51 protein-coding genes and 1 pseudogene (1 of these 52 cut by a window edge) are annotated in these 57,391 nt (G+C 59.7%); 28 read left to right on the top strand and 24 right to left on the bottom strand.

The genetic code is table 11. The features are described from left to right. The first annotated feature begins 973 nt into the window (after positions 1 to 973). Positions 974 to 2,944 carry a M23 family metallopeptidase gene (locus IG616_RS10425; protein ID WP_192148109.1) on the top strand — a complete coding sequence of 657 codons (1,971 nt, stop codon included), beginning with the start codon at positions 974 to 976 and terminating at the stop codon, positions 2,942 to 2,944. A gap of 97 nt (positions 2,945 to 3,041) precedes the next feature. On the opposite strand, the gene clpB is transcribed toward IG616_RS10425, so the two are convergent. From clpB to IG616_RS10455, 6 genes are all read right to left on the bottom strand, one after another. Continuing rightward, positions 3,042 to 5,639 carry an ATP-dependent chaperone ClpB gene (gene clpB, locus IG616_RS10430; RefSeq protein ID WP_192148110.1) on the bottom strand — a complete coding sequence of 866 codons (2,598 nt, stop codon included), beginning with the start codon at positions 5,637 to 5,639 and terminating at the stop codon, positions 3,042 to 3,044. 249 nt (positions 5,640 to 5,888) lie between these two features. Next, positions 5,889 to 6,731: a DUF4167 domain-containing protein gene (locus IG616_RS10435; RefSeq protein WP_192148111.1), complete on the bottom strand. Its 843-nt coding sequence runs from the start codon at positions 6,729 to 6,731 to the stop codon at positions 5,889 to 5,891. Between the two features lie 356 nt (positions 6,732 to 7,087). Next, positions 7,088 to 7,945 (bottom strand): peptide chain release factor N(5)-glutamine methyltransferase, encoded by an 858-nt coding sequence (gene prmC / locus IG616_RS10440; protein WP_192148112.1) that lies wholly within the window; start codon positions 7,943 to 7,945, stop codon positions 7,088 to 7,090. A 3-nt stretch (positions 7,946 to 7,948) separates the two neighbouring features. Then, positions 7,949 to 9,022 (bottom strand): peptide chain release factor 1, encoded by a 1,074-nt coding sequence (prfA, locus tag IG616_RS10445; protein ID WP_192148113.1) that lies wholly within the window; start codon positions 9,020 to 9,022, stop codon positions 7,949 to 7,951. 47 nt (positions 9,023 to 9,069) lie between these two features. Then, positions 9,070 to 11,337 (bottom strand): phosphoenolpyruvate--protein phosphotransferase, encoded by a 2,268-nt coding sequence (gene ptsP, locus IG616_RS10450; protein ID WP_192148114.1) that lies wholly within the window; start codon positions 11,335 to 11,337, stop codon positions 9,070 to 9,072. A 71-nt stretch (positions 11,338 to 11,408) separates the two neighbouring features. Beyond that, the gene (locus IG616_RS10455; RefSeq protein WP_192148115.1) at positions 11,409 to 12,659 is read right to left on the bottom strand and encodes an aspartate kinase; all 1,251 of its coding nucleotides are present in this window, start codon (positions 12,657 to 12,659) and stop codon (positions 11,409 to 11,411) included. Positions 12,660 to 12,842: 183 nt separating this feature from the next. Here IG616_RS10455 and ubiG point away from each other — a divergent pair, with 183 nt between their 5' ends. Both ubiG and IG616_RS10465 read left to right on the top strand, forming a co-directional pair. Next, positions 12,843 to 13,601: a bifunctional 2-polyprenyl-6-hydroxyphenol methylase/3-demethylubiquinol 3-O-methyltransferase UbiG gene (gene ubiG, locus IG616_RS10460; RefSeq protein ID WP_192148116.1), complete on the top strand. Its 759-nt coding sequence runs from the start codon at positions 12,843 to 12,845 to the stop codon at positions 13,599 to 13,601. Between the two features lie 14 nt (positions 13,602 to 13,615). Then, on the top strand, positions 13,616 to 14,305 hold the full coding sequence (locus IG616_RS10465) for an alpha/beta fold hydrolase (RefSeq protein ID WP_192148117.1): 690 nt from the start codon (positions 13,616 to 13,618) through the stop codon (positions 14,303 to 14,305). Positions 14,306 to 14,330: 25 nt separating this feature from the next. Here IG616_RS10465 and IG616_RS10470 read toward each other — a convergent pair whose 3' ends face one another. Beyond that, positions 14,331 to 16,193 carry a PHA/PHB synthase family protein gene (locus IG616_RS10470; protein ID WP_246476191.1) on the bottom strand — a complete coding sequence of 621 codons (1,863 nt, stop codon included), beginning with the start codon at positions 16,191 to 16,193 and terminating at the stop codon, positions 14,331 to 14,333. 215 nt (positions 16,194 to 16,408) lie between these two features. Here IG616_RS10470 and IG616_RS10475 point away from each other — a divergent pair, with 215 nt between their 5' ends. Continuing rightward, positions 16,409 to 16,912 carry a phasin family protein gene (locus tag IG616_RS10475; protein WP_192148118.1) on the top strand — a complete coding sequence of 168 codons (504 nt, stop codon included), beginning with the start codon at positions 16,409 to 16,411 and terminating at the stop codon, positions 16,910 to 16,912. Positions 16,913 to 16,979: 67 nt separating this feature from the next. On the opposite strand, the gene IG616_RS10480 is transcribed toward IG616_RS10475, so the two are convergent. The 4 genes from IG616_RS10480 to IG616_RS10495 form a co-directional block, all read right to left on the bottom strand. Continuing rightward, positions 16,980 to 17,516 (bottom strand): DUF1178 family protein, encoded by a 537-nt coding sequence (locus IG616_RS10480; protein WP_192148119.1) that lies wholly within the window; start codon positions 17,514 to 17,516, stop codon positions 16,980 to 16,982. Further along, positions 17,513 to 18,373, bottom strand: a complete 861-nt coding sequence (locus tag IG616_RS10485) for a carbon-nitrogen hydrolase family protein (protein ID WP_192148120.1) — start codon at positions 18,371 to 18,373, stop codon at positions 17,513 to 17,515. Before IG616_RS10485 ends, IG616_RS10480 begins: the two co-directional genes overlap by 4 nt. A gap of 32 nt (positions 18,374 to 18,405) precedes the next feature. Continuing rightward, on the bottom strand, positions 18,406 to 18,663 hold the full coding sequence (gene grxC / locus IG616_RS10490) for a glutaredoxin 3 (protein ID WP_192148121.1): 258 nt from the start codon (positions 18,661 to 18,663) through the stop codon (positions 18,406 to 18,408). Between the two features lie 147 nt (positions 18,664 to 18,810). Continuing rightward, complete coding sequence (locus IG616_RS10495) at positions 18,811 to 19,608, bottom strand: ComF family protein (RefSeq protein ID WP_425504174.1); 798 nt, start codon at positions 19,606 to 19,608, stop codon at positions 18,811 to 18,813. A gap of 61 nt (positions 19,609 to 19,669) precedes the next feature. Between IG616_RS10495 and IG616_RS10500 the strand changes: the two genes are divergently transcribed. Next, the gene (locus IG616_RS10500; RefSeq protein ID WP_192148123.1) at positions 19,670 to 20,566 is read left to right on the top strand and encodes a methyltransferase domain-containing protein; all 897 of its coding nucleotides are present in this window, start codon (positions 19,670 to 19,672) and stop codon (positions 20,564 to 20,566) included. A 57-nt stretch (positions 20,567 to 20,623) separates the two neighbouring features. Here IG616_RS10500 and IG616_RS10505 read toward each other — a convergent pair whose 3' ends face one another. The 4 genes from IG616_RS10505 to IG616_RS10520 form a co-directional block, all read right to left on the bottom strand. Further along, a complete protein-coding gene (locus IG616_RS10505; RefSeq protein WP_246476192.1) occupies positions 20,624 to 20,845 on the bottom strand; it encodes a Flp family type IVb pilin in 222 nt (73 codons plus the stop codon). Between the two features lie 31 nt (positions 20,846 to 20,876). Further along, entirely contained in the window at positions 20,877 to 21,284 is a 408-nt protein-coding gene (gene mutT / locus IG616_RS10510) for an 8-oxo-dGTP diphosphatase MutT (protein WP_192148124.1), read from the bottom strand. 107 nt (positions 21,285 to 21,391) lie between these two features. Continuing rightward, on the bottom strand, positions 21,392 to 22,633 hold the full coding sequence (argJ, locus tag IG616_RS10515; RefSeq protein WP_192148125.1) for a bifunctional glutamate N-acetyltransferase/amino-acid acetyltransferase ArgJ: 1,242 nt from the start codon (positions 22,631 to 22,633) through the stop codon (positions 21,392 to 21,394). A 106-nt stretch (positions 22,634 to 22,739) separates the two neighbouring features. After that, positions 22,740 to 23,591, bottom strand: coding sequence for a peptidylprolyl isomerase (locus tag IG616_RS10520; protein WP_246476193.1), 852 nt, complete (start codon positions 23,589 to 23,591; stop codon positions 22,740 to 22,742). A 264-nt stretch (positions 23,592 to 23,855) separates the two neighbouring features. On the opposite strand from IG616_RS10520, the gene secA reads away from it, so the two are divergent. From secA to IG616_RS10550, 6 genes are all read left to right on the top strand, one after another. Further along, positions 23,856 to 26,627, top strand: coding sequence for a preprotein translocase subunit SecA (gene secA / locus IG616_RS10525; protein WP_192148126.1), 2,772 nt, complete (start codon positions 23,856 to 23,858; stop codon positions 26,625 to 26,627). A 173-nt stretch (positions 26,628 to 26,800) separates the two neighbouring features. After that, positions 26,801 to 27,448: a class I SAM-dependent methyltransferase gene (locus IG616_RS10530; RefSeq protein ID WP_192148127.1), complete on the top strand. Its 648-nt coding sequence runs from the start codon at positions 26,801 to 26,803 to the stop codon at positions 27,446 to 27,448. 89 nt (positions 27,449 to 27,537) lie between these two features. Further along, on the top strand, positions 27,538 to 28,584 hold the full coding sequence (locus tag IG616_RS10535) for a glycosyltransferase family 2 protein (protein ID WP_192148128.1): 1,047 nt from the start codon (positions 27,538 to 27,540) through the stop codon (positions 28,582 to 28,584). After that, the gene (locus IG616_RS10540; protein WP_209007438.1) at positions 28,581 to 29,024 is read left to right on the top strand and encodes a GtrA family protein; all 444 of its coding nucleotides are present in this window, start codon (positions 28,581 to 28,583) and stop codon (positions 29,022 to 29,024) included. The genes IG616_RS10535 and IG616_RS10540 overlap by 4 nt, the downstream gene beginning before the upstream one ends. A 9-nt stretch (positions 29,025 to 29,033) precedes the next feature. Then, positions 29,034 to 30,551, top strand: a complete 1,518-nt coding sequence (locus IG616_RS10545) for a glycosyltransferase family 39 protein (RefSeq protein ID WP_192148129.1) — start codon at positions 29,034 to 29,036, stop codon at positions 30,549 to 30,551. A gap of 9 nt (positions 30,552 to 30,560) precedes the next feature. Further along, positions 30,561 to 31,835 (top strand): adenylate/guanylate cyclase domain-containing protein, encoded by a 1,275-nt coding sequence (locus IG616_RS10550; protein WP_209007439.1) that lies wholly within the window; start codon positions 30,561 to 30,563, stop codon positions 31,833 to 31,835. A gap of 50 nt (positions 31,836 to 31,885) precedes the next feature. Here IG616_RS10550 and IG616_RS10555 read toward each other — a convergent pair whose 3' ends face one another. Then, positions 31,886 to 32,485, bottom strand: a complete 600-nt coding sequence (locus IG616_RS10555) for a L,D-transpeptidase (RefSeq protein WP_192148130.1) — start codon at positions 32,483 to 32,485, stop codon at positions 31,886 to 31,888. Positions 32,486 to 32,723: 238 nt separating this feature from the next. On the opposite strand from IG616_RS10555, the gene IG616_RS10560 reads away from it, so the two are divergent. Further along, a complete protein-coding gene (locus IG616_RS10560) occupies positions 32,724 to 33,521 on the top strand; it encodes an alpha/beta fold hydrolase (protein ID WP_192148131.1) in 798 nt (265 codons plus the stop codon). 80 nt (positions 33,522 to 33,601) lie between these two features. Here the strand turns inward: IG616_RS10560 and IG616_RS10565 are convergent, their stop codons facing one another. Further along, positions 33,602 to 35,554: a methyl-accepting chemotaxis protein gene (locus IG616_RS10565; protein ID WP_209007440.1), complete on the bottom strand. Its 1,953-nt coding sequence runs from the start codon at positions 35,552 to 35,554 to the stop codon at positions 33,602 to 33,604. 251 nt (positions 35,555 to 35,805) lie between these two features. Between IG616_RS10565 and IG616_RS10570 the strand changes: the two genes are divergently transcribed. Next, positions 35,806 to 36,675: a DMT family transporter gene (locus IG616_RS10570; protein WP_192148336.1), complete on the top strand. Its 870-nt coding sequence runs from the start codon at positions 35,806 to 35,808 to the stop codon at positions 36,673 to 36,675. A 30-nt stretch (positions 36,676 to 36,705) separates the two neighbouring features. Here IG616_RS10570 and IG616_RS10575 read toward each other — a convergent pair whose 3' ends face one another. Continuing rightward, a complete protein-coding gene (locus IG616_RS10575) occupies positions 36,706 to 37,596 on the bottom strand; it encodes a YihY/virulence factor BrkB family protein (protein ID WP_192148133.1) in 891 nt (296 codons plus the stop codon). A 164-nt stretch (positions 37,597 to 37,760) separates the two neighbouring features. Between IG616_RS10575 and IG616_RS10580 the strand changes: the two genes are divergently transcribed. Both IG616_RS10580 and IG616_RS10585 read left to right on the top strand, forming a co-directional pair. Then, positions 37,761 to 39,446 (top strand): acyl-CoA dehydrogenase family protein, encoded by a 1,686-nt coding sequence (locus IG616_RS10580; RefSeq protein WP_192148134.1) that lies wholly within the window; start codon positions 37,761 to 37,763, stop codon positions 39,444 to 39,446. 71 nt (positions 39,447 to 39,517) lie between these two features. Then, positions 39,518 to 39,919 (top strand): YkvA family protein, encoded by a 402-nt coding sequence (locus tag IG616_RS10585; protein WP_192148337.1) that lies wholly within the window; start codon positions 39,518 to 39,520, stop codon positions 39,917 to 39,919. Here the strand turns inward: IG616_RS10585 and IG616_RS10590 are convergent. After that, positions 39,916 to 40,359: a translation initiation factor IF-3 gene (locus IG616_RS10590; protein ID WP_192148135.1), complete on the bottom strand. Its 444-nt coding sequence runs from the start codon at positions 40,357 to 40,359 to the stop codon at positions 39,916 to 39,918. The genes IG616_RS10585 and IG616_RS10590 overlap by 4 nt on opposite strands. Before the next feature lie 392 nt (positions 40,360 to 40,751). Between IG616_RS10590 and infC the strand changes: the two genes are divergently transcribed. Continuing rightward, entirely contained in the window at positions 40,752 to 41,291 is a 540-nt protein-coding gene (infC, locus tag IG616_RS10595; RefSeq protein WP_192148338.1) for a translation initiation factor IF-3, read from the top strand. Positions 41,292 to 41,377: 86 nt separating this feature from the next. Here infC and IG616_RS10600 read toward each other — a convergent pair whose 3' ends face one another. Together IG616_RS10600 and ppk2 are read right to left on the bottom strand one after the other, a co-directional pair. Beyond that, positions 41,378 to 42,391 carry a Gfo/Idh/MocA family protein gene (locus IG616_RS10600; RefSeq protein WP_192148136.1) on the bottom strand — a complete coding sequence of 338 codons (1,014 nt, stop codon included), beginning with the start codon at positions 42,389 to 42,391 and terminating at the stop codon, positions 41,378 to 41,380. Positions 42,392 to 42,497: 106 nt separating this feature from the next. Then, positions 42,498 to 43,424 (bottom strand): polyphosphate kinase 2, encoded by a 927-nt coding sequence (gene ppk2, locus IG616_RS10605; protein ID WP_425504175.1) that lies wholly within the window; start codon positions 43,422 to 43,424, stop codon positions 42,498 to 42,500. Between the two features lie 148 nt (positions 43,425 to 43,572). On the opposite strand from ppk2, the gene IG616_RS10610 reads away from it, so the two are divergent. From IG616_RS10610 to IG616_RS10650, 9 genes and pseudogenes are all read left to right on the top strand, one after another. Then, complete coding sequence (locus IG616_RS10610; RefSeq protein ID WP_192148137.1) at positions 43,573 to 44,256, top strand: TetR/AcrR family transcriptional regulator; 684 nt, start codon at positions 43,573 to 43,575, stop codon at positions 44,254 to 44,256. Between the two features lies 1 nt (position 44,257). After that, positions 44,258 to 45,865, top strand: a complete 1,608-nt coding sequence (locus IG616_RS10615; RefSeq protein ID WP_192148138.1) for a carboxyl transferase domain-containing protein — start codon at positions 44,258 to 44,260, stop codon at positions 45,863 to 45,865. Between the two features lie 3 nt (positions 45,866 to 45,868). Beyond that, the gene (locus tag IG616_RS10620) at positions 45,869 to 46,297 is read left to right on the top strand and encodes an ASCH domain-containing protein (RefSeq protein ID WP_192148139.1); all 429 of its coding nucleotides are present in this window, start codon (positions 45,869 to 45,871) and stop codon (positions 46,295 to 46,297) included. Continuing rightward, positions 46,297 to 46,419 (top strand): annotated as a pseudogene (locus IG616_RS10625) (biotin carboxylase N-terminal domain-containing protein); the annotation flags it as partial. The gene IG616_RS10620 and the pseudogene IG616_RS10625, both read left to right, overlap by 1 nt. A 56-nt stretch (positions 46,420 to 46,475) precedes the next feature. Further along, positions 46,476 to 46,874 (top strand): hypothetical protein, encoded by a 399-nt coding sequence (locus IG616_RS10630; protein ID WP_192148141.1) that lies wholly within the window; start codon positions 46,476 to 46,478, stop codon positions 46,872 to 46,874. Positions 46,875 to 47,183: 309 nt separating this feature from the next. Continuing rightward, positions 47,184 to 49,178, top strand: coding sequence for an acetyl/propionyl/methylcrotonyl-CoA carboxylase subunit alpha (locus IG616_RS10635; RefSeq protein WP_192148142.1), 1,995 nt, complete (start codon positions 47,184 to 47,186; stop codon positions 49,176 to 49,178). Further along, positions 49,168 to 50,793, top strand: a complete 1,626-nt coding sequence (locus IG616_RS10640; RefSeq protein ID WP_192148143.1) for an acyl-CoA synthetase — start codon at positions 49,168 to 49,170, stop codon at positions 50,791 to 50,793. Before IG616_RS10635 ends, IG616_RS10640 begins: the two co-directional genes overlap by 11 nt. 9 nt (positions 50,794 to 50,802) lie before the next feature. After that, positions 50,803 to 51,663 (top strand): hydroxymethylglutaryl-CoA lyase, encoded by an 861-nt coding sequence (locus IG616_RS10645; protein ID WP_192148144.1) that lies wholly within the window; start codon positions 50,803 to 50,805, stop codon positions 51,661 to 51,663. Next, positions 51,660 to 52,442: a crotonase/enoyl-CoA hydratase family protein gene (locus IG616_RS10650; protein WP_192148145.1), complete on the top strand. Its 783-nt coding sequence runs from the start codon at positions 51,660 to 51,662 to the stop codon at positions 52,440 to 52,442. The genes IG616_RS10645 and IG616_RS10650 overlap by 4 nt, the downstream gene beginning before the upstream one ends. 27 nt (positions 52,443 to 52,469) lie before the next feature. Here the strand turns inward: IG616_RS10650 and IG616_RS10655 are convergent, their stop codons facing one another. After that, on the bottom strand, positions 52,470 to 53,294 hold the full coding sequence (locus tag IG616_RS10655; RefSeq protein WP_192148146.1) for a hypothetical protein: 825 nt from the start codon (positions 53,292 to 53,294) through the stop codon (positions 52,470 to 52,472). 226 nt (positions 53,295 to 53,520) lie between these two features. Between IG616_RS10655 and IG616_RS10660 the strand changes: the two genes are divergently transcribed. Continuing rightward, a complete protein-coding gene (locus IG616_RS10660; protein ID WP_192148147.1) occupies positions 53,521 to 54,225 on the top strand; it encodes a YukJ family protein in 705 nt (234 codons plus the stop codon). Positions 54,226 to 54,234: 9 nt separating this feature from the next. Here IG616_RS10660 and IG616_RS10665 read toward each other — a convergent pair whose 3' ends face one another. Both IG616_RS10665 and IG616_RS10670 read right to left on the bottom strand, forming a co-directional pair. Beyond that, positions 54,235 to 54,906: a ZinT family metal-binding protein gene (locus IG616_RS10665; RefSeq protein ID WP_192148148.1), complete on the bottom strand. Its 672-nt coding sequence runs from the start codon at positions 54,904 to 54,906 to the stop codon at positions 54,235 to 54,237. Positions 54,907 to 55,149: 243 nt separating this feature from the next. Beyond that, on the bottom strand, positions 55,150 to 56,292 hold the full coding sequence (locus tag IG616_RS10670; RefSeq protein ID WP_209007442.1) for a CehA/McbA family metallohydrolase: 1,143 nt from the start codon (positions 56,290 to 56,292) through the stop codon (positions 55,150 to 55,152). A gap of 257 nt (positions 56,293 to 56,549) precedes the next feature. Here IG616_RS10670 and IG616_RS10675 point away from each other — a divergent pair, with 257 nt between their 5' ends. Then, the gene (locus IG616_RS10675; protein ID WP_192148150.1) at positions 56,550 to 56,984 is read left to right on the top strand and encodes a curlin; all 435 of its coding nucleotides are present in this window, start codon (positions 56,550 to 56,552) and stop codon (positions 56,982 to 56,984) included. A 103-nt stretch (positions 56,985 to 57,087) separates the two neighbouring features. Further along, positions 57,088 to 57,391, top strand: the 5' portion of a protein-coding gene (gene csgH / locus IG616_RS10680) for a curli-like amyloid fiber formation chaperone CsgH (protein WP_192148151.1). It continues 107 nt past the right edge of the window; only the first 304 of its 411 coding nucleotides appear in the window; it begins with the start codon at positions 57,088 to 57,090; its stop codon lies off the right edge, out of view.

Here is a 57,391-nt window from a genome sequence, read left to right on the forward strand (position 1 = left end):
GCTTCCTTGTCTTAAAGATCAGCGTACCTGCGTAACTCTTACTCCAAACCCCAACCTTCCGGTCAGAGCCTCGCAAGAACAACGCCGTCCACGCTTCCCTTCCTTCAAATCCTAATTGTCAAAGAACATTCGCCAGTGGCGAATTCGCTGCCTTGGCAGCAAAAACCGAAACGAAACCCGTTGCCCGAGAGGGGCACCAACGTCTCTGGTGTCCGGTAGAACCGACAGTGTCTGGCGCCGTGTTGTCCGCAGCGCCGCCGTCGATGGAGCGGTTTATACGCAGCACCCCTCGATGAGTCAACACGGTTCGTCAAAAAAGATTCACACAGGCTGTTTCACCGCTAAAACCCTCAGTTTTTTGCGGTTTTTCGATCCCGGATTCGCTCTGAAAGAGCCTTTTCCAGATCAAATCCGGGGTATTTTTCTCATTCTGAGCAAACTTTACGCGTGCCGTTTTTATTAGCTGCCGAATAACCCCTCAGCCTCTTTACCGGGCTTCCCGGCAGAAACCCTGAGGTTTGACGCTCGGCTGCTCATTTGCCAGACCCTCAGAAGCCTGTCTTGCCCCTGTGAATTGTTCTGGCTGACCGCATTTCGCGCTCAAAAGCCGTCTTCCCGCGCTTAGCCAGACCCACGCCATGAGCTAGTCTATAGACAACCTGCTTATGCTTGCTGCCCGCACACCACCAGCGCGTCGCAGCTTTCGCCTTTTCATGGGACAGCCCCCTCTCCCGCCTGGACGCCCCGTGCCCGGCCAACCTGTGGGGCAATCTGTCTGGGCAATTCCCATCACATCTGCCGGGTTAACCCGCCTTCGCCCCAATCTTGCCCGATTGGTTTCAGAAGGAGACGAAGGTAGTAAGGCGTTTCATCACGTCTCTGTCAGACCTTTCGTTTGACCTTTCGGACAACAGGCGGCATTTTCGGCCAGTCCTGTATAAAGTGGCGTATAAGATAAGGCAGTTCAGGCCTGATGCATTTCGGTCCATTCCACACGCATGCACATCAAACAGTCGATCTGGGTGACGAAGCTCCGCTCGTCGTTCAGGACGGGCGCAATGCGTTGCCGGACCGGCGCAAGGTTTCTGTCCGCTGGCTAACGGGAACTGTCCTGACCGGCATCACATCCGTCGTGCTCATGGGCGGGGCATTGATGGCTGCTTTGGATGGTCAATACAGCGTCACCGCGGCCACCCTGCCTGACCAGAACGACTTCAGCATTGGCATTGAAGGTGTTTCCGTTTCGGGCACAAAGGGCGACCGCATCGCCCGGGCCGCTGCGGAATATGCCAACAAGCAAATCATCCCGGTCAATGTGGTCACCAAAAACGGCGACAAGGAGCTGATCAAGGTCCGCGCTTACTCTCTGGTCACATCAAGTCTTGCCACCCGCAAGAGCGCCGAGTTCAGCCAGGATATTCCGCCCTTCAATCCTCTGAACATGTTCTCTGACGTGCAGACCGTTCCCGCAGTGTCCAGCGCCGAGCCGGTTTTCTCCGATTCCGTCTATGGCGCGAAGGTTGAAGGCGAAGTCAGCATCTCGCTGACCAGCTTCCCGGCTGATAGCGATCTGATCGATGCGTCGGCTACGCCGGATGAACCGGTCATCGAGCGCCGCGTCCGGCAGGCCGCCCGGTTCCTGGCCGTAAACTCCGTCGATATGGCGGCCCGCACCATTGTCGACCCCGCCCGGTTCGACTTCAATCTGGCACGCCAGCCTGAATTCGCCCGCCTTGCCGTCCGGATTACCCCGGAAAACGTCTCCTTTGTCTCCAAGCAGGACGACGACACCCGTCACCTTGGGATGGATGAAAAGATCGTCCCCATTTCCGAGGAAAGCGATCTCTTCGATGTCTTGCGGGACAATGACGTTCCGGAGGAAGAGTCCGAGCAGATCCGGACAGCCTTCCAGAAGACGGCAGGGGTCACGCTTCTCGAGCCAGGCTACCGTCTGCGCATTGCGTTCCAGCAATCCGCAGACGAAGACGGCCGCTCGCAGCCTGAACGGGTCAGTCTCTACGAGGACACAGATCACAAGGCGACGGTCGCCCGTACGGATACCGGCAGCTATGTCCAGGCCAAGGCTCCGGCAAACTTCCTGCCCGACGCCTTTGCCGAGGCGGACCGGGTTTCCTATGGCGGGCAGACACCTGCTCTTTACGACAGCATCTACCAGACTGCGCTCGAGCAGGACATCAGCAAGCCGGTTATCGAAGAGCTGATCCGCGTTTTCTCCTTCGACGTCGACTTCAACTCCCGCGTCCAGCCGGGCGACTCCCTGGAAGTGCTCTATGCGGATGACGCAGGCTCTGCGAGCGGTGAAGTGCTCTATGCCGCCCTGAACACCGGTTCCAGCACGCGGCGGTTTTACCGCTTCCGCACCCCGGACGATGGCACCATCGACTATTATGACGCCAACGGACAGAGCGCGAAAAAATTCCTGATGCGCAAACCGCTCTCCGGCGGACGTTTCCGCTCGGGCTTCGGCATGCGCCGCCATCCCATCCACAAATATGCCAAGATGCACACCGGCGTTGACTGGGCAGCCCCCCGTGGAACGCCGGTCATGGCAGCAGGCAATGGCACGGTCATCAAGGCGGGCTGGTCTTCAGGCTATGGCCAGCGCATCGAAGTGCGCCATGCCAATGGCTACACCACCACCTACAATCACCTGTCCGGCTTTGCACAAGGTCTGGCCGCAGGCCAGAGCGTTCATCAGGGGCAGATCATCGGATACATCGGCTCCACCGGCCTCTCCACCGGCCCGCACCTGCACTATGAGGTCATGGTCAACGACCGCTATGTGGACCCGATGCGCATCCGGCTTCCCCGTGGCCGGGTTCTGGACGGGCAGATGCTGGCAACGTTCGAGACCGAGCGCCAGCGGATCGACAGCCTGTTGGACAAGGCACGCCGCCCGGCTCGGGTTGCCTCGGCTCAATAAGCCAGCAGAAAACGAAACCTCCCGAAACAGAAAAGCCCCGGAGCGACTGCCCCGGGGCTTTTGATTTTAAGCACGTCCACGGACTACGGTTCCGGGATCAGGCAGCCTTTGCGGCTCCCTGAGCGACCTGGAAGATCAGCCGGTCTGTTCCGGCGGAAACCGTGATGGTCTGACCGTCCGAGATTTCCCCCGCGAGCAGCTTTTCTGCCAGCGGATCCTGAACGTCCTTCTGGATCACCCGCTTCAGCGGCCGGGCACCATAGGCCGGATCGTAACCCTTCTGGGCCAGCCAGCCGAGGGCCTCGTCATCCAGCTCCAGCTCGATCTTGCGGTCGGCAAGCAGGGTCTTGAGACGCTGCAGCTGGATCGTGACGATGGCCGCCATCTGCGAGCGTTGCAGCCGGTGGAACAGAACGATCTCATCCAGCCGGTTGAGGAACTCCGGCCGGAAATGGGAGCGCACAGCTTCCATGACCTCGCCGCGCACCGCATCCGTGTCCTCGCCTTCCGGCTGACTGACAAGATACTCGGCCCCCAGGTTGGACGTCATGATGATCAGCGTGTTGCGGAAGTCCACGGTACGGCCCTGACCATCGGTCAGGCGGCCATCATCCAGAACCTGCAGCAGCACGTTGAACACGTCGCTATGCGCCTTCTCGATCTCGTCGAACAGCACGACCTGATAAGGCCTGCGGCGGACGGCTTCGGTCAAAGACCCACCCTCCTCGTAGCCAACATAGCCCGGAGGCGCACCGATCAGACGGGCAACGGAGTGCTTCTCCATGTATTCGGACATATCGATGCGCACCATCGCCGTGTCGTCGTCAAAGAGAAAGCTCGCCAGCGCCTTGGTCAGCTCGGTCTTGCCGACCCCGGTTGGCCCGAGGAACATGAACGAGCCGATCGGGCGGTTGGGATCTTGAAGACCGGCACGGGCGCGGCGGACCGCCGTTGCCACCGCATGAATGGCTTCCGCCTGGCCGACAACGCGGCCGGACAGAAGGTCTTCCATCTGCAACAGCTTTTCCCGCTCGCCTTCCAGCATCCGGTCGACCGGGATACCGGTCCATTTGGAAACGACCTGCGCCACATGGGAAGACGTCACGGCTTCATCCAGCATGGATCCGCCGTCGGAATTGGCTTCGGCTTCCTGAAGCTGGCGTTCCAGATCAGGCACCACGCCATAGGCCAGCTCGCCGGCTTTCGCCAGATCCCCGCGCCGCTGCGCGATTTCCAGATCGGTCCGGGCCTGTTCAAGCTGTTCCTTGATCTTCTGCTCAAGATTCAGCTTGTCCTTCTCGCCCTGCCAGCGGCTGGTCAGAGCATCGGATTCCTCTTCCAGGTCCGAGAGCTCTTTCTCCAGCTTCGCCAGCCGGTCTTTGGCTGCGGGATCTTCTTCCTTCTTCAAGGCTTCCCGTTCGATCTTGAGCTGAATGACCCTGCGGTCCAGTTCATCCAGCTCTTCCGGCTTGCTGTCGACCTGCATACGCAGACGGCTCGCGGCCTCATCGACAAGGTCGATCGCCTTGTCCGGCAGGAACCGGTCCGTGATGTAGCGGTTCGACAGGGTGGCCGCAGATACAATCGCCGAGTCGGTGATCCGGACCCCATGATGGAGCTCGTACTTTTCCTTGAGACCGCGCAGGATCGAGATCGTATCTTCGACCGTCGGCTCACTGACGAACACGGGCTGAAAGCGGCGGGCAAGTGCCGCATCCTTTTCCACGTGCTTGCGGTACTCATCCAGCGTGGTTGCACCAACGCAGTGCAGCTCGCCCCTGGCAAGTGCCGGCTTCAGCAGGTTGGACGCATCCATGGCACCATCGGCCTTGCCTGCGCCGACCAGCGTGTGCATCTCGTCGATGAAGAGCACAATGCCGCCGGCTGCAGCCTGAACCTCGGACAGGATGCCCTTCAGGCGTTCCTCGAACTCGCCACGATATTTCGCCCCTGCGATCAGGGAGCCCATGTCGAGCGCAAGAAGCTTCTTGTCCTTGAGCGATTCCGGCACATCGCCGTTAATGATGCGCAAGGCAAGGCCTTCGGCGATGGCGGTCTTGCCAACGCCCGGCTCACCAATCAGGACGGGGTTGTTCTTGGTCCGGCGGGACAGAACCTGAATTGTGCGGCGGATTTCCTCGTCGCGGCCGATCACAGGGTCCAGTTTGCCTTCGCGGGCGGCCTGAGTCAGGTCGCGGGCATATTTCTTGAGTGCGTCATACTGGTTCTCGGCTGTGGCGCTGTCTGCCGTCCGGCCCTGACGCAGCGAATTAATCGCCTCATTCAGGCCGTTGGGTGTAACACCGGCCTTCGCCAGAAGCTTTCCGGTTTCGCCTTCCTGATCCATGGCGAGAGCCAGGAGAAGGCGTTCGACAGTGACGAAACTATCGCCAGCCTTTTCCGCGATCTTCTGAGCCTGATCGAGTACCCGTGCCGTGCCGGGAGCAAGATAGAGCTGACCTGCCCCACCGCTCACCTTCGGCATCTTGTCCAGAAGCCGTTCGACTTCGGCCTTCGCCAGATTGGGCTGGCCACCGGCGCGTTCGATCAAGCCACTTGCGAGACCTTCCGGGTCATCCAGCAGAACCTTCAGAATGTGCTCCGGGGCAAATTGCTGATGCCCGCGTCCAAGTGCATGAGTTTGGGCGGATTGAATGAATCCGCGTGCGCGTTCCGTGTATTTTTCAAAGTTCATAACTGACCTCCACTCCGCCCTTCCACCCGAAGCATGGAGAGCGTTCCGGATTCCGGGCCTTCTTGGCGTGAAGCACCCGGGCGGCCTTCTTGAGCGCCGCACTCCCGATATAGTGTTGCAAATTGAACACAAAAGGGGTCTGGAGAAAATTCCGGATTAATCCGTAAACTCCCGCTCTACCGGACAGCAAAACGGCGCCACATGGGCGCCGTTTCGTCTCATTCATTTTTTAAGGAGCGCTACACGGCTTCATTCGCCTGCGGCAGCGACTTCCTTGGGAGCACCCTCTTCCGCTTTCGGCTTGCGCGGACGAGGCGTCCGGCGGGGCTTCGGCTTTGCGGGCGCATCCTCATCTGCGGCAACGGCCTCAACCTGCTCCACGGGAGCAGCGGCTTCCGCCGCGGCTGTTGCGCCATCCTCGGCATCGTTACGGCGGACACCACGGCCGCGGGTTCCACGCGGACGGCGGCGCGGCTTGTCATCCTCACCGCTTTCGTCGCCAGCGCGGGCCGCATGGCCATTGACCTGCCCGGAGGCATCGATCAGCGGCATGTCGTCGATAAACGGCTGAGGACTGTCCTCACCAACCATATCCGGTTGAGTGAAGCGTTCGCCTGAATCCCCACGGTCATGCCGCGGCTGACGCTCTGCACGCTCAACCCGTTCTGGACGATCGGGACGTTCACGCCGCTCCTGCCGCTCTGCGCGTTCGGGACGGTCACCACCATTCCGATCGAACCGCTCGGGCCGTTCAAAGCGCTCACGGTTCTCGGACACGGTCTGGGCCGGATAGTCCTGCCCGTCCTCATCCTCACCGAGGCTGGACTGCAGCACCGGCTGCATGTTCCCCTGGGCGGCAGCAACAATGCGCAGATAGTGCTCAGCGTGCTGGAAATAGTTCTCGGACATGATCCTGTCACCGGATGCTTGCGCATCCCGGGCGAGCTGCTGATACTTCTCCGCGACGTGCAGGGCTGTACCACGGATTTTCACATCCGGACCGTTGGATTCATAGGTCCTGCTCAGCGGATTAGGACCCTTCCGGCTCCGTCCGCGCATGCGCTGCTGTTTGCTCTGATTACCTGGTCTCATCCTGCCGTTTTCTCTTAAGGAACGGCGACCAGCTTAACGCTGGCCCAAAATCGGAATTACCTAATACCGACACGAAAACTGCCGAAACCAACCGTGAAGGTCAGCGGCTGTCGACCGTACTGGGTTGTTCGAAATACATCGGGCCGTTCTCCAGCCGATGCAATCGCCATGTTCTGCGACAGTCCGAAAGTCCGGATGGTCCGTCTTAACAACGGTTTCCAAAACGCGCTTGAAGCGTTTGTCCCCACGTTGCCGGAAAGGCATGCCCCGCTAAACGCTGATCACATTACTCCGGTCTCGGCGAGGTGAACCTAACCGGTTCGGCTTGGTTTTCCAAGCGATTTTTCACGTCAAGCTTAAATCGGCCCGTTCAAGGGCCAACGGCCCAGCACAACCCGGTCTTTGGCGCCAAGATCCTGAATGATTTCAATGTCCAAAAAACCAGCAGAGGACAGAAGATCACACACTTCCCGCCCCTGGTCATAGCCGATTTCAAAGCCGATTCGGCCTCCCGGCTTAAGTAGATCAGCTGCTTGGCGGGTCAGGATCCGGTAGGCTCTCAGGCCATCCTCCCCCCCATCCAGCGCCAGCACCGGATCGTGATCGCGCACATCCCGATCGAGGCCGGCGATAACGCTGGAGCGGATATAAGGAGGATTACTTATCAGCCAATCCAGTCCACCGGAGAGCATGCTGGCATAGTCCGCACAGACCGGATGGAACCGGTCCGAAACCCCGTGCCGGGCAGCATTTGCAGCCGCGCAATTCAGCGCTTCCTGGGACAAGTCCACAGCGTCGCACACCGCCTGCGGCAATTCCTTCAGCAACGAAACGGCAATCGCACCGGTTCCCGTTCCAATATCCGCCATCCGCAGAGGCTGATAGGACGGCGAGCGGGCAAGCACCGCCTCAACCAGAATTTCCGTATCCGGCCGGGGCTCCAGCGTTGCCTCGTTCAGGTCAAAACGCAGCCCCCAGAACTCCCGCCAGCCGAGCAGCCGGCCCACAGGCACGCCCTCAGCCCTCCGATCGGCAAGGGCAAGAACCTGCGCCGCTGTCTCCAGCTGAACGTCCTCATCCGCCTTCAGAATGACATCAGAAACCGACAGGTCCAGAACCCCCGACACAAGAAGCCGGGCCTCCAGATCAGCCAGCTCATTGCCAGCTGCCCGCAACTTACCCCGCGCTTCGCGCAAGAGGTCACCAAGCCGCATGGCTTACGCCTCTTCCGCCGCCAGCAGTGCTGCCTGATAATCCATGATCAGCGCCTCGATCACCTCGTGCAGCGCCTCCCCGGACAAGATCTGCTCCAGCTTGTAGAGGGTCAGCCCAATCCGGTGATCAGTCACCCGCCCTTGAGGGAAATTATAGGTCCGGATGCGCTCAGACCGGTCACCCGAGCCGACCTGAAGACGGCGGGCCTCTGTCCGTTCGCTCGCCGCGCGCTCACGCTCTGCGTCATAAATACGGGCTCTGAGCAGCTGCATGGCCCTGGCCTTGTTCTTGTGCTGGGAGCGCTCGTCCTGAACCGCAACCACAATCCCGGTCGGCAAGTGGGTGATCCGGACGGCGGAGTCCGTGGTGTTGACGTGCTGCCCGCCTGCGCCGGAGGCACGGTAGGTATCGATCCTCAGATCGCCGTCATTGATGTCAATATCCACGTCTTCGGCCTGCGGCAACACGGCAACAGTCGCCGCAGAGGTGTGAATACGCCCGCCAGATTCCGTCGCAGGAACACGCTGTACCCGGTGAACGCCGGATTCGAATTTCATGCGCGCAAAGACGTTCTCACCTGATACAGAAGCGATGATTTCCTTATAGCCGCCCACTTCCCCTTCGCTGGCGGAAAGCACTTCGACTTTCCATCCCTGCAATTCGGCGAAGCGCTGGTACATGCGGAAGAGATCGCCGGCAAAGAGCGCGGCTTCGTCCCCGCCCGTTCCGGCACGCACTTCCAGAATGGCATCATTGGCATCCGCAGCGTCCTTGGGCAGAAGGCCGATACGGACTTCCTGGCTGAGAGCTTCAAGCCGCTCCTCAAGCTCCTCTACCTCGGCTTCTGCCAATTCACGCATGTCCCGGTCGGTCTTAGAATCCGCCAGGAGCATCTTCGCCTCGGCCAGGTCGTCCTGCGCCTTCAGCAGCTCACGCACCTTGAGGATGAAAGGCTCCAGAGAGGCATATTCCCGGGACAGTTTCACATAGGTGCCCGGGTCCGGGTTGGCCGACATCCGGTGCTCGATTTCGGAAAACCGGGCAAGCAACGTGTCAAGCTTGTTACGCGCCAGCATAAGCGCAGTCTCCTTCTGCCTGCGATCAGGCAAACCTGTCATATGAGCTAAAGCGCAACGTCCATTTCAGCGGCGAAGCGCTTCAGGAAATCACGGATGTCGCCTTCCGGATGCCCCGGTTCAAGACGCGGCAAAAGACGCGCAGTCAGACGACCCGCATCCAGTGTTCTCAGCATGGCTTTCACAGGGCCGAGTGAAGCAGGCGACATGGAAAGATCGCGGAAGCCCAGGCCAATCAGAGCCATGGCTTCAAGCGGCTTGCCCGCAAGCTCACCGCACAAGGTAACAGGCACATGGGCAGCCCCGGCCTTGTCGACAATCCGCTTGAGCGCCCGCAGGAACGCGAGGCTCAAGGGGTCGAACCGGTCGGCAACACGGGTATTGCCCCGGTCGACGGCACAGAAGAACTGGAACAGATCGTTGGAGCCGACGGAAATGAAGTCTACCTCGTGCATCAGTTCGTCCAACTGAAACAGCAAGGAGGGAACTTCGACCATGACACCAAGCCGGATCTTGTCCGGTACGCCATGGCCGTGACGACGCAAATGCTTGAGTTCCTTTTCCACCAGACCGCGGGCGAGAAGAAACTCGTCGACCTCGGCGACCATCGGGAACATCAGCTTCAGATCGCGTCCGGCAGCCGCCATCAGCAACGCGCGGATCTGTGTGCGCAGCAATCCCGGACGGTCCAGCCCGAGCCGCAGGGCCCGCCAGCCCATCGCCGGGTTCTCTTCCTGAATGGAACGCAGATAGGGCAGCACCTTGTCGCCGCCAATGTCCAGCGAGCGGAAAGTGACCGGCTTGCCGTCGGCAGCCGCCAGCACCTGCTCATATTGCGCCCTTTGTTCCTTCATCCGCGGAAAGGAAGACGCCAGCATGAACTGCAATTCGGTCCTGAACAAACCGACGCCTGCCGCACCTGCTTCCACCAGATGAGGAAGATCGACCAGCAGACCGGCATTCATCTGCAAGGAAATCTCGACGCCGTCCTTGGTCACGGACGGCTTGTTGCGAAGCCGGCGGTACTGAGCCTGCCTGCGGGCCCGGAACCGGACCTTCTCGGCAAAAGCGTTCTGCACATCCTGCGCCGGGCGCAGATAAACTTCCCCGGCATCACCATCAACGATGACGGCGTCTCCGGCGTCGGCCAGACTGACGATGTCATGGAGCTGCCCGACCATCGGGATGCCCAGAGCCCGGCTGACGATGGTGATGTGGCTGGTCGGCCCGCCTTCTTCCAGAACCAGCCCGCGGATCTTGTCCCGCTCGTAGTCCAGAAGTTCAGCAGCACCCATGTTGCGCGCAACGATGATCGCATCCTGCGGCAGATCGGATGCCGCGGATCCGTGATCGCGGCCCATCAGCTCGCGGATCAGCCGGTGCGCCAGATCGTCAAGGTCATGCAGGCGTTCCCGCAGGTAAGGATCGGTCTGGCGAAGCATGCGCGCCCGCATGTCGCTCTGGACCTTTTCCACTGCCGCTTCCGCGGTCAGGCCGTTCCGGATCGCTTCTTCAATCTTGCGGATCCAGCCCTGATCGTAGGCGAACATGCGATAGGCTTCGAGCACCTCACGGTGCTCGCCCACCGCCGCAATGTCGCCGCTGGCAAGAAGATCATCGATGGACAGGCGCAGGCGGTTGATTGCTGCATGCAGACGGCTTTGCTCAGCGTCCGTATCCTCAGCAATCAGATTGGTGACAACCACACGCGGCTCATGCAGAACCACATGACCCAGACCGACGCCTTCGGCCAAGGCAACGCCCTGCGCATGAATCGGTCGGGACAGGTCAAGGCCCGTTCCCTTCTGGGAGATGGCTTCCAGCTCTCCCGCAGCGACCATTTCGGCAATCACCATTGCCGTGGTCTGAAGGGCTTCGACTTCGTCTTCCAGATAGGTCCGGTGTGACTGGTTCTGGACGACGAGAACACCCAGCGTCCGCCCGGCACGCAAGATCGGCACACCCAGGAAGGAATTGTAGGCGTCTTCGCCCGTTTCCGGCAGATAGGCAAAGGCCGGATGAGCGCGGGCGTTGGGAAGATTGAGAGGCCGCGCTTCGGCAGCGATCAAGCCGACAAGGCCCTGGCCAACGCGCAACGAGGCCCGGTGCACGGCTTCGCGCTTCAGGCCTTCGGTGGCGTAGAGCTCAAGAACACCGTCCGCGCGCAGTATATAAACCGAGCAAACCTCGGCCACCACGTTGGCCGCGATCAGGACCACGATCTTGTCGAGTCGCTCCTGCGCCTTGATCGGCTCCGCCATGACTTCGCGAAGCCGGCGGAGCAACAGGCGCGGACCGGCCAGGTTGCTGCGCATCGCCTACCCCGTCATGTCCCTGGAACCGGCTGCAGACGGTTTTCGCAACCCTCTGCAGCGAGTCGGGTCACTTACCCGTCCAATCCGTATAGCGAATGGAGAGTCCGGACCGCAAGTTCCGTGTAAGCGGAATCGATCAGCACGGAAATCTTGATCTCAGATGTGGTGATCGCACGGATGTTGATGCCCTTGGCTGCCAGGCCCCGGAAACAGTCGGCCGCGATGCCCGCATGAGAGCGCATGCCGATACCGATAACCGACACCTTCACGACGTCGGTTGCGCCTTCCAGATTCTGGAACCCGATCGCTTCACGGTTGTCTTCCAGCACCTTGATGGCGCGCTGGTAGTCCGTTTCAGGCACCGTGAAGGTAATGTCGGTGGTCTTGCCATCCGGCGAAATGTTCTGGACGATCATGTCCACATTGATGTTCGCGTCCGCCAGCGGCCCGAACACAGAATGGGCAACGCCGGGCTTGTCGGCCACATCGCGAATCGAGATCTGGGCTTCGTCCTTCGCAAAGGCGATGCCGGTAACAACTTGCTGTTCCACGAGTTCATCCTCGTCGCAAATGAGAGTACCAGGGGGGAGATCACCAGCGCCGACCTGCGGCGCATCCGGATCGTCAAAACTGGAGCGCACAAAAGTGCGGACGCCATGGACCATGGCCATCTCGACAGAGCGCACCTGAAGCACCTTCGCGCCAAGCGATGCCATTTCCAGCATTTCCTCGAAGGAAACACGGTCGAGACGCTTGGCCTTGGGAACGATACGCGGATCGGTCGTGTAGACCCCATCCACATCCGTGTAGATATCGCAGCGGTCAGCCTTGATCGCAGCAGCGATGGCCACCGCGCTGGTGTCCGAACCGCCACGGCCAAGCGTCGAGATGCGGTTGTCCGGGGCGATGCCCTGGAACCCTGCGATCACCGCGACCTGGCCACCGGAAATGCGCTCGATCAGGAAATCGGCATCGATTTCCTTGATCCGCGCAGCACCGTGGCTCTCGTCCGTCTTCAGCGGGATCTGCCATCCTTGCCAGGAACGGGCATTCACGCCCATATCCTGCAGCACGATAGCCAGGAGACCGGAGGTCACCTGCTCGCCAGAAGCGACCACTGCATCATATTCACGGGCATCATGGAGGGTGGATGCCTGACGGCACCAGTCGACCAGTTTGTTGGTCTGCCCCGCCATTGCCGACACCACGACGGCCACTTCGTTGCCGGCATCGACTTCCCGCTTCACGTGGCGTGCCACGTTGCGGATACGGTCGAGGTCGGCCACGGACGTGCCACCGAATTTCAAAACCAGTCGAGCCATTGCTGTCGTATTCTTTTCATCGAGTAACGAGGGCGCCTGCGCACCCGCCGGATCGGGCGTCACACATACATGCACTGTGCAATTGCCGCAACTGCGTGCCTTGACAAAAGACACACGACCTTGAAGGACACAGAGACAGATGGCAGCGGACAGAGTGACGGCGGCAGAGGAAAGGAACCTGCGATGAGCGAAGCGGGAAAAAAGACAGCAGGCACGGTTGACGACGCCGAAGTTGCACGCTTTTCGGCAATGGCGGCAGAATGGTGGGATCCGACCGGCAAATTCCGGCCCCTGCACAAGTTCAGCCCTGTCCGCCTTGGCTATATCAAGGAGAAAGTCAGCGCCCGGTTTGGCCGCGACCCGAATGCGGCAAACGCGTTCGAAGGCCTGCGGTTCCTGGACATCGGCTGCGGCGGCGGGCTCTTGAGCGAACCCATGGCCCGGCTCGGCGCAAATGTGGTCGGAGCCGATCCTTCAACGGTCAACATCGAGATTGCCCGTCTTCATGCCAAATCCTCCGGGCTCGACATCGATTACCGGGCCGAAACAGCCGAGGAACTCGCTGCCGCAGGCGAGACGTTCGACGTGGTTTTCAACATGGAAGTTGTCGAACATGTGGCTGACGTTCCGTTGTTCCTCAGCGAAACGGCCCGCATGGTCCGCCCCGGCGGCCTGATGTTCGTCGCGACCATCAACCGTACTCTTAAGGCCTACGCACTTGCCATCGTCGGGGCGGAATACGTCCTGCGCTGGCTGCCCAAGGGCACCCACACCTATGAAAAGCTGGTTCGCCCGCAGGAAATCGAAACGCCGCTGGCCAAGGCAGGCATGAGCGTGATCGACCGCTGCGGCGTCACCTTCAATCCGCTGACAGACACCTGGAACCGGGCCCGGGACATGGATGTGAACTATATGCTCCTTGCCGAGCGCCCGAAGTCGTGAGTGGAGTGAACCAGATGGAGCCAATTGTCTTTGTACCGGGCCTTCTGTGCACGGAAACCCTCTATGCACCGCAGATCGTCGCCTTCGCCGATCGCCCGATCATGGTCGCCGACCACCGGCAGCACAGCACCATTCCGGAGATCGCCGCTGATATCCTGTCCAAGGCGCCTGAGCGTTTCGCGCTCGCAGGCCTATCCATGGGCGGCTATATCAGCATGGAAATCATGCGCCAGGCACCCGAGCGCGTGTCCCGGCTTGCCCTTCTCGACACGAACCCGCGAGCCGACACGCCGGAGCAGACCGAACGGCGTCAGTTTCTGATCAAACTGACCCGCGAGAAGGGGTTCACGAAGGTTCCGCACCTGCTCTATCCAGGCTTCGTCCATGAAAAACGGCTGGAAGACGAGGATCTGAAGGCAACCGTCGTGGAAATGGCCAATGACACCGGACCGGATGCCTTCATACGGCAGATGGAAGCGATCATGGCCCGGGACGACGCGCGTCCCTTCCTGCCTTCCATTTCGTGTCCGACGCTGGTCGTGGTCGGCGATGGTGACACCCTCACCCCGCCCTCTCTGGCCCAGGAAATCCATGAGCTTATTCCAGACAGCGAGCTGGTGACCATTGCAGGCAGCGGGCATCTGTCGACACTTGAGGCACCCGATGAGGTCATTGCTGCACTCTCGGCCTGGCTCACCCGCTGAAGGATAGCGCTCGAACGAGCTTATGTCAGGGCATCAGGACATAGGTACCAGGGGCATTGCCGAGAACCGGGTATCCCTTGCTTGCATTACCAAGCGGGGGAACCGGAACCGTTGCCGTTGAATGGCTCTCCAGCCAGCCTGTCCAGGCTTCCCACCAGGAGCCTTCCTTCAAAGGCGCTTCGGCTTGCCAGCTTTTCGGGTCGAGATAGCCGTCGCCCGCCGAGCTGGCCCGGATGCGGTAGTGGCGGTGCGGATGCCCCGGCTCACTGACAATGCCCGCATTATGCCCGCCGGAGGTCAGCGCGAACGTCACTTCCTGCTCCGCCAGATGGCAGATCTTGAAGACCGAGCGCCAGGGCGCGACGTGATCCTGCTCCGTTCCAACAGCAAAGACCGGGGCCTTGATGTCTTCCACAGCCACCGGTGCACCGTCCACCTTGTAACGGCCCTCGGCAAAGTCATTGTGCAGGAACAGGCTCGTCAGATACTCCGCATGCATCCGGTAGGGCATGCGCGTGCCGTCGGCATTCCAGGCCATCAAGTCAAACATCGGCGCCCGCTCGCCCATAAGATACTCACGCACGCCCTTGGACCAGATCATGTCGTTTGAACGAAGCAACTGGAACGCGCCAGCCATCTGGGATGTATCCAGCCCGCCGCTTTCCCACATCATGTCTTCCAGGAAGGAAACCGCGCTCTCGTCGATGAACAGCGTGAGTTCACCTGCGTCCGTGAAATCCACCTGGGCTGCAAAGAGCGACAGGCTTGCCAGCCGGTCATCCCCCCGGTGCGCCATCCCCGCTGCCGCGATGGACAGCAGCGTACCGCCAAGGCAATAGCCCGCGGCGTGGGCCTTGCGCGCCCCCGTTATGGCCAGCGCCGCATCAAGTGCCGCATCCACGCCGAGCTTGCGGTAATCCTCCATACCCAGCTCCCGGTCTTCCGGACCCGGATTGCGCCAGGACACCATGAAGACCGTGTAGCCTTGGGATACGAGATATTTCACAAGGGAATTCTGTGGCGACAGATCGAGAATGTAATATTTCATGATCCAGGCTGGAATGATCAGAACCGGTTCGGATTTCACCTCAGGCGTCTGCGGCTCATACTGGATCAATTCGATCAGATGATTGCGGAAGACGACCTTGCCTGGTGTGACGCCAACCGTCTCGCCCACCCTGTAGTTTTCAGCACCCGGCGGCGGCAGGCGGCGCATCTGGCGCTCGACGTCTTCCCAGAGATGCTGCAGACCACGAACGAGGTTCTGGCCGCCTTCGGCCTGCGTCTTCTGAAGCACTTCCGGATTGGTCAGCAGATAGTTAGAAGGCGAAAAGACATCCAGCAACTGACGGGTGGTGAAGTCGACGACCTTTTCATGGTGGGCGCTGACACCGCGCACCCCGGTCATCGCATTAGACCACCATTGCTGAGTAAGCAGGAAGTTCTGGGCATAGAGATTGAACGGAAACTGCTTCCATCCCTCGTGGTCGAACCGCCTGTCCTGTGGCAGCGGCTGAATGCAGGAATGATCTCCCTGGAGCCCGCAAAACGCAGAGAACCGCGCCAGCCGCATCAGTTTGGTCGCTGCCTTTTCGGCCAGCTTGCCCTGTTTGCCTGGCGAAATGGCCAGGTGAAGGAACCAATCAAGATAGGCGTTCCACAGCGCGACCGGCGAGATGCCCAGGCTCGCACGGGCGAGAGTTGCACGGGCCACACGGTCCAAGGTCTCGGCAAAGACAGTCGAACCCGGCGTGTCGGGCTCTAACCCGCCGCCAAATCCCGCAGGCACGTCGAAGGATGGGAAAAACCGCTGGCCGGGAGCCTCAGCAAGATGCCCCACCTCCTGCCCTTTGCGCCGATTTTCCGCCTGCATGAGATCGTCTGCCATGGGGAACTCCCACTTTAAGCCTCGCATCTTGCACCGCCGGAGCCTTGTCACATGTTTTGATGAACGCAATGAGGCAGATCAAAATTCTGACATCTAATTGGTGTTATCGTTGGGTAAGGAAAAATCCAGAATTGAACCGGGATCCCTGCCGCCATGAGCCGTGGCCTCACATGGTCAATCCGCCCGGCCATCAGCTGCAGGAAGAGGAGGATGAAATGTCAGACAAGCAGACGAGCTCACCCTTTGACTTGATGAATGTCTTCACGACCCCCTGGCAGTTTCCAAACCTGTCGGCCTGGTCTTTCGCGGAAACGGAAGACAAGCTGGAGGAACGGGCTTTTTCCAATCTTCAGCGCATCAACCGTACCCTCTGGGATCAGACGGAAAGGGCCCTGGAAGATCACATGGCCTTTGCCACCCAGCGCCTGCACGAAGATTTCGAATGCGCCAAGTCTCTGACGGCCTGCCGCATGCCGGACGAGATAATGGGCACCTTGCAGGCCTTCTACACCCGCATGGCCGAGGACTATCAGACCCATGGCCGCAAGCAGATGGAAATGCTGCAGGCGGGCTTCAGCGAAGGTCTCGCCAATGCGGAAGAACTGGGGGAAGCGGCATTGGAAGCGGCCTCCGAACTAACGAAGGTTGCCGAAGAAACCATGCACGAGCCGGCGGTTCAGCTTCAGACCCGCCGCACGCCGAAGGCAAGCGCGGCCTGATCGGCCAAAGAGCAGCATTCGACGCCGGAGCTCGCCTCAACGAGACGGCTCCGGCGCATGGCTTCATTCAATTCTTGTCTTCAGGAAGGTCCGGCAACGGCAGCACCGCGATGCCTTCGTCGAGCAATTCTCGGGCATCCTGTGGCGATGTCTGGCCGTAAATATTGCGCTCTTCCGCCTCGCCGTAGTGGATCTTGCGCGCCTCTTCGGCGAAGTTCGGCCCAACGTTCTCAGAACTCTCGATGACTTTGCGGCGGATCGTCTTCAACCCCTCCAGCATTTCCCGATAGGCAGGGTTCGCGGCCAGCAACGCACTGGCCTGCTGAACTGCAGCGGCAGCCTCGACTGAGACCACTGGCGCAGGGGACGGGGCAGATTCAGCAGGCACCGCTTCTGGAGCCTGCACGGCCGCTTCCTGCCGCCGCGTTTCCTTCGACCGGCTGGTCGACACAGACGGGGCCATCAGCCGCTTATGGATGTCGCCAGACCCGCAATGGGGACAGGTCACAAGCCGCAAGGCACATTGCTTGTCGAAGTCATCGGAATTCCGGAACCAGCCTTCAAACTCATGGGCCAGTTCGCACATCAGGGAATAACGGATCACGCCTGCGCCTCCGCACCGGCTGCATCCTGTGCCAGGGAAATAGCAAACGCGCGCTCATTCGCGATGGCCGGGATCCGCTGACGGGCCTTGAGCACCTGTTCCGGATCGATCTTCGCCGTTACAAAGCCAGGGACAGCTTCCTGCTGCTCGGCAATCACGGTGCCCCAGGGATCAACGATCAGGCTGTGCCCGTAGGTCTCACGCCCGTCCTCATGCTTGCCGCCCTGCGCCGCACTGACAACATAAGCGCCGTTCTCGATCGCACGGGCGCGCTGAAGCACATGCCAATGCGCTTCCCCTGTCTGCCGGGTAAAGGCAGCAGGCATGGTCAGGAGCCCAGCACCCTCACGGGCCTGGGTCCGGAAAATCGCAGGGAAACGCACGTCATAGCAAACCGCCATTCCCATCCGGATCCAGGGAAGATCGAACACGGTCGAGGTCTCTCCCGGTTGATAGGTTGCAGATTCACGCCAGCTTTCCCCGTTTGGCAAATCGACATCGAACATATGGATCTTGTCATAGCGGGCAGCGATGCGGCCATCCGGGGCAATCAGGAACGCCCTGTTGGCCACCTTGCCATCCCCACGAGGAATGGCGAGCGAGCCCACATGGATCCAGACGTCCAATTCCATCGCGAGAGACCGGAAGCTGGCCAGCGTCGGATCCTGCTCCTCAGGCCGGATGCGTTCCAGCAGCTCATCCCGGCTGCGGACAAGCACATTGGTCATCTCAGGTGTCTGGATGAACTGCGCGCCTGCAGCAGCGGCCTGGCGGATCAGATCTGTGCTGACCTCAAGGTTCGCCAGAACATCCTTGCTGCTGCGAAGCTGAACACAGGCTGCGGTAAACTCGGTCATTCGGGGCTCCTGGACGGTCTCTCAAACAGGCATCATGCGCCCAGCAGCGCATCCAGCTTTCCGGAGCGGTCAAGCTCATGAAGGTCATCACAGCCGCCGACGTGCCTGCCGCCAATAAAGACCTGCGGGAAGGTCGAACGGCCATTCGCCTTCTGGATCATCTGCTTGCGCAGATTTTGATCAAAGGTCGCGTCATGCTCGGTGTAGGAAACACCCTTCTTGTCCAGAAGACGTTTCGCCGCCGTGCAATAACCGCAGAGCTGGCGGGTATAAATAATAACTTCGGCCATGCGACATCCTCTTTCAGCCTGGAGAAAACGGGCTCTCACCGGCGGATAGCGGAGGAGAACGACGCCCTGATTTGATCCAATCTATATGTGGCTAATGACCAGAAACGCAAGATTTTGCAAGAGCCGGTTCCCGATCCTGATCCCGTCTCAGGCTTCTTCAGGAACGGCCAGGGCGAAGGTCAAGACATCGACGCGCGACGCACCTGCCTTCTTGAGCACGCGGGCACAGGCCGAGGCGGTCGACCCTGTGGTCATCACGTCATCGACCAGAACGACAGCCCGGCCGAAAACATCGGTCACGTATCCCGCCCGGATAGCAAATGCGCCTCGCACGTTTTTCTGCCGGGACGCGGCATCCAGACCGACTTGCTGCCGGGTACGGCGTGTCCTGGCCAGCAACATGGGCTCGTGCGTGCACCCCGCCGCCCGGGCGACTGCCGCCGCGAGGTCGGCGGACTGATTGAACCGGCGGCACAAAAGCCGCCACCGGTGCAGGGGAACAGGAAGGACCAGGCTTTCCGGAGACAGAAGCTCCTGACCCGCGCGGGCCATCCACTCCCCCATCGGCTTGCCAAGGTCCCTGTGACGGGCGAACTTCAGCGCCAGGACCATCTGACGGGCAGGCCCCTCGTATCTGGCCACGGAGCGGGACCGGTCAAAGACCGGCGGATCCATAATGGCCCGTGCGCTCAACGCCCCCTCCCCCATGTCGTGCGGTAAGGGAGTGCCATAGCGCTCGCACACCGGGTTTTCCAGAAAAGGCATATCCATCCAGCAAGAGGGGCAGAGCCCCCCTGTGTGCCCGGTCCTGCAACCGCAGGCCAGACAGCGCGGCGGCAGAAGAAGGTCCAGCACCGCAGAGGCACAAATCCTTCCCGCCTTTAAAGAACGGCTTCCCGACATCCTCCGCCCCCCAGGTCCCAAACGCTGGCAACAGTCTATCATGTTTTGACGCGCCAGCCTGAAAGACGCATATGTGTCGGCAATATCAGGACCCGATACCCAAATGACCCAGCCTCTTCTCTTCGACCGCACGCTCTTGAAGGCCCGGCGCCTGCGCGCATTGCAAACCGCGAAACAAGGGTCAGACTTTCTGCTCGAGATGGTCGCAGAGGATCTCGCCGAGCGTTTGACTGCCATCAGCCGCGCCTTTCCGCTGGCGCTCGACCTCGGTGGACACACCGGGCGCATCGCCGCAGTCCTGAGGGCAAGCGGCAAGGCGGGAACGGTACTGCGCGGAGATCTCCTTGTTGCAGATCCGAACCTGCCGCCTCCCGATCTGGTGCTGGATGATGAACTGCCCCCGCTTGCGCAAGGCCAGTTCGACCTGATTGCCTCCGGCCTCAGCCTGCAATGGGCCAATGACTTGCCGGGCGCCCTGATCCAGATCCGTCAAGCGCTCAAACCGGATGGCCTGTTCCTCGGCGTTCTGCTGGGCGGCGACACCTTGCATGAATTGCGCGATGTCCTGATGCGGGCGGAACTGGAACTGACGGGAGGAGCAGCCCCCCGGGTTTCGCCATTCGCGGACACGCGCGATCTTGGGGGTTTGCTGCAGCGGGCAGGCTTTGCCCTGCCTGTCACCGACATGGACCGGCTGACCGTACGCTACAGCTCTCTCTTTGCCCTGATGGCGGATCTCCGGGCCATGGGCGGCACATCCATTCTGGCCGAACGAAGCCGTAAGCCGCTGACCCGGGCCATTTTCCTGCGCGCCGCCGAGCTCTATGCCGAAGATTACGCTGATCCGGACGGGCGCATCCGGGCCACCTTCACGCTGATGTCCCTCTCAGGCTGGTCACCACATGAAAGCCAGCAGAAGCCATTACGTCCGGGCTCAGCCAAAACAAGCCTCGCCGATGCGCTCGGCGCACGCAAACCACCGGTTTCAGATCAGCCATAAACGAAAAAGGGCAGCTAGAAGCCGCCCATTTTTCTGAAACCAATTGGATTTAAAGCATCAGGTCCCGGCGTTATTGAAAGCATTGACAATAACGGTGAACACATCATCGCGGATTGCCTGCCCGATAGCCATCAGCGTTCCTGTGATTGCGACGCTGATCATGGCAACGATCAGGCCGTATTCAACCATGGTGGCGCCACTTTCGCATTCGCCGAAGCGCCGGAGGAATGCGGAAACGTTCCGAGTCATTTTCCGCGTGGAATGACCATTGAACGGCATCGCTCTTCCTTTCCGGCTCTCTTTGACGCATCTACCCTGGAACAAGTTCCATCAGGAACGGGATCAGAGGCTCATCAGCCGGCGGCATCGGATAATCGCGCAACCGGACTGGCCTGACCCATTTGAGGACCTGTCCTTCTTGTCCGGCCGGGTTTCCTTCCCAGCGTCGGCAGACGTAAAGTGGCATCAAGAGGTGAAAATCCTGGTAAGCGTAGCTCGCAAAGGTAAGGGGTGCGAGGCACGCTTCGTTAACTTTGATGCCCAGTTCCTCGTCCAGTTCGCGGATCAAAGTTTCCTCGGGACGCTCGCCTTCCTCGACTTTTCCACCCGGAAACTCCCACAAACCCGCCAAAGATTTCCCCTCCGGCCTTTGGGCAAGCAGGATCCGGCCATCGGTGTCTACAAGAGCACAGGCGGCAACCAGGACAATTCGGCTCATTTTGGGTGTTCCAGTGTCAGACAGGGTGAATACGGCTGATTAACCGTATTCGGAAGGAGAGGTTCAGGAATACGTTGGCGGCGGGGTTTTGCCCCGCCGCATCCAGATCAGCTCCGGTAGTCGCCGTTGATGGCGACGTATTCCTTGGTCAGATCGCAGGTCCAGACGGAGGCCTCGCCAGATCCGAGGCCAAGCTCGACACGGATGACAATGTCTTCCTGCTCCATGACAGCGGTCGTCGCCGCCTCGTCGTAATCCGGATCCCGCTCACCTTCGACGGCGACACGGATGTCCCCGAACCAGATGGCAAGACGGTCACGGTCGGCCGGCTCCCCCGCCTTGCCGACAGCCATGACGACGCGGCCCCAATTCGCATCTTCCCCAGCAATCGCGGTCTTCACCAGCGGCGAATTTGCAATGGACAAGGCGATACGCTTTGCAGAGGCATCGCTTTCCGCGCCTTCCACGCGGACTTCAACGAATTTGGTCGCGCCTTCCCCGTCGCGCACGATCTGGTGCGACAAAGACTGCATCAGATCACCAAGGGCGGCCCGGATCGTCTCATACCGCGGGTCGTCATTGCTTTCGACCGGCGCGATGCCACGCTTGGCAGCAGAACCGGTTGCGAACAGAAGAACCGTGTCGGACGTGGACGTATCGCTGTCGACGGTAATGGCGTTGAAGCTGCCGTCCGTCTGGCTGGACAGCATGGACTGCAACACATCTGCGGAGATCGCAGCATCGGTAAAGATGAAAGACAGCATGGTCGCCATGTCCGGCGCGATCATGCCGGCGCCCTTCGCCATGCCATTGATGGTGATGGTTTCCCCGTCCAGCTCAACGGTTGCCGTGGCCACCTTCGGATAGGTGTCCGTGGTCATGATGGCCTTGGCCGCCTCAATCCAGCTGGCCGGATTTTCAAACGTCGCAAGACCGTCGATCACGTCAGCAAATTTTTCAGCCGGAAGCGGTTCCCCGATGACGCCCGTGGAGGCAAGGAAGACTTCATCCACGCCGCAGTCGAGCGCCTTGGACGCGATCTGGGCGGAAAGTTCCACCGCAGCCTGCCCCTTGCGGCCGGTGAAAGCGTTGGCATTGCCCGAGTTCACCATAAGACCACGGGCCGTGCCGCGCTTCAGGATGGACTTGCACCAGTCCACCGGCGCGGACGAGCATTTGGAGCGGGTAAAAACACCGGCAACCGTTGTTCCGGGATCGACCACAGCCAGCAGCACATCGGTGCGCCCCTTGTATTTGATCCCGGCCGATGCAGTGGCGAAGCGGACCCCTTCAAGGTCCGGCATGTCGGGATAGGATTTCGGAGCAAGAGGCGAAATCGTAGCGGCCATCAGCCAGTCTCCTGTTAAGCAGCAAGCGGATACAAAACCGCTCCGGACGGGCTTTTATGCCCATTCCGGAGCGGGTGCGTAAAGCAAAATACCCTTTGGATCAGGCTTATTTTGCCTTCTCGGCCTTGGCGAGATCCTCATCCAGGATCTCCACCGTATTCTCGGCCTTCAGCTTGGTCATGGCCGCTTCATAACGGTCACGGATCAGCTTCTGACGCAGGTTCGCCGACACGGCTTCAAGCGTCGGCTTTTCCTGACGGCGCTTTTCCTCCAGAAGAATGACGTGCCAGCCGAACTGGGTCTGAACCGGCTCCTTCGTATACTGGCCAGGCTCAAGAGCTGCGGTAGCCTCTTCAAACGGCTTTACCATCTGTCCCTTGGTGAAGAAGCCAAGGTCGCCGCCGTTCGGGCCGGACGGGCCGGTCGACTTTTCACGCGCAAGTTCGGCAAAATCCGCCCCGCCATCAAGCTCCTTGATGATGGCTTCGGCTTCAGCCTTGTCCTTTACCAGAATGTGCCGTGCCTTCATTTCCTCTTCACCTTCGAAATTGGCGAATTCGGCATCGTAGGCAGCCTTCACATCCTCATCGGTGATCTTGTCGTTGATCTCCTTGGCCAGATAGGCATTGCGCAGGGCGCGCATGCTAAGGAAGTCGATCTGCTTCTTGTAGTCCTCGCTCTGATCAAGACCTTCCTTCTTGGCGGCATCGGCCAGAATGTTCATGTCGATGAGAACATCAAGCAGGATCGAGCGCCACTGGGCCGGCGGGAAACGCTGCAGCTCCTGGCCCAAATCCTGAGCGGCGAATGCAAGGTCCGCCTCGGTGATTTCAGTGTTACCGACCTTGGCGACCACATCGCCCGGCTCGGCCGCAAAAGCGTGAGTACCCGCGATCGTCAGGGCCAGAGCCGGAACGATGAGCGCGCGGATCTGACGACGCATGGAATAACGGAACATTCGGTGTCCTTTGCACTTGGAACTGAAAACGCAGAGCGCGTTTCGGCGCAGAGCGTTGTTACATTGCTGAAACCTGCGGCGTTGACAAGCATTGGACCCCCTCTTATCTGTCAATCGCCGTGTTTAAGGACAGGGCTACATCTTTGCCCCGCATTTCTGCTGCCCTGCCGCAGTTGAGAAGCGTGGACATCAATTGAGACGATTTCATGGGCAGGCAGCCGGCAGTCAAATGCGGGCGCCGCCCAGCAAGGGAAGGACCGCCAGATGGCCGGCCTTGGCGCAATAGCACGTAAGATTTTTGGCTCCGCCAACGACCGCAAGGTCAAAACGTTCAGGGCAAAAGTAGCGCTCATCAATGCGCTTGAGCCCGAAATACAGAATCTGACGGATGATCAGCTGCGCGCCAAAACAGTTGAATTCCGCGAGAAGCTCGCCAATGGCGCAACGCTGGACGACATTCTGGTCGAAGCCTTCGCGGTCGTTCGCGAAGCGTCGCTCAGAACACTCGGTCAGCGTCACTATGACGTGCAGCTGATCGGTGGTCTGGTTCTGCACTCCGGCCAGATTGCCGAAATGCGGACCGGTGAAGGCAAGACCCTCGTCGCGACCGCGCCGGTCTATCTCAACGCTTTGACCGGAAAGGGCGTTCACGTCGTGACCGTCAACGACTATCTGGCACAGCGCGACAGCGGCTGGATGAGCCAGGTCTACCGGTTCCTCGGGCTGACCACAGGCTGCATTGTCCACGGTCTTTCCGACGAACAGCGCCGTGATGCCTATGCTGCAGATGTCACCTATGGCACGAACAATGAGTTCGGCTTCGACTATCTGCGCGACAACATGAAGCATGAGCGCGGCGCCATGGTTCAGCGCGAGCATGCCTTTGCAATTGTCGATGAAGTCGATTCGATCCTGATCGACGAGGCCCGGACCCCGTTGATCATCTCCGGCCCGCTCGAAGACCGCTCAGACTTTTACAACACGATCGACACATTCATTCCGCAGCTCACGGAAGAAGACTACGAGCTGGATGAGAAGCAACGTTCGGCGAGCTTCACCGAAGCAGGTAACGAAAAGCTCGAAGGCCTTCTCGGCGCAGCCGGACTGCTCAAGGGCGGCTCGCTCTATGATGTCGAAAACGTTTCCGTCGTTCACCACTTGCAGCAGGCCCTGAAGGCCCACAAACTGTTCCAGCGCGACAAGGACTACATCGTCCGCAATGATGAAGTCGTGATCATTGACGAATTTACGGGCCGCATGATGCCGGGCCGCCGCTTCTCCGAAGGCCTGCATCAGGCCCTTGAAGCGCGTGAGCATGTCCGCATTCAGCCGGAAAACCAGACGCTCGCGTCCATCACCTTCCAGAACTACTTCCGTATGTACGGCAAGCTGGCAGGCATGACCGGTACGGCAGCGACGGAAGCCGACGAATTCGCAGACATCTATAATCTCGAAGTGGTCGACATCCCGACGAACCTGGCGGTCAAGCGTATCGACGACGACGACGAGGTCTACCGGACGGTTCAGGACAAGTTCAACGCCATCGTCAAGCTGATTGACGACTGCAAGGAACGCGGCCAGCCGATCCTCGTCGGCACCACGTCCATCGAGAAATCAGAATACCTGGCCGAAATGCTGAAGCAGCATGGCTACAAGCAGATTGACGTGACCGACGCTGCCGGCTTTACCGCTGCGCAGAAGTCTGAAGGCGGCAAGGCAAAGGTCTTTGCGGTTCTGAACGCCCGTTACCACGAGCAGGAAGCGCTGATCATCAGCCAGGCCGGTCTGCCGGGTGCCGTGACCATCGCCACCAACATGGCCGGCCGCGGTACCGACATCCAGCTTGGCGGCAACGCCGAAATGCGCATCGACTTCGAACTTGGCGGCATGCCGGAAGGCCCTGAACGCGACCTTGCAGAAGCCGCCATCAAGGCGGAAATCAGCGAACTGAAGCAGAAGGCGCTGGCAGCCGGCGGTCTCTATGTGATCGGCACCGAGCGCCACGAAAGCCGCCGGATCGACAATCAGCTGCGTGGCCGTTCCGGCCGTCAGGGCGACCCGGGACACTCCAAGTTCTTCCTGTCCCTGCAAGACGACCTGATGCGTATCTTCGGGTCCGACCGCATGGATTCCATGCTGCAGAAACTCGGCCTGGAAGAGGGCGAAGCCATCATCCACCCGTGGATCAACAAGGCGCTTGAAAAGGCGCAGCAGAAGGTCGAAGCCCGTAACTTCGACATCCGCAAGAACCTGCTCAAGTTCGACGACGTGATGAACGACCAGCGCAAGGTGGTGTTCGAGCAGCGTATCGACCTGATGGATGGTGAAAACATTCAGGAAGCTGTCGAGGACATGCGCCACGATGTTATCGAGGACATCGTCTCACGCCACATTCCGGAACGCGCCTATCCGGAGCAGTGGGATACGGACGGCCTCCTCCAGGAAGTCCGCACGCTTTTGAACATCGACGCTCCGGTCAAGGAATGGGCCGCCGAAGAAGGCATCGCGGACGAAGAGGTCAAGGAACGGCTTCGCAAGGCTGCCGACGAGGTGATGAACGCCAAGTCGGAACGCTATGGCGATCCGATCATGCGTCAGGTGGAGAAGGCCATCCTGCTGCAAACGCTCGACAACTTGTGGCGCGAGCATCTGGCCAATCTGGATCATCTGCGCTCAGTCGTCGGCTTCCGCGGCTATGCCCAGCGCGATCCGCTGCAGGAATACAAGACCGAAGCCTTCACGCTGTTCGAGACCATGCTGTCCCAGCTCCGCCAGATCACGACGGCCCAGCTGATGCGCATCGAACTGGTTCAGCAGCAGCCAGAGCCCGAGCGGGAACAACTGCCGGAAATGCATGCCCATCACATCGACCCCCTGACGGGCGAAGATGAACTGGCGCTTGCAGATGCCCGCCTGGAAGAAGCCGCAAACCGTGATCCGGACAATCCCGCCACATGGGGCAAGGTTGGCCGGAACGAGGCCTGCCCCTGCGGTTCCGGCAAGAAGTTCAAGCACTGCCACGGCGCATTTGCCTGACGCGAACCTTATTGAGGTCTGACCCGGACCTTCGAAAAACCATCGCCCGCAAAGCTCTCAAGCTTTGCGGGCGTTTCTTTTTTAGGCTTCGCCCTCTGGTAGAAAAGCTTGTAATCACACAAAGTAAAATGCAAATTTCGACTCATTGACCTTACGGTCACTGGAGGACTAATTTGAAGAAATTTCTTAAGAAGATTCAATTTATCAAATCAACGTTCGCGTATGGCGATCATTTTCTCGAGTGGCAGTTACGTCATTTTTCCGAACAATCCCCCCAATTCATCAAGCAGAGTGTTTTTCTGAAATACGGCATTCCCGGATCAACCTGGATCGAAACTGGAACCTATCTCGGCACCACGACGGATTTCCTGCGGCGGCATTTTCCGCAGGTCATTTCCATTGAACCAGCCAAAGAGCTCTACGAGCAGGCCTGCAAGCGTTTCAAAGGACAGAATGTCACGCTGCACAACGCACCAAGTGAGCAGGTCCTGAGCGATATTCTCAAGGACATGACCGGCGACGTCAGCTTCTGGCTCGATGGCCACTATTCCGCAGGTTTCACATATCAGGGCGATATCGAGTGCCCCATACGACATGAGCTTGCGGCTATCGAAGAAAACCTGCTGCATATGGGCAAGGTCGTGATCCTAATCGACGATATCCGCTGCTTTCTCGAGGAAGCCGGACTCAAGGACTACCCTCCCGTCGGAGAGCTTGTTTCCTGGGCCGACACAAACGGCTTCCACTGGCGCATCGAGCACGACATCTTCATCATGTACAACCGCAGCCAGGGCGTTCCGAAGATCCGGGAAACAACATAGCTTGAACGAACTGCAGTTGAGCTCTTGAAGCTGGCATTTTCCGGTCAAATCCGGCAGGGTGCGGCCTCAAGATGCCAGACGGACCTCCAATGCAGAACGACAAGACTCCCGTGATCTACCGCACCCGGCGCGCAGCCAGCCGGCCAGAAACTCCGCTAATCAGCATTGTCGTTCCCGCTTACAACGAGGCGGAGGTCCTGGATCATTTCATCACGGACACCCAGGCGATCCTCGCCTCTCTGGGGTGCCATTATGAATATGTCTTCATCGATGACGGCAGCCGGGACAAAACCGCGGACCTGATCGCCGGCCATCTGCGGAAGGGCTTGCCTGGACGCTTGATCGGCCTGTCACGCAACTTCGGCAAGGAAGCCGCCTTGAGTGCTGGTCTGGCCCATGCCCGGGGCGATGCCGTTGTCATTATCGATGCGGATCTGCAAGATCCGCCCGCGCTGATCCCGCAAATGCTGGAAGGCTGGCGTGCAGGCTATGATGTCGTTTACGGCGTGCGGGTGGACCGGTCGTCGGACACTTTGATGAAGCGGTCCACAGCAGACCTGTTCTACAGGATTTTCAACCGGCTGGCCCATATCGATATGCCTGCGAATGCCGGAGACTTCCGCCTGATCGACAGGACCGTCGTCAATGCCCTGCTTCAGTTGCCTGAGCGGAACAGGTTCATGAAGGGCCTTTTCGCCTGGGTCGGCTTCCCGTCCATGGCTCTGCCTTATGAGCGCCCGGAACGCCGGGCCGGAACGGGGAAATGGAACTACTGGAAGCTCTGGAACTTTGCCATAGACGGATTCACCAGCTTCACAACCCTTCCGCTCAGGATCTGGCTCTATTGCGGCAGCGTGGTCGCGGCGCTCGCCTTTGCCTATGCACTTTACCTGATCATACGTGTGCTGGCCTTTGGCGTCGATGTTCCCGGCTATGCGTCGCTCATGGTAGGTCTTCTGTTCTTCTCCGGTGTGCAACTGCTGTCCATCGGCATGATCGGCGAATATGTCTCGCGTCTCTTCAGTGAGACAAAGCAGCGCCCGGTCTATCTCGTTCAGGATATCATTGAAGGAACTGCCGCCACTCCCACAGAGGAACCGATGCGTTCCGCTGGCAGCAGGGACCAGGACGCGTGACGGCACCGCAGCCAACACTTCTAAGCCGCGCCCGTGGCGAAGCTGTTATGGCGTTCCGCTTCGCCCTCGTCGGCATCGCTGCAACGCTGACCCATTCTGCTGTCGCTCTTGGTCTTCACGGCGCAGGCCTTCTTCCAGCTCTGGCAGCCAATGTCGCGGGATTTCTGACGGCCTTCGGCGTCTCCTTTACCGGACATCACTTCTGGAGCTTTGCGGCCTTGCGGGGAACCAGCGGAACAGCGGCCCGCATGCGGAAGTTCTTCCTGCTGGCCCTGGCCGGCTTCCTGATCAACTCGGGAACGCTCCTTGGCTGGCTCCGTCTTACCGATTGGCCGGAAAGCCTCGGTATTCTTGTGTCCATTGCCATCGTTCCGGCGCTGAGCTTTCTCGGAGCGCGGTTTTGGGCCTTCAGGGCACACCCCTCGTCTCCAGCTAGCTGACAAAACCCCATGCTGACCACACGCACCGCAATTCTCTACACCTGCGCAGTCTGCCTGGTCTGGGCGTTGCTGCCGAGCCTGCTTTTTCCCAACCCGCCGCTGGATGTGGTGGAAGGCTATGCCTGGGGCCGCAGCCTCGCCCTTGGCTACACCAAGCATCCACCGATGCAGGCCTGGCTTCTGGAGGCCAGCTACTGGCTGACCGGAGGGGGCACCTATGGCGCTTACTGGCTGAGCCAGATCTCCCTTGGACTTGGCTATCTGTGCATATGGCAGCTTGGCCGCCGCATGGGGCTCAACGCCGCCGAGGCCTGTCTTTCCGTGCTGCTGACGAGCGTAACATTCTACTTCACGCTGCCTGCTCCGGAGTTCAATCCGAACATCCTGCAGATCCCGGTCTGGGCTGGGATGATCCTTGTGTTCCACCGGGCACTGGACAAAGGCCGTCTTGCAGATTGGAGCCTGCTCGGCATCCTCTCCGCCTTCGGTCTCTATACCAAGTATTTTGCTGCCCTTCTGATCGGCACGATTGGCCTATACGCCCTCGCCGTTCCTCACGCGCGGCGCCACATTGCCGCAATTGGCCCCTGGGTTGCGATGGCGGTCTGCCTTGTGCTGTTCACTCCACATCTCATCTGGCTCCGGGAAACTGACTTTCTGACGCTAACCTACGCTGCGAACCGCAGCCAGGCGGCATCGGGCCTTGCCGACCACCTAGCCAACCCGCTCAATTTCCTCGCTGGCCAGCTTCTCAATCATGCCGGTCTTGTTCTGGTTCTGTTGACCGGGTTCGGAGCGAATACCGTCAAGGTCCTGCACGGCCTGAAGTCAGCTCCCGCAGAGCAAGGCAACTCCAGCACCAGTCAGGAAACCCGGCAAGACAGGCTCTTCCTGCTCTGGTTTGCCTTCCTGCCGCTCGCCGTCGTTCTGCTGGCGTCAGCAGTCACCGGCAATGCCTTCAAACAGATGTGGGGCACACCGATGTTCGTGCTCTCCGGCCTCATTGCTGTCTGGTTCCTGCGCCCTGCACTCTCTCTGCTCTCAGAACGCCGGGCGCTTTATGCCGCGATTGCTGTTCAGGCAATCTTCCTGGGCATTGCCGCCGGTCAGGCAGTGCTTGAACCGCTCTGGAAGACAAAGGCCACCCGCATCCATTACCCGGGAAAAGAGATCGCTCAGTTCCTCGAAAGCGAATGGCAATCCCGGATGGGAACGCCCCTTGCCTATGTTGCTGGCGAAATGTGGAGCACGGCAAACATCACCTTGCATGGCGTAGACCGGCCAGAAATGCTACTGGACGGCGATCCCGCCCTGTCTCCCTGGATAAACGTTCAAGATCTGCGCAAGCGTGGCCTGATGCTCGTCTGGACCGGCAGGGATAGCTTGAAAGCTCCCGGGCATCTCGCCCGTTTCTACCCGGACGCGGAGGCCGATGGCAGCCAGGACTTTTCCTTTGGCCGCTCGGCGGCCATTCCTCCGGTCACTCTGAACTGGAAGATTGTTCCCCCGGATCAGGTTTCTGAATAAGATCCCCTTATGCGGGCAACCATCCGCAGCCTCAGGAACCTGCCAAAGGCTTTCCAAATGATCGATATGGCGGACATTGATGCAGTGGAAGGCTGGCTGGTCAATCAGGCTCTGATGTCTGCCCGTGTCCCGGACATGTTTGGCGATTTATGCATCCGCCTCAGAGAAACCGGCGTTGAAATCGACCGCGCGCTCCTGGCCTGGACGACACTCCATCCGCTGTTTGATGCCGAAACGGCCTTCTGGAAAACAGGCGAAGCCGTTCAGCACGCCCGTTTCGAGCATGCACGCGAAGGTGAGGAAGAAAATGAGGTTTGGCTCTCAAGTCCGATGCGGGCGGTGCAGCTGGAGCGGCTTCCCCGTCTGCGCCGCTATCTGGAAGGGGCAAACGCCGAGTTCGACTTCCCCCTATGCGCCGAACTCTGCGCTGAAGGCTATACGGACTACTTCGTTCTGGTGACCAACTTCCAGATGCCCGCCTTGCAGGAAATGCGCGGCCAGACGGGCATCATGATCAGCTGGGCGACAAAGCAGTCCGGCGGTTTCCGGGAGGATCAGATCCAGGCCATTGAATATATCCAGCCGCGCCTTGCCCTGGCCGCCAAGGCCAATCTGGAGTCCGAGATTGCCCGCACCATCGCAGAAACCTATTTGGGCCGCTCGGCGGGAACCCGCGTTCTGAATGGCCAGATCCGGCATGGGGACGGCGAGAAGATCAATGCAGTCATCTTTTACTGCGATATGCGCAATTCCACCCGCATTGCCGAAGCACTCGGGCCGGATCCCTACTTGCGCTGGCTGAACGGCTATTTCTCCGCCACAGCGGGCGCGGTTATGGCCGAGGGCGGCGAAGTCCTTGATTTCATCGGCGATGCGGTCCTGGCGGTCTTCCCGATTGGCGAAACAGGTCTCCAGGGCGCTGTTCAACACGCCATTGCCGCTGCAGATAAGTCACTTCAGAATGTCGAGCGTATCAACACTCAACCCGGAAAAGCAGCAAGCCAGCCGGTGCTGGAAATCGGCATTGCCCTATCCGTGGGCGAGGTCATGTTCGGCAACATAGGTGTTCCGGAACGCATGACGTTTTCCGTTATTGGCCAGACGGTTCACGCCGCTGCCCGTATCGAGACACTGACAAAGGCCGTTCAAAAGCACACGCTGATGACCGGTGAGATCGCCCAGTTTGTGCCGGAGCGCGCAGAGGCTGCCGGCGACTTTGAACTCAACGGCTTTGAAGAACCCGAACCCCTCTTCGCCCTGCGCCCTGCCGCTAAAGTCAAATAAAAAGGGCCACCGCACCGGCAGCCCTTTCATCAGTTATCTGCAGGCGAGGCTCAGAGAACCTTGACCTTCGTTCCGACCTTGACCTGCTCGTAGAGATATTCCACGTCACTGTTCAGCATGCGGATGCAGCCGGAAGACACAGCCTGACCGATGCTCCAGTCTTCGTTGGTGCCGTGAATACGGTAGATCGTGTTGCCGAGATACATGGCGCGGGCCCCGAGCGGGTTTTTCGGGCCACCGGGCATATGAGACGGCAGCTTGCGGCCCTTCTTGCGTTCGCGCACGATCATTTCTGGCGGCGGGGTCCAACCTGGCCATTCCGCCTTGCGGGTGATCTTTTCCGTACCATTCCAGGTGAAGCCGTCCTTGCCGACACCAATGCCGTAGCGCATGGCCTTGCCATTGCCCTGCACGTGATAGAGCCAGCGCGCATCGGTATCGATCACGATCGTGCCGGGCTCTTCAGGACCGGAATAGCTGACAAGCTTGCGCTTGTATTTCTTGCGCGCAATCTGACCGGCCAGTTCAGGCGTCAGCTTGAGGGAGACCCAGGTTTTGCTGTTCGGGTCAAAAAAACGGTTGTCTGCATGAGCCGGGCCAGCGGCCACCAGCATGCTCAATGCTAGAGCAGATAGAACAAGGCGGTGCATGAATGCATCTCTCGGACAAAACGCGGGCAGGCCGCAGGGAATCGGATATCGACTGGGTAGCATGAAGCCACACCCCTATCATGCCATTTATGATTAATTTTCTCTGACCAAGCCTGATCCTTCAACCGGGAAATCCCTACTTTCACGGCGGAGCTTCCCAAAGGGCATTCTTGCGCAGCCATGGACGGCCCGGATAGATGGTTGAACAACAAACATGAAATCAGTCCTGGGAGTGAACATGACAAGCCTTGCACCGGCGGCGGTCCGCGCCTTGCCCTTGAACGACCTGCCCGCGGTGGACGGCAGCACATCGGCCCCTGTCATGCTGGTGCATGGTTTCGGCGGCGACCGGCAGACCTGGGTCAACATCCAAACCGCTCTTGCGCCCACCCGCCGCTCCATCGCGGTCGATCTTCCAGGCCATGGCCAGGCCATCGGCTGGCCGCGCATTGGCAACGCCGGTGTTGCGGCCAAGGCTGTGTTTCAAACTGTCGAAGCGCTGGAACTGGAGCAGGTACACCTTGTTGGTCACTCCATGGGCGGAGCCGTGGCGGCTCTCGTTGCAATGCGTGCACCGGAGCGGATTGCCAGCCTGACCCTGCTGGCACCGGGCGGCTTCGGTCCTGAAATCAATCACAAGCTCCTGCGCCGCTACGCGGCAGCGACCGATCCGGCTGAGATGGAAGCCTTGCTGGAGCAGTTCTTCGGATGGAGTTTCAAGCTGCCGAAGTTTCTGGCGCGCAGTGCTGCCGAAAGCCGCTCCAGGCCCGGCGCTGTTGAAACCCTGAAGGCCATTGCGGACGAAATCATCGATGGCGATGTTCAAAAGACCCTGCCGCTGTCCGACCTTGCGGAACTGCCCTGCCCGATCAAGGTTGTCTGGGGCACTCAGGACCGGGTGCTGCCTACACGCCAGGCCCACAAACTGCCCGGAATGATCGCGGCCCATGTCTTTGATGGGGTTGGCCACATGCCTCACCTTGAAATTCCCCGGGAAGTCACACGCCTCATTCTTCAAAATGCGGCCCGTGCGTAACGCAGAAATCGGGCTCCTGAACGAAAAAGACGCCACGCGGGATCCGCGTGGCGTCTTGCATTTCCATCTGTCTGTTCTGATCAGGCAGCGCGAACCCCGGTCAGGAAGCTCGAGATCTCCCGGCGGATGAGCGCAGCCTGTTCGGCCAGGGACTTGGCAAGGCGCTCCACCTCTGCACCAGTTGCCCTTGCATGATCGGTCGCTCCGGCAACCGCTCCCATACGGGTTGCGCCTTCATCCGACCGGCTGGACGCATCTGACACGTTGCGTGCAATCGACTGGACCGCAGCATCCTGCTGAACCACTGCGGAAGCAACCGCGGAGGCGAGGCCTTCCATTTCCGTGATGATGTCACTGACTTCGCTGATCGCGGAGAGCGCCTGAGAAGAGGACCCCTGGATCGCTTCCACCTGATTGGCGATGTCCTCAGTCGCCCTGGATGTCTGATCAGCGAGCTGCTTCACTTCAGCCGCAACAACAGCGAAGCCCTTGCCCGCCTCGCCGGCACGAGCCGCTTCGATGGTCGCATTCAGCGCCAGAAGATTGGTCTGATTGGCGATGTCACGGATCAGGCCCATGACCTCGCCAATATGATCTGCAGCGCTTGAAAGCTTGTCCATTGTGCGGGAGGTTTCGAGGGCGCTTGTCACCGCCTTCTTCGCCACGTCTGTGGATTTGGAGGCCTGGCTGGCAATCTCGTTGATGGACGCCGCCAGCTCCTCCGTCGCCGAAGCGGCAGAGTTGACGTTCTCCGCCGCAATGCGGACGGCATTGCCCGCTTCCGAGGCCTGACCGGCCACATCATCTGCGGCAGCTTCCACAGCGGCTGACGTCTGAACCAGTTCATCCGTTGCGTGATCAAGACTCTGCAGGGCCCGGTCCACCATGCCTTCAAAGCTGGAGATCAGATCTTCCAGCCGGGCCACGCGGGCATCGCGCTGCGCGTTCTCTGCTTCTGAGGCCAGGGTCAGGCTCTGCCGCTCAACCGCGTTGTCGCGGAATACGGAAACGGTCGCCGCCATCGCAGCAATCTCGCGGCTGCCCTTCACTTCAGGCAGCTTGATGTCGGTCTTGCCGCTGGCCAGCTCCTCCATGGCAGAGCTGAGCCGCCCAAGAGGAACAGCGATCGAGCGGCCGATCACGACAGCTGCTGCGGACAAGCCGATCAACAATCCGAAGATGACGAAAAGAACCACGCCGGAAGAAAAGCCCCTTATCGTTTCCAGCGCGGCCTGAGCCGACAACTCTGACTGCCGGGCTGCCTCATTGAGCACCTGAAGGCGCGGCGGCAGTAAGTCGAACAGATTTTCAAGAAGCTCGGCGGACTTGCCCTTTTCAATGTCGGCTGCCGTGAAGGAATCGAAGGCTTCACGGTACAAAACCATGTTCTTGGCGATTTCGTCTTTGATTTCGTTCGGCAGGTAGGCCTTCTTGATCAGCCGCTCGTAGCGTCCGAAGGCAACTTCGAAATTGCCAAGGGCGACATCGTTCCTGTTGATCGTATATTCGCGTTCGGCAAGCTGGATTTCCAGGATGGCGCGGAAGAGCTTTTCAGTATCCGGATTCCCCCCGAAATTCATTTCCTTCTTCAGCCGGGCCTGAACCGCGCCTGCGGTCTGGACCAAGGTCCCGCGCAAGCCGCCTTCGGAGTCAAACCCGATCGTCGACTGTATGGAATTCAAGGTTCCAAATGCGCCTCCGACACCATCCAGCGTGTCACGCACATCCGCCAGCTCGGCTTCAAATTGCGACGTGTCTCCACGAGAGGCGATCGCCTGAAGCGATTGTTCCGCCGCAGTCAACTGCTCCTGAAAGCTGGTGAAACTCAAATCGTCCGGTTTGGCCAGATATCCCTTTTCGATATTCTGCATCCGGTCGACAATCTGCGCCAGATCGCCGAGTTCCCGGGACAGGCTCGCACTGCCGGCAAGCTCATTAAAGGAAGACGCAACCCTGTTCTGGCTCCACCAGAACACACCGCCCAAAATCAGAAGGCCAATGGCGGTGATCAAGCTGAGAGAGAGGATACGCACACGGACAGAGAGCCCTGATACTCTGTTCGTCGCTAACTTCCGGTTGGCATTCATAGCGGCGGTGCCCCTAAAAAGTTATAGTTTTGCCCTTTGCTCCAGAAAGACCGCCAAAAGTAAAAAAACAGGCAATATCCGCGGGTGGTGCATTGCAGGAAATGCTGATATTGCAGGCATTCTTGTCTGTATTTTAGTCAAAGCTCCTCCCCCGCAGAGCGACAGGGCACGCAATCGTGAGTTCCTTCCTAAAAGCCATGATTCCTGGAACATTTGTTCTTCTTTGGTCGACAGGTTTTATTGGCGCCAAAATGGGAGCTCCCTACGCGGATCCCATGGTCTTTCTCAGCTGGCGTTTCGCGCTGGTGCTCCCCCTTCTTCTGGCCATCAGCCTTGTGACGCACCCCAAATGGCCCGTGAATGCAACCCAGATCGCCCATTGCGTCATAACCGGTGTGATGATCCACGGCTGTTACCTCGGAGCCACTTTCTGGGCGGTTGACCGGGGAATGCCGGCTGGCGCAACGGCCATCGTCGTTGGCTTGCAGCCGGTTTTCAGCACATTGGCAGCAGCATTGCTTCTGGGCGAAAAAATCCAGACGAAGCACTGGGCCGGTCTGGCCATCGGTGGAACGGGCCTGGCGCTGGTTCTTGTTCCCAAACTGGGTCTCGCGGGATCGGGCATCGAACCGGTCAACATCGCCGCGGTGTTCTTCGGAGTGCTGAGCATCAGCATCGGCACGGTCTACCAGAAGCGCTTCGTACCCCAGACGGACCATCTAGCAGGCACGTTCTGGCAGTATATTGGCGCCCTTCTGGTGACAGTTCCCCTGTCTCTAACGGAAAGCTGGACGGTCGTCTGGTCCGGAGAGTTCATCTTCGCACTGGCCTGGCTGACCCTCGTCCTTTCCATCGGTGCGATCACGCTCTTGATGATTCTGATCCGCCAGGGCGCGGTTTCCGAAGTGGCGTCCCTGTTTTATCTGGTCCCCGTCGCGGCCTCGGTGGAAAGCTACCTGCTTTTCGGAGAGCGTCTGTCCCTGGTTCAGATCTGTGGAATGGCTCTCGTGATCTGCGCGGTTCTGATTATACGCAGACGCAGCCAGCCGGTTCAGCAGCCTGTCTAAGATGAACCAGCTGCTCTGCCAGCCTATTCTCTAGCCGCCCGCTCCTGCGGGCGGCTGACTGCGGGCCCGCGCGCTCCGGATAAGTCCCTTCTGACGGATCAGCGCCGCATTCAACTCTCCCCCAAGAATGAATGCGAGCGAGCAGATGTAGAGAAAGACCAGCGCGGACATGATGCCCGCCAGCCCGCCATAGGTCGAAACATAATTTGCGAAGCGGGCCAGATAGGCGCCGAATGCCGCCCCGCAGATCATCCAGAGTACCATGGTGGCGAGAACGCCGGGCAACAGGTCGACCACCTTGCGCTCACCCGCAGGAAGCAGCCAGTGAGCAGCCAAAAGCCCGATACCCACCAGCAAGCCCGCAAAAACAAGCCGCACAAGGTCCAGGGAGCGTATCTGCTCCTCCAGCCCGGGAACCCAGGTGACGACCGCCTCGATCACTAGCGGCCCGAGCACCACAAGAAAGGTGAAGGCAATCATGATCACCGCGGCGGCAACAACAAGACCCAGGGACTGGAGACGCAGAATGATGAAAGACCGGGTTTCACGCGTCCGGTAAGCCCGGTTCAGAGCCGTCCGCAGCGCTTCCAGACCGTTGGAGGCAAACCAGAGCGATGCGACCACACCGAACGTCAGGATATCTCCGCGCGGAACGGTCAAAACCTGATGGATCTCACGCACCACGGGATCGGCAACAGACTGCGGCCAGGCATCGAAAATCAAATCCGAAACACTGTTTGCAGCTCCCTCAAGTCCGAAGAAACCCGCGAGTGCCGCGATAAAAATCAGCAGCGGAAACACAGCCAGAAGAACGGACAAGGCAACGTGACTGGCCATCGCAAAGCCATCGTCCCGGCTGAAATGACCGTAAATGTCTCGAATAATTGCGAAAGCGGAAAATATAAAAGTTATGCCTGTCATATCTAATAAGGTGTCCCGGCAGCCGGTTAAGGTCAAGCAGCTGAGACGGAATCCGTCTCAGCCGAAAGACTGAGAATTCAACACTCGACAAAACACCTGCTGCAGCGCAACATAGCTGCGGAAGAAACGCCTCTAAAGTAATAATCGAAAACGGAGACGTGTGAATGTCGACCGCTACTGCTTCAGCGCCAGCCAGTTCCACTCTGACGGATCAGACCGCCGGCGCGATTGCGCTGCTTGACAGACTCCTGGACGCGGCGACGCGCGCTGTCCGCCACAAGGTGAGCGACAACGGAAAGATCTCTTCTGAAGCGATGGAACGGGAGCAGCGGGCCGCCCACGGACTGGCTTGGCTTGCGACCTATGTGGAGGCCCTGCGGCAGCTGGACGCCTACGCAATACGGCTGATCACCGACAAGAGGTTCGGGAAGCTGGAAGAGCTGATCGTCCGGATAGGATTTTCCGAGTATCTAGCCCAGATTCTGGGCGGCATACCGATGAATCAGGGCGAATTCGTCCGCCTCGCCGATCTCGGATTGACCGATGATCAGATCCGGGCCGTCCGGACCTCCGACATTCTGGAGCTGATTTCGGCAGGCAACAGCCCCGAGCTTCGGGTTGAGCTCGTCGAGTGTATCCGGCGGCAGGCCGGCCAGTCGACCTTCGGAGATTGCGGGCTGGAAGAAACCTATGACCAGATCCGCAACGAAATGCGCCGGTTCGCGGAAGACAACGTCACACCCTATGCCCACGAATGGCACCTGAAAAACGACTATATTCCTCTTGAGGTGATCAGCCAGATGGCTGAACTCGGGGTCTTCGGCCTGACGATCCCTGAAGAATACGGCGGGATGGGCCTTGGCAAAGAATCCATGTGCGTGGTCTCCGAGGAGCTATCGCGCGCCTATATCGGTGTCGGCTCCCTGGGCACGCGCTCCGAGATCGCGGCTGAACTGATCCTTTGCGGCGGCACGGAAGAGCAAAAGCAGAAATGGCTTCCGTTGATTGCTTCAGGTGAAATCCTGCCGACGGCTGTCTTCACGGAGCCGAACACCGGGTCGGACCTTGCCTCGCTCAAAACCCGGGCGGTCAAGGAAGGTGACATCTGGAAGGTCTATGGCAACAAGACCTGGATCACTCATCCGGTGCGCGCCGATGTGATGACGCTCCTCACCCGCACCAATCCGAATGAACCCGGCTACAAGGGCATGTCCATGTTCCTGGCAGAAAAGCCGCGCGGAACAGACGAGAATCCTTTCCCGGCGGAAGGCATGACCGGCGGCGAAATCGAGGTTCTCGGCTACCGGGGCATGAAGGAATATGAAATCGCCTTTGACGGATTTGAGGTCAAGGCAGAGAACCTTCTTGGCGGCGAAGAAGGCCAGGGCTTCAAGCAGCTCATGCAGACCTTCGAAGGCGCCCGTATCCAGACGGCGGCCCGCGCGCTTGGTGTTGCCCAATGTGCTCTGGATCTTGGTCTTCGCTATGCTGAGGAGCGGATCCAGTTCGGCAAGCCGCTGATCGCCTTCCCCCGCGTCTCCGACAAGCTGGCGATGATGACAACCGAGGTCATGATCGCCCGGCAGCTGACCTATTACTCTGCCTGGCAGAAGGATTCCGGGCGCCGCTGCGATCTGGAAGCCGGAATGGCGAAGCTTCTGGGCGCCCGTATCGCCTGGGCTGCGGCGGACAATGCCCTGCAGATCCATGGCGGCAACGGGTTCGCTCTCGAGTATCAGATCTCCCGCGTCCTGTGCGACGCCCGCATCCTGAACATCTTCGAAGGGGCAGGCGAAATCCAGGCGCAGGTAATCGCCCGGCGCATTCTGGAAACCCGGGGTCTCAACTGATCGCCCTTATGGTTTGTTTCTCACTTGATGGCCGGGATTGAATTTCCCGGCCACGACCCCACTTCATGGCCATGGCGGCACCGTTCGACACAATTGACTTTGATGAGAGCAAACTGGGGCCGGAAGAATCCCAGTGGCGCAGCTTGCGAAACCGTCTCCTGAAAACGGTCCGGCGGGCGGCGCGCCAGGTGCCTTTCATGGAAGACGTCGTCGCGGCCTATTATTGTGCGCTCGATCCGGCAACCCCGCGCAAGGTACGCCTGACCTTGCTTGCCGCCCTTGCCTATTTCGTCATGCCGCTTGATGCCGTGCCCGATTTCCTCATCGGCATTGGCTTTGGCGATGATGCAACCGTTCTGCTGGCCGCCTTGAACATGCTGCGCGTTCATATCCGTGACGTGCATCGTGATGCCGCCCGGGACAGCCTGCAGGATGGCGTTCTCTACGAACCGTCGGACAAGGAGCCGTTTTAAGCCACAGGCCCCGGCGTCTGCCGCCAGCAGCCGGAACTGCGCCCGGCGATGATCCAGTAAACCAGCCCCGCCATGAAGCCGGCAGCCAGGACGACGGTGGTTCCGGGACGAAGCCCATACTCCGCAGAGGCTCCAAGGGACCAGAGCCCAAAGGCGATGAGCCCCGCACCGCCGGCGTGAAAAATCACGCTGCGGACCGAAAGAAGCTCCGCTGCGAGAATGGCGCAGAAAACCGGCGCTCCCGCGAGACCGCCCAAGACGCTGGCTGTCACCAGCCCGCTCCCGGTCATCGCCGCAAAGCCGACCGGATCCATTGATGGGTCTCCGGCACGGAAGTACCCCCAGGCGAGAAACAGTCCCGCAGTCAGAACGGCCGCGCAAAATCCGATGGAAATGCGGATCAGCTGCCAGATGAGTTTGCTGCCATTCACTGCGGTCATATCCCTGTTCAAGTTCCAGCGCAGCCTACCGTGAAGATGTGCCGGAATGAAGGCTCGGGAAGAGAAAAGACTGCAGCAGCAACCTCTTGAGATCCCTGAACGCGGGCCCCATATCCTTTGGCCAGGTGTTTGAGTGCACACTCCCAAAACCCCGGACTGGTCCGTGGCTTCGTTGAGTTGCAGCAATTTAGCCTGTTTCACATACGCCGAAATGCCTATTCCAGACCGTTCGGTATTGTTTCTTGTTGACTTTGGGCCTGATTCACCGGATTTTTCCTGTGTTCCTTGGCTGAGAAGTCAATGCGCCCTAGATGCTCACATCCGGGGTGCTTTGTGCATCCGGCACATCAGGAAGCCAAATCGAGAGTACAACAACACAGGAGATTGCGACCATTCGCCGTCCATTCCGCGCTCCGCCTCCGACGAAGGAAGGCCCGCGCACAAACAATGAAATTCGCGTCCGCGAAGTCCAGCTGATTGATCACGAAGGTAACAACCGCGGGATCATTCTCACCGATGAAGCTATGGACATCGCAGTAGAAGCCGGTCTTGATCTCGTTGAGATCCAGCCGAATGCTCAGCCGCCTGTTTGCAAGATTCTGGATTACGGCCGGTTCAAGTACCAGTCCCAGAAGAAGGCTGCCGAAGCGCGAAAGAAGCAGAAAACCGTCGAGATCAAAGAGATCAAGATGCGCCCGAACATCGACACCCATGATTATGAGGTGAAGATGAAGAGCATGCTTCGGTTCTTCAGCGAAGGCGACAAGGTCAAGGTCACTCTCCGTTTCCGCGGCCGTGAAATGGCGCACCAGGATCTGGGCATGAAACTGCTCGATCAGGTTCGCGAAGAAACCGCCGAGATCGCGAAGGTTGAATCCTCGCCGCGCCTCGAAGGCCGCCAGATGGTGATGATCCTTGCGCCGCTGAAGTAAGCGCGCTGCAGACCGCACCTGAAAGACATTAAAAAACCCCGCCAATCAAATTGGCGGGGTTTTTTGTTTTCAAACCTCGAACCTGGTCAGGAGATTTCCGCCCAGGCACCGGTCTTTTCAGATTCGAACAGAGCATCCAGGGTCTTCATGTTCTGCACGGCATCCGCCGGACCGTAAGGCGGGTCGATCTCACCCAGGATGGACCGGGCAAAGACATCGGCCAGTTCCGCATACTGGTCGCTGGGTGCAAGGGTCTCCGTTACAGAAGCTGCGTCGGCAAACTTCGAACCGTCATCAAGGCGCAACACCATGCCTTCATTGCCAGGAGCGTTGTAGGGGATCAGGATCTCCAGACGCTTCTTGGTCCCGACCAGCTGAATGCGCTGATATGGAGCCAGCTGTGTTGCCACCGTGAAGTCGAGGCGGCGGCCGCCGCCAAAGTCGATCAGGGCGCTGGCCACGCGGTCGGTGCCGAACTCCGGATCGCGGTCGATCAGCGAAATGGCCCGTTTCGGCTCCGCTTCAAAGAAGTAGCGGCCCGCCACGATCGGATAGCAGCCGATATCCATCAGGCCGCCGCCACCGATGCCTGCCATGTTGCGGATGTTCGATGGATCGGCATTGAAATAACTGAAAAAGGACTGGATGGCCTTCAGCTCTCCCAGAGCGCCGGAGCGGACAATCTCCCGCGCCCGGATCCACTGCGGATGCGCCCGGACCATGAAGCCTTCGGCCACCAGGCGGTCCTTCGGCAGGTGCATAAGCTGGCGGGCCTCTTCCGCATTCAGCGCAACCGGCTTCTCACACAACACATGCTTGCCAGCTTCCACCGCCTGCAAGGTCAGCGGAACATGGAGATGGTTGGGCAGCGGATTGTAGATGGCATCGATGTCCGGATCGGCCAGCAGCTCCTCATAGGAGCCATAGGCCTTCTCAATTCCCAATGCGCCTGCGGTTTCCCGGGCTCTGACCAAATCCCGCGAAGCGATCGCGGCAACGGTCCCGTATTTGGAACTCTGGATCCCTGGAATGACTTTCTCCCGGCCAATTTTGGCGGTCGACAGAATGCCCCAGCGGATCGGCTTTCCGGCCTTGCCCATGATGTACGTCCCTCACAGTTTGGATCAGTTGACGCGTTTTACCCCGCGCACCTGCCGGTCCGCAACTGCGGCAACGGTTCCCCAATAGGAACCGCTGCCCGGATGATCAATATTTCTCTGGGACGTAAAGCTCGTCGGGGAGAACCTTCCGCTCATAATCCGGGTTGAACACGCGGTCGGGCAGGTGGATCGGCTCGTGCGGGATTTCCTCGTAAGGCATCATGGACAGAAGGTGGCTGATGCAATTGAGGCGCGCCTGCTTCTTGTCATTGCCTTCCACGATGAACCAGGGCGCTTCCGGAATGTTGGTGCGCTCAAAGGTCTCTTCCTTGGCCTTGGTATAGGCTTCCCAGCGCTTGCGGGATTCCAGATCCATCGGGCTAAGCTTCCACTGCTTCAGCGGATCGTGGATCCGCATCAGAAAGCGCAGCTGCTGCTCCTGGTCCGTGATCGAGAACCAGTATTTCACCACACGGATGCCAGAGCGGACGAGCATGCGTTCAAATTCCGGCACGTCGTTGAAAAACTGCTCCACCTGCTCCTCAGAAGCAAAGCCCATCACCCGCTCGACACCCGAGCGGTTGTACCAGGAGCGGTCAAACAGAACCATTTCGCCCGCCGCCGGCAGATGCGGGACATAGCGCTGGAAGTACCACTGGCTCTTTTCCCGTTCCGTTGGCGCAGGCAGCGCCACGACGCGGGCCACGCGCGGGTTCAAGCGCTGGGTGATCCGCTTGATCACGCCGCCCTTGCCTGCCGCGTCCCGGCCCTCAAAGATTACGACGAGCTTTTCGCCGGTGTGCTGGATCCAGTCCTGCAACTTCACCAGCTCGGCCTGAAGCCTCAGCAGCTCATGGAAATAGGTCTTGCGGTCAATGTTCGACGTGTGCCGCAGATCTGAGATGAATTTCATCTCTCTGGCGATCAGGAGATCATCAATCTCCATCTCCAGCTCTTCATCCAGACTGTCTTCCCATTCCGCTTCCACCCAGCTGCGGGCGCTTGTCTCATCCATGGTTCCGTCTCCAGCCATTTCTCCTCCTCTGTGAACGCCTGCACTGTTACCGTTTTTTGACAATCCCTCCCAAGATAGGGACTCAACTCCGCATGCGCACAGGTCCCTGCGTTTTTGTGATTGAAAATGAATGATCGTTCATTTATTTTTTCAGATGGAGGACAGCATGGATCATTCCGGCAAGCGGCAGGCAGGCACTCTGGGAGGAGCAGCAGGCAAGCCATCAGCATCTGATGACACGCGCAGCACCAAGGGCGGGCAAACCGCTGCCCGGGTGTGCAAGGCTGCGCTGCATCTTTTTGCCCGGCACGGCTATGCAGCCGTTTCCATGCGCCAGATCGCGTCTGAGGTCGGCGTTCAACCCGGCGCCCTCTACAATCATTTCGCCACCAAGCAGGATATCCTCAAGGCCTTGATGCTGGAGCACATGGGTGCGCTTCTTCAGGCTTGGGAAGCGTGCAGAGGCACGGTGCCTGAGGGCACAGACCTGCTGGAGGTCTTTGTCCGGTTCCACATCCGCTATCATCTCAGCCGTTCTGAAGAGGTGTTCATCTCCTACATGGAGCTGCGCAATCTTGAGCCGGAGAACTTCGCTGCGGTCGAGCGTCTACGGCAAATCTATGAGGCCATTCTCACAGGCATTCTGGAAGACGGCATGAGCCAGGGCCGTTACCGCATTGAGGAACCGCGTGTCGCGACCCGCGCCATCATCGCCATGCTGACAGGCATACCCGCCTGGTACCGGGAAACCGGCAGCCTGACCGCCGGCCGCATTGAAACAATTTATCTGGACATGGTGCGCGGCAGCCTTGGCGCCGCGCCCGCCTTCACCGCAGGGGAGAGCGGCTGACATGACAATCCTGAAATCCAATCTTTCGGCCCGCAGCGAAGGCTTTGCAGCCAACCGGAGTGCCCACGAAGCGGCCATGTCGCAAGTGCGCGACGCGGCCCAAAAGGCCTTTGACGGCGGCGGCGGGACCGCCCGCGAACGTCACACATCCCGCGGCAAGATCCTGCCGCGGGAACGCGTCTCCCGGCTGCTTGATCCCGGCTCACCCTTCCTGGAAGTCGGCACCCTGGCCGCGCACGGCCTCTATGGCGATGCCGCCCCGTCGGCGGGCATCATCACCGGCATTGGCCGGGTCGAAGGCCAGGAAGTGATGGTCATTGCCAATGACGCGACGGTCAAGGGCGGCACCTACTATCCGATGACCGTGAAGAAGCATCTGCGCGCGCAGGAAATCGCTGCAGAAAACAACCTGCCTTGCGTCTATCTGGTGGATTCGGGCGGCGCCAACCTGCCGAATCAGGACGAGGTCTTTCCCGACCGGGATCACTTCGGCCGCATCTTCTTCAACCAGGCCAACATGTCGGCCAAGGGCATTGCCCAGATTGCCGTCGTCATGGGCTCCTGCACGGCGGGCGGCGCCTATGTGCCTGCCATGTCGGACGAAACGATCATCGTCCGCAATCAGGGCACCATCTTCCTGGCAGGCCCCCCGCTGGTGAAGGCGGCAACCGGCGAGGAGGTGAGCGCGGAGGACTTGGGCGGCGGCGATGTGCATACGCGCCTTTCCGGCGTGGCCGACCATCTGGCCCGGGACGACGCCCATGCGCTTGCCCTTGCCCGCCGCTCCGTCGCCAGCCTCAACCGCACCAAGCGTTCCCAGGTCGCGCTGCAGACACCGGAAGATCCGCTTTATGATCCGGACGAGATCCTCGGCGTCGTTCCGGCGGATCTGCGCACGCCTTATGACATCCGCGAGGTGATCGCGCGCGTGGTGGACGGCTCGCGGTTTGACGAGTTCAAGGCCCGCTACGGCACCACACTTGTCTGCGGCTTTGCCCATATTCACGGCATGCCCGTCGGCATCATCGCCAACAATGGCGTGCTCTTTTCCGAAAGCGCCGTGAAGGGCGCCCATTTCGTCGAGCTCTGCTCCCAGCGCAAGGTACCGCTGGTGTTCCTGCAGAACATCACCGGCTTCATGGTCGGGCGCAAATATGAAAGCGGCGGCATCGCCAAGGACGGCGCGAAGCTGGTGACGGCTGTCGCCACCACCTCCGTTCCGAAGATCACCATGCTGGTCGGTGGTTCCTTTGGCGCGGGCAACTACGGCATGTGCGGCCGGGCCTTCAACCCGCGCTTCCTCTGGACCTGGCCGAACTCCCGCATTTCGGTCATGGGCGGCGAGCAGGCAGCTGGCGTTCTTGCCACCGTCCGGCGCGACGGCATCGAACGCAAGGGCGGCAGCTGGTCTGCGGAAGAAGAAAAGGCCTTCAAGCAGCCGGTCATCGACCAGTTCGAGGAACAGGGCCATCCGCTCTACGCCTCCGCCCGCCTGTGGGACGACGGCATCGTGGACCCGCGCAAGACCCGCGACATTCTGGGCCTATCCCTCTCCGCCGCCCTCAACGCCCCCATCGAAGACACGCGATTCGGCCTGTTCCGGATGTGAGCCATGACCCAGACACTTGATGACCTGAAAGCAAAATACCCCGGCGCAGAGAGCTTTAACTTCGGAGACAGCGCAGAGTTGTCCGGGGAACTGATTGCCCTCGTGCGCAGCGGCAAAAAGACCGGCACCTGCGGCGCCTTGCGCGACTTCACCGAGGGAGGAGACGCCCTCCCCGTCGTAGGACGAAAGGACATCGCTCTGGATTGGGACGGAAAGCCCGCTCTGGTGATTGAAACCCTTTCGGTCACCATCTGCCGCTTCTGCGATGTCGATACCAAATTTGCCCTGAGCGAAGGCGAGAACGACGATCTGGCGGGATGGCAGCGCGACCACCAGGCCTACTTTGAGCGCAATGGCGGCTTTTCACCGGAAATGGAACTGGTCTGTGAGCGGTTCCGCCTCGTGGAGGATCTCGCCGGGGAGGCACAGTGATGTTCAAGAAAATTCTCATTGCCAATCGCGGCGAAATTGCCTGCCGGGTGATCAAGACAGCCAGACGGCTCGGCATACGGACAGTTGCAGTCTATTCGGACGCGGATGCCGGAGCCATGTATGCGGCCTCGATTGAAGACACCCGCTTCGGCCCGTTCCGTATGTAAGGAGAAAAGCCGTGGATTTTCTTGACAGCATTAAGAATAAGATCCCAGCGATAGGGTTTATTTCCCTATTGCTCTCGGCGACTTACCACGCAGGCCTCCTGAATGCCGCAGCAAGTATAGATATAATATCATCGCTATCATATCAGGACATTATAATAGCATCTTTATACATATTTCCAATACTTTTATCTTCATTTTACGCAATATCTGCAATTAAAGACATTATATATCTTGAGGGGAAATTCGATAAGTGGTGGAAGTATGGAATATTATTCTTAATATTCACACTTGGGCTTGCTTCATTTTATTTGGAGGGAAATCAGCCAAGTTCATTTACTTGGATATTGTTGATATTCTCTGCGTCACCACTAATTTATAAAATAATAAAGAAACTTAATAAAAAATCTTGAAAAAGAGCAAATTGCGATAATAACAATTATTCTAACAGTATTCATAGTCGCATACAGCTCTGGATACGGCGCATATCACAAGTCACAGTGCCAAGATCTGACATATATAAGTACAGATAAATGCAAAGATTGCATTCTTGTAAAAATATATTCAAATATCATTATTCTCAAACAAAAAGACTCCAGATCAATTTATGTCGAAAAGAACGAGAACAATTACGAACTGCGGATCGATGCCGAAGAAAGATTAAAAGCAACCCAATCGTCATATTGCAATCCAATTAAGACTTGGCTGGAGGGAAGAAAGTGATGTTCAAGAAAATCCTCATTGCCAATCGCGGCGAAATTGCCTGCCGGGTGATCAAGACCGCCAGACGGCTCGGCATCCGGACGGTTGCGGTCTATTCGGACGCGGATGCCGGGGCCATGCATGTGGCGCTCGCCGACGAGGCTTACCGGATCGGTCCCGCACCCGTGGCGGACAGCTATCTGCGCATTGATGCCATCATCGGCGCCTGCAAGAAGAGCGGTGCGGAAGCGGTTCACCCGGGCTATGGTTTCCTGTCGGAAAACCCAGGCTTCGTTGACGCGCTGGATGCGGCGGGCATCGCCTTCATCGGTCCAAGAGCCCGTTCCATCCGGGCCATGGGCCTGAAGGACGCGGCCAAGGCCCTGATGGTGGAGGCAGGCGTACCGGTGGTGCCGGGCTATCACGGCGAATCCCAGGATCCGGAGTTTCTGAAGGCGCAGGCGGACGAGATCGGCTACCCGGTCCTGATCAAGGCCCGCGCGGGCGGCGGCGGCAAGGGCATGCGCCGGGTGGACGATCCGAAGGACTTCCTGTCCGCTCTCGCAGGCGCCCAGCGCGAGGGGCAGGCGAGCTTTGGCGACCCCCGTGTCCTGATCGAGAAATATCTGACCAAGCCGCGCCATATCGAAATTCAGGTCTTCGGCGACAGCCACGGCAACGCGGTGCATCTGTTCGAGCGGGACTGCTCGCTCCAGCGGCGGCACCAGAAGGTGATCGAGGAAGCCCCGGCCCCCGGCATGCCGGAAGAGATGCGCCGGGCGATGGGCGAGGCCGCCGTAAAGGCCGCCAAGGCCATCGACTATTCCGGCGCAGGCACCATCGAGTTCATTGCCGATGTGTCAGAGGGCCTGAAGGCGGACCGGTTCTATTTCATGGAAATGAACACCCGGCTCCAGGTCGAGCATCCGGTGACAGAGATGATCACCGGCGAGGATCTGGTGGAGTGGCAGCTGCGCGTTGCCTCTGGCGAACCTCTGCCCAAGCGCCAGGACGAGCTCACTTTCTCGGGCTGGGCCTTCGAGGCCCGGCTTTATGCGGAAGATGCGCCCAAGGGCTTCCTGCCTGCCATCGGCACGCTCACCCACCTGCATCTGCCGGATACACTCGCCCGCATCGACAGCGGTGTGCGCAGCGGCGATGCCATCACGCCTTACTATGATCCGATGATCGCCAAGATCATCGTTCATGGCCCAACCCGTGAGGCAGCTCTCGGCAAACTGCTGACGACACTTGAAGACACCCAGGTCGCGGGCTGTGTGACCAATGCCGGCTTTCTTGCCAGCCTCTGCCGCCATGAAGGCTTTGCCAAAGGGGATGTGGATACGGGCCTGATCGACCGGGATCTGCAAAGCCTCATCAGCGAGCCGGAAATACCTGAAGATGCAATCGCCCTTGCGGCTCTCGCAGCTCTGGGCCTTACCAAGGAACCGGCGGAAAGCGATCCATGGGATCGGCTGAAGGGCTGGCGCATGTGGAGCGCGTCGCGCCAGTTCGCCCTGCTCGACATTTCCGGCGAGCGCCGGGACGTGGAAGTGCATGCCCTCGGGCACAAAGCCTTCTCGGTTCTGACGAATGGCAGTCCCCAGACCTACGAAATCGTCTCGGTCAGCGGCTCCACGATCACCTTCGAGCGGAACGGGGTCCGGCAGACCGCAGCCCTGGCGGAAGAGACGGGATCGATCACCATCTTCATGGGTGGCCACGCCTATCGTGTCGGTCTTGCTGATCACCTGTCTGACAACGAAGAAACCGGCAGTGCCAGCGACCAGATCATCGCGCCCATGCCGGGTCTGGTGAAGGTGCTCAGCGCCAAACCGGGCGACACGGTCTCTGCCGGTCAGGCCCTCGTGGTTCTGGAAGCCATGAAAATGGAGCACACGCTGAAAGCCCCGCGGGATGGCGTTGTCGCCAACGTTCTGGCAGCAGAAGGCGAACAAGTGCAGGACGGAGCCATTCTTCTGGCTCTTGAGGAGGAGGCATCGGATGCTGCCTGAGGCCTCCAGCTATGACGAGCTGATCAGCCGTTTCACCTGGACCATTCCGGACACTTTCAACATCGGCGCAGCCATCTGCGATGAATGGGCTGCGAAAGAGCCGGACCGGGAAGCGCTGGTCTATGTTCAGGAGGACGGGGACACCCGGTCCTACAGCTATGGTGACCTGAAGCGTCTGTCGAACCAGCTCGCCTGCCTGCTTGCGAGCGAACATGTCCAGCCTGGCGACCGGGTTGCCGTGCTCCTGCCCCAGATGCCGGAGACTGCGATTGCCCATATCGCTGCCCTGAAGCTCGGCGCGATCACCATTCCTCTCTTCACGCTCTTTGGCGAGGAAGCACTCAGCTACCGGCTTGCCAATTCCGGCGCAAAGTTGGTGGTGACGGATGCAGCCGGAGCCGGAAAGATCGCCGCGATCCGCCATGAGCTGCCTGACCTGAAGACCGTCTTCTGCACGGATGGTGACCTGCACGGTGCCCGGGATCTCGCCACCGCCATGGCAAATCAGCCGGAACGCTTCGCACCTCTCGCCACCCGTCCGGAAGACCCGGCCATCATCATCTACACCTCCGGCACCACAGGCCAGCCCAAGGGTGCCCTGCACGGTCACCGGGTGCTGCTCGGCCATTTGCCGGGTGTTGAAATGAGCCACGACTTTCTGGGCCAGCCCGGCGACCGGATCTGGACCCCAGCCGACTGGGCGTGGATCGGTGGGCTTCTCGACGTGTTGATGCCCGCGCTTTACCTTGGCGTGCCTGTCGTTGCCTGCCGGTTCAAGAAATTTACTCCGGAAGCAGCCTTCGCCCTCATCGAAGCGCAAAAGGTCCGCAACGCTTTCCTGCCCCCAACGGCTCTCAAGCTGATGCGGCAGGTCGAAGCGCCGGAAACCCGGTGGACGCTCAACATGCGCTCCATCGCTTCGGGTGGCGAGACGCTCGGAACCGAACTGATCGAATGGGGACGCAAGACCTTCGGGCTGACCATCAACGAATTCTATGGCCAGACCGAATGCAACATGATTGTCTCCAGCTGCTCGGCCATCATGGAGGCACGCCCCGGCATCATGGGCAGACCTGCCGCCGGACACCGGGTCGATGTGGTCGATGCCAACGGCAACACTGTTGCAGATCATGAGCTGGGCAACATTGCCGTCAAAAGCCCCGACCCGGTCATGTTCCTTGGCTACTGGAACAATCCGGAGGCCACGGCCGCCAAGTTCGCGGGTGGCTGGATGCTGACCGGCGATACCGGCGAGCGGGACGAGCAAGGCTGGATCCGTTTTGTTGGCCGGGACGATGATGTCATCACCTCGTCCGGCTACCGCATCGGACCGGGGGAAATCGAAGACTGCCTGATCCGCCATCCCGCCGTCGCTCTGGCCGGCGTGGTGGGAAAACCGGACGCCCAGCGCACCGAGATCGTGAAGGCCTACATCGTCCTCAAACAGGGCGTCGAACCGAATGATAAGCTGGCAAAGGAAATAGCAGAGTTCGTCAAGACCCGCCTTGCCGCCCACGAATATCCGCGGGAAGTCGCCTTTGTGGACGCCCTGCCCATGACCACCACGGGCAAGGTGATCCGCCGTGAATTGCGCGCCCGCGCTGCCGATGAATAGGAAAGCAGGATGAGCGACTTCGTCACCATCTTCGAAATGGGTCCGCGCGACGGGCTGCAGAACGAAAAGACCTTCGTGCCGACCGCTGACAAGATCCGGCTGGTCGACATGCTGACCGAATGCGGCTTCCGCAAGATCGAGGTTACCAGCTTCGTCAGCCCGAAATGGGTGCCCCAGATGGCCGATGCCACTGAGGTGATGGAAGGCATCTACCGCCATCCTGCGGTCTGCTACACCGCCCTGACCCCGAACGCCACCGGCTATGCCGCTGCCAAGCGCGTGTCCGCCGACGAGATCGCCGTCTTCGGCTCCGCCTCGGAAGGCTTCTCAAAGAAGAACATCAATTGCTCCGTGGCGGAGAGTATCGAGCGGTTCAAGCCAGTGATCGAGAAGGCCCACAAGGACCATATCCCGGTGCGCGGCTATATCTCCTGCGTGACCGACTGTCCCTACGATGGCCCCACCCCGCCGGAGGCCGTTGCCAAGGTGGCTAAGATCCTGTTCGACCTGGGCTGCTATGAAATCTCCCTCGGCGATACCATTGGTGCGGGTACACCCGAGACCATAGGACGGATGCTGGACGCGGTGCTGGCCGAGGTTCCGGCAAAGCATGTTGCCGGGCATTATCACGACACCAAGGGTCAGGCGCTTGCCAACATCGAAGTGAGCCTCGACAAGGGCCTGCGCACGTTCGATGCCGCCATCGGCGGTCTGGGTGGCTGCCCCTATGCTCCCGGCGCGAAGGGGAATGTGGCGACGGAAGCGGTCGCCCGTCTGCTGACTGCCAAGGGATATGAGACCGGCCTGAACATGGAGAAGCTTGCCGCTGCCGCCAGCTTCGCCTTGTCGCTTAGGAGCGCTGACGCATGACCTACGAGACGATTTCCATTGCCACGGATGCGCGCGGCGTTGCGACCCTCACTCTTAACCGTCCTGACAAGCACAATTCCCTGTCCGCACGGATGATCGATGAGCTGACCCATGCTGCCGCGGAGCTGGGCAGCGATCCGGCCGTGCGCGTGGTGGTTCTAACCGGTGCAGGCGCCAGCTTCTGCGCGGGCGGTGACCTTGGCTGGATGCGGGAACAGTTTGATGCGGACCGTCAGACCCGCATGGTGGAGGCACAGAAGCTGGCGCATATGCTGCGCGACCTGAACGAGCTGCCGAAGCCTCTGATTGGCCGGGTCCAGGGGCAGGCCTTTGGCGGCGGCATCGGCATGATGAGCGTCTGCGACACGGTGATTGCCGTTGAGACGGCCAAGTTCGGCCTGACGGAAACCCGACTCGGGCTGATCCCCGCCACCATCAGCCCCTATGTCCTTGCCCGCATGGGCGAAGGCAAGGCGCGGCGCGTGTTCATGTCCGCAAGGCTCTTCGGAGCAGAAGAAGCGCGGGACCTGGACCTCGTGGCAAGGGTCGTCTCCGAAGCAGATCTGGATGCAGCGGTGGAAGCCGAAGTGAAGCCCTATCTCTCCGCTGCCCCCGCCGCAGTGGCGGCCTCCAAGGCTCTGGCCAGATCGCTTGGCCCGGCGATTTCGGTCGATGTGATTGAGGACACGATACGCCGTCTTGCAGATACCTGGGAGACCCCGGAAGCGCAGGAAGGCATTCAGGCCTTCTTTGAGAAACGCAAGCCTTCCTGGGCTTGAGGCCGCCTCTGCACCCGGAGCCTTGGTCTAACGGCGCTGCCTGTTCCGGCGTTCATGGAACAGCCGCACGGTGTTGGCAATCCGGGCAACATCCAGCTGTTCCGTATTCGTCCCCTCCGGCTTGCCATAAAGGCGCTCCCGGGTCCGGCGAATCTTTTCCCTCTGCCGGTCGCTGAGGTTCTGGGGCAGGTCCACCCCTGCACGGTCGAGACCGATCAACACCCGTTGCAGATCCGGAATCATTTCGGATGAGAACGCGAATTGCGTACCGCCGCGCGTGACGAAATTCAGCGTCGTCGTCTCATGTGCATTGGCCAGCATCTCGATCCGCCGCCGGTCATGGATGAACATGGCTGACAGCATACCGGCCAGACCGCTGCGGGTGCGCACTTCGCGCAAGCGCACGGCTCCCAGATCCTCATACCTGATCCGGATCTTCATCCCCAGTTGGGTCACCTCAAAGCCGTTGCCGAAGAACCGCACCCATGAGGTTTCCTGCCGGATTGCGACCATGAAGACAAAGAAGCTCAGGCAGGCGGGAATCAGAAGCACCAGCATGACCGCCGCGCCGCCTCCTCCCAATGCCGCACCAAGAAACCCCAGGCAAAATAGCGGAACGCCGACCAGAAAACCCGCCAGATCGATCATGGGTGTAGGCAGCAGCTGTCCGGGTCTCAATGCGCCGGCAGGCACCTTGGGCCTGGGCATCGCCGCATAGACGCCGACAGCCGCCATCACGCACAAAAGCGCGCTTATCGGCGAAAGAAAGGTAAAGCCGCCAGTGATCCCAAGGACGAGAAGAGCCATGGGGACCATCCGGCGGAGCAGTTCCAGTCTTGCTGTCTTGCCCATGTTTCCTCCGGGTTCAAGCCAACCCGCGTGATTCGCGATGACTTGCGAATTTTGAAACCACTGCAACCAGCCGGTCAAGCTGTCCCGCCGCTACAGTCATAGAGGTCTATCAGGCAAGACCAGCGTAAGGCGGAAGCCGGCGCAGCCGGGAAGCAAAGAAGTCTATCATGGCACCCTGGGCATCCGGTATCAGTGTCCGCATCAAGGCCGAAGGAAAGACGCACGCATGCCGATCAGAAACTATTGCTTGTTGAAGGGAAAGGCTTCTGATTTGACCCTGGACGATGACGACATTCCTCACATTGAAATCCGTGTAGAAGCTGGCTGGACCAGCTATCGCATCGCCGTCAACATCCGATCGCAGCAGCCGCCGCATGATCTGCTATTTGCCGTCAACCGGGATTTCCAGCATCCCATGTTGCCGGTCTTGCTCGCTCTTCCGGAGGGAATGACGGACATTGCAGAGGACAACCCGCAGCTGGCGCTGGACTATGTGCGCGGAGGCTTCCTGACGCGGGAAGACATGCAGGTCGCCCCCTGCCAGCGGTCAGGCCCCGGGAATGATCTGCGTGACGTTCTGGAGTCCCTCACCCGCCAGGCCATCGACGAAGACCATCACCTCACCTTTTATGCCTTTGGGGAAAGCTGGGGACCGGAGCGTGGCAAGCCGGATCTTTATTTCGGCTTTTCACCCGGCAACGGGCTGCACAACATCCATATGAACCAGGGCTCCACTGGCAAGCACCTGAAGGACAATGGCCCCAACCAGGATGGCGGGCTTCTGATCCATTCAGAAGAAACCGGAAAATGGACCGGCATCTTTCTGGCCTTCCAATCCCAAAGCTGGGTGACGGATCCGGAAACAGGAAACCCGCCGCATCACCGCCGGGTTTCCAAGGCTAGGGCCGAAGATGAGATCCGGAATAGCTGACCTTCAAAGTCAATGCGCCAGCATCTCCTGAACGATCTCGCTGCCATTCAGGGACGACGGGTAGTAGGTCGGCCAGTTGGTCACTTCCTCCAGAAGCGCAGCCCGGTCGTCTCCCCAATAAAGGTGGTAATGATCGGCAGTCTCCGGGGCAATCTTGTGATCGCTGAACTGGATGAATTCCGGCGCGGCCTCATCGCCACCCGTCTTCTTAAAGACATAACGGACACCGCGGTTTCCGGCCTTGTAGGTCAGGATCTCATAGCCGTCCGGAACATAGTCGCCTTTGAGAACCTCGTTTCCCCTGAAGAAACTCACCGAGCCGTCCTTGATCACGATGCGGTCGACGTCCGTCTTGTAGCCAATCTGGTAATATTGACGGTATTCCTCTGCGGTCTTTCCCCCATGTTCGGCCTTGTGCGCCATGACCGGGTCAAGCGTGCCTTCGAGAAGGTAGGGATAGACGGACTGCCAGTCATTTTCCCAATCGGAAAGCGGCCGCTCCTGGATCTGGCTATCCTCGAAATAGCCCTTGTAGACCTTGTCTGACCCATGAGCTTGGGAATGGCTGTGCGAATGATCGTGATCCTTGGACTTGCTGTCCTGAGCAAGTGCTTGCGTTCCGCAAAGAAGCAGGGACGTGAGTGCGAGTGCGCCAATGTGTCTGGTGATCGCGAAAGGCATGTCTGGAACCTCAACTGGTTGCCGGTGAGCGGGATTTAGTTACGTTATTACATAACGCATTCGATCTAGCTCATCACTCCCGGGCTGGCAACAGGTCTCCGAAGATTCTGGCGGGATAAATTTGACCGCCCGAAACCAAAAAGCCGCCGGGGAACCGGCGGCTTGATAGGGATGGAATCCAGGTAGGGTCAACTGTCCTCGGGATCTGGAGCAAGGCGCCAGGATCGGGGGCCAGCCTCCCCCTCAAAACTCCGGGTCGTAGTTGAAATAGATCGGGTTGGAGAGGCCGATCATGTTCTGGCTGAGCGCCATGGAATTGGGGACCTCCGGATAGGTGGATTGCGGCCCCTCCACCTCGACGCGGTAGTAGCTTCTTCCGTCGGGAGACGGCGTATCGCTGAAACGGACGGTCTGGGTTTCCGGATCGGTCAGCAAGGTCACGAAGTCCTGGCGGTTCTTCACCACCTTGACCCGGTAGACAGCGCCTTTGATGCCCCCGCCGACAAGCCGGACCTCAAAAGTGATGGCAGCGCCCGTCGGCTTGGCATTGTCGCCCATCATCATGTCCATCCGGCCATCGCCATCCAGATCCGCATAGAGCTCGACCCGCGGGTTGAACGGATTGGCGCTGACCGTTGCCCGGCCTTGCACCAGAGCCTCAAGAATGGCGTCCTTGGTCCTCTCTCGGGCAAAGATCCAGGTCGTTGGCGTGCCGACATAATTCGCGGTCGCTTCCGGCGTGTTGGGTGTCGTCAGCTCCGGCCTGTCGGGAACACCATGGTGCGCGTCGCTGCCACCGCGCGCGCCCAGCATGCGCCCGGACAACAGCATGTCGTCCCAGATGCGCACCCCCGGAATGTTCTTGGGCCAGGTGGAACCGTTCCATATCTCAACCGAATCGGCCAGGTCGAAGGAATAGCCGTAATGGTTCTTCGTGCTGGGGTGATTGGCCGACATGTGAATGCCGAGCTCTTTCTTGAGCGCCAGCAGGTTCCAGTCGCGCGCATCCCGGGCGTCGAACACCCGCTGATGATCATAGGGCTCGGCAGACAGGATATTGATATGCCCGCGCGCGGCGGTCAGCTCACCGCCGTAGAACAGCAGAAGCTTTTCAGACGTGTATTCCGGATCGGCCCAGGTGTGGTTCGCCACATCTCCCTGCACATGCACGTCGTGATCGGTGATCACGAGATAATCAAAACCGTGCCGCTCCGCGAAGCCGATGATCTTGCCAACGGAATTGTTGGTCGAATCCGTGCTGTGACAGCAATGAAGATGCCAATCCCCCTTAACCCAGACGCCCTGCTCGAAACCTGCAACAGGATCAAGAGACGCCGGAATCTTGGGCGCATAGTCAGGTCTTGCTGCCACGCCGGTCTCACTCATTCTCGCACTCCCGCTTTCAGTCAGATCGCTGGAAGCCATTCCGGAAGCCTTTATCCCGGTTCGCTTTCCAGCCCAGATCAAATTTGCCACCGCATAGCATTCCAAGCGTTTTTTGGGAAATGCGGCCTCTCCTCGTCCCCTCAAAATCGCGATGAACGGCACCTGAACACCAGGTTCAGGCAGGGTTCCGGACGCCGTTGCTAGGTTCATCCTGTCTTCAACACAGCGACCCCGCTGACCCAGACAGGAGAATTGAAATGACCCGCAAGGCACTCATCGGAACCGTTGCCGCTCTCGTTATCGGCATTGCATCTGCTCCCGCCATGGCAGGCGGCATCCACATCGAACAGTTCGGCTACGGCCATTCGGCTGGCGGCAACCAGTCCGGTTTCAACAACCTGATCGGCATGTATCAGTCCGGCCACTGGAACAATGCCATCAGCCACCAGTATGGCGGCAACAACACCGCAGCCACCGGTCAGGAAGGCTCTCATCATGCCTCCACCACCTGGCAGAACGGATACGGCAATGCCGCTGGCGTTGGTCAGTTCGGGACCGGTCACACCTCCATCCTGACACAGGACGGCAACGGCAATATTGCCGCCGGCGTTCAGGTCGGCAGCGGCTGCAGCGCCAACGTGTCCCAGAACGGCAGCGGCAATGTCGCAGCCTTCGTCCAGACCTGCCCGTGACCGCTCACAGGCCCTTTGCGTGAAGCTGGCGGCACAGGCTGCCGCCGCCACACGCAACCCGGCATAGCTTCCGCCTGAAAGGCTTCAGACAAGGAAACAGATCATGCGTATCGCCCCTCTCACAATCGCAGCTGGCCTTACCGGCACACTCGCGCTCTTCGCTGCGGGCGGATTGTCAGCAGCCACCCCGGTTTCCGGCACACAAAGCAGCCCGGCTGCCTGCACCCTGGAGACCAGCACCGAAGGCGGAGTGATCCATGTCACCGCCTATGCAAAACTGCCCGGCGGCGCCAAAGGCCCGCAGACAGCCTCATACCGCCTGTCCGTCACGGGCGGCGCGGGAAGCAACAAGACGGATATCTCGCAGGGCGGAGAAGCCAACATTCCGGCCACAGGCCGCGCTCCGC

Source organism: Roseibium litorale, from assembly GCF_014842915.1.
Classification (GTDB): Bacteria; Pseudomonadota; Alphaproteobacteria; order Rhizobiales; family Stappiaceae; genus Roseibium; species Roseibium litorale.

Coding starts and splice junctions, on each gene's coding strand:
- IG616_RS10425 (WP_192148109.1), top strand. CDS start 974: ATGCATTTCGGTCCATTCCACACGCATGCACATCAAACAGTCGATCTG.
- clpB (WP_192148110.1), bottom strand. CDS start 5,639: ATGAACTTTGAAAAATACACGGAACGCGCACGCGGATTCATTCAATCC.
- IG616_RS10435 (WP_192148111.1), bottom strand. CDS start 6,731: ATGAGACCAGGTAATCAGAGCAAACAGCAGCGCATGCGCGGACGGAGC.
- prmC (WP_192148112.1), bottom strand. CDS start 7,945: ATGCGGCTTGGTGACCTCTTGCGCGAAGCGCGGGGTAAGTTGCGGGCA.
- prfA (WP_192148113.1), bottom strand. CDS start 9,022: ATGCTGGCGCGTAACAAGCTTGACACGTTGCTTGCCCGGTTTTCCGAA.
- ptsP (WP_192148114.1), bottom strand. CDS start 11,337: ATGCGCAGCAACCTGGCCGGTCCGCGCCTGTTGCTCCGCCGGCTTCGC.
- IG616_RS10455 (WP_192148115.1), bottom strand. CDS start 12,659: ATGGCTCGACTGGTTTTGAAATTCGGTGGCACGTCCGTGGCCGACCTC.
- ubiG (WP_192148116.1), top strand. CDS start 12,843: ATGAGCGAAGCGGGAAAAAAGACAGCAGGCACGGTTGACGACGCCGAA.
- IG616_RS10465 (WP_192148117.1), top strand. CDS start 13,616: ATGGAGCCAATTGTCTTTGTACCGGGCCTTCTGTGCACGGAAACCCTC.
- IG616_RS10470 (WP_246476191.1), bottom strand. CDS start 16,193: ATGGCAGACGATCTCATGCAGGCGGAAAATCGGCGCAAAGGGCAGGAG.
- IG616_RS10475 (WP_192148118.1), top strand. CDS start 16,409: ATGTCAGACAAGCAGACGAGCTCACCCTTTGACTTGATGAATGTCTTC.
- IG616_RS10485 (WP_192148120.1), bottom strand. CDS start 18,373: ATGACCGAGTTTACCGCAGCCTGTGTTCAGCTTCGCAGCAGCAAGGAT.
- grxC (WP_192148121.1), bottom strand. CDS start 18,663: ATGGCCGAAGTTATTATTTATACCCGCCAGCTCTGCGGTTATTGCACG.
- IG616_RS10495 (WP_425504174.1), bottom strand. CDS start 19,608: ATGATAGACTGTTGCCAGCGTTTGGGACCTGGGGGGCGGAGGATGTCG.
- IG616_RS10500 (WP_192148123.1), top strand. CDS start 19,670: ATGACCCAGCCTCTTCTCTTCGACCGCACGCTCTTGAAGGCCCGGCGC.
- IG616_RS10505 (WP_246476192.1), bottom strand. CDS start 20,845: ATGCCGTTCAATGGTCATTCCACGCGGAAAATGACTCGGAACGTTTCC.
- mutT (WP_192148124.1), bottom strand. CDS start 21,284: ATGAGCCGAATTGTCCTGGTTGCCGCCTGTGCTCTTGTAGACACCGAT.
- argJ (WP_192148125.1), bottom strand. CDS start 22,633: ATGGCCGCTACGATTTCGCCTCTTGCTCCGAAATCCTATCCCGACATG.
- IG616_RS10520 (WP_246476193.1), bottom strand. CDS start 23,591: ATGTTCCGTTATTCCATGCGTCGTCAGATCCGCGCGCTCATCGTTCCG.
- secA (WP_192148126.1), top strand. CDS start 23,856: ATGGCCGGCCTTGGCGCAATAGCACGTAAGATTTTTGGCTCCGCCAAC.
- IG616_RS10535 (WP_192148128.1), top strand. CDS start 27,538: ATGCAGAACGACAAGACTCCCGTGATCTACCGCACCCGGCGCGCAGCC.
- IG616_RS10545 (WP_192148129.1), top strand. CDS start 29,034: ATGCTGACCACACGCACCGCAATTCTCTACACCTGCGCAGTCTGCCTG.
- IG616_RS10550 (WP_209007439.1), top strand. CDS start 30,561: ATGCGGGCAACCATCCGCAGCCTCAGGAACCTGCCAAAGGCTTTCCAA.
- IG616_RS10555 (WP_192148130.1), bottom strand. CDS start 32,485: ATGCACCGCCTTGTTCTATCTGCTCTAGCATTGAGCATGCTGGTGGCC.
- IG616_RS10560 (WP_192148131.1), top strand. CDS start 32,724: ATGACAAGCCTTGCACCGGCGGCGGTCCGCGCCTTGCCCTTGAACGAC.
- IG616_RS10570 (WP_192148336.1), top strand. CDS start 35,806: ATGATTCCTGGAACATTTGTTCTTCTTTGGTCGACAGGTTTTATTGGC.
- IG616_RS10575 (WP_192148133.1), bottom strand. CDS start 37,596: ATGACAGGCATAACTTTTATATTTTCCGCTTTCGCAATTATTCGAGAC.
- IG616_RS10580 (WP_192148134.1), top strand. CDS start 37,761: ATGTCGACCGCTACTGCTTCAGCGCCAGCCAGTTCCACTCTGACGGAT.
- IG616_RS10585 (WP_192148337.1), top strand. CDS start 39,518: ATGGCGGCACCGTTCGACACAATTGACTTTGATGAGAGCAAACTGGGG.
- IG616_RS10590 (WP_192148135.1), bottom strand. CDS start 40,359: ATGACCGCAGTGAATGGCAGCAAACTCATCTGGCAGCTGATCCGCATT.
- IG616_RS10600 (WP_192148136.1), bottom strand. CDS start 42,391: ATGGGCAAGGCCGGAAAGCCGATCCGCTGGGGCATTCTGTCGACCGCC.
- ppk2 (WP_425504175.1), bottom strand. CDS start 43,424: ATGGCTGGAGACGGAACCATGGATGAGACAAGCGCCCGCAGCTGGGTG.
- IG616_RS10610 (WP_192148137.1), top strand. CDS start 43,573: ATGGATCATTCCGGCAAGCGGCAGGCAGGCACTCTGGGAGGAGCAGCA.
- IG616_RS10615 (WP_192148138.1), top strand. CDS start 44,258: ATGACAATCCTGAAATCCAATCTTTCGGCCCGCAGCGAAGGCTTTGCA.
- IG616_RS10620 (WP_192148139.1), top strand. CDS start 45,869: ATGACCCAGACACTTGATGACCTGAAAGCAAAATACCCCGGCGCAGAG.
- IG616_RS10635 (WP_192148142.1), top strand. CDS start 47,184: ATGTTCAAGAAAATCCTCATTGCCAATCGCGGCGAAATTGCCTGCCGG.
- IG616_RS10640 (WP_192148143.1), top strand. CDS start 49,168: ATGCTGCCTGAGGCCTCCAGCTATGACGAGCTGATCAGCCGTTTCACC.
- IG616_RS10645 (WP_192148144.1), top strand. CDS start 50,803: ATGAGCGACTTCGTCACCATCTTCGAAATGGGTCCGCGCGACGGGCTG.
- IG616_RS10650 (WP_192148145.1), top strand. CDS start 51,660: ATGACCTACGAGACGATTTCCATTGCCACGGATGCGCGCGGCGTTGCG.
- IG616_RS10655 (WP_192148146.1), bottom strand. CDS start 53,294: ATGGGCAAGACAGCAAGACTGGAACTGCTCCGCCGGATGGTCCCCATG.
- IG616_RS10660 (WP_192148147.1), top strand. CDS start 53,521: ATGCCGATCAGAAACTATTGCTTGTTGAAGGGAAAGGCTTCTGATTTG.
- IG616_RS10665 (WP_192148148.1), bottom strand. CDS start 54,906: ATGCCTTTCGCGATCACCAGACACATTGGCGCACTCGCACTCACGTCC.
- IG616_RS10670 (WP_209007442.1), bottom strand. CDS start 56,292: ATGAGTGAGACCGGCGTGGCAGCAAGACCTGACTATGCGCCCAAGATT.
- IG616_RS10675 (WP_192148150.1), top strand. CDS start 56,550: ATGACCCGCAAGGCACTCATCGGAACCGTTGCCGCTCTCGTTATCGGC.